The 57,671-nt window shown below is 44.3% G+C and carries 51 protein-coding genes, 1 pseudogene, 1 riboswitch and 1 other annotated feature (1 of these 54 running past the window's edge); of the genes and pseudogenes, 43 read left to right on the top strand and 9 right to left on the bottom strand.

The genetic code is table 11. The features are described from left to right. Window positions 1-78 precede the first annotated feature (78 nt). The 10 genes from GON05_RS18675 to GON05_RS18630 all read left to right on the top strand — a co-directional run bounded on the left by GON05_RS18675 (window position 79) and on the right by GON05_RS18630 (window position 10,848). Window positions 79-564: a CBO0543 family protein gene (locus GON05_RS18675; RefSeq protein WP_221435249.1), complete on the top strand. Its 486-nt coding sequence runs from the start codon at window positions 79-81 to the stop codon at window positions 562-564. 72 nt (window positions 565-636) lie between these two features. Beyond that, window positions 637-716: riboswitch (ZMP/ZTP riboswitch) on the top strand. A gap of 49 nt (window positions 717-765) precedes the next feature. Next, window positions 766-1,842 carry a GNAT family N-acetyltransferase gene (locus tag GON05_RS18670; protein WP_181646140.1) on the top strand — a complete coding sequence of 359 codons (1,077 nt, stop codon included), beginning with the start codon at window positions 766-768 and terminating at the stop codon, window positions 1,840-1,842. A gap of 73 nt (window positions 1,843-1,915) precedes the next feature. Further along, window positions 1,916-3,013, top strand: a complete 1,098-nt coding sequence (locus GON05_RS18665) for a Gfo/Idh/MocA family protein (RefSeq protein WP_157320785.1) — start codon at window positions 1,916-1,918, stop codon at window positions 3,011-3,013. A 57-nt stretch (window positions 3,014-3,070) separates the two neighbouring features. Then, a complete protein-coding gene (locus GON05_RS18660; RefSeq protein ID WP_246239248.1) occupies window positions 3,071-3,931 on the top strand; it encodes a class I SAM-dependent methyltransferase in 861 nt (286 codons plus the stop codon). A gap of 231 nt (window positions 3,932-4,162) precedes the next feature. Further along, complete coding sequence (locus tag GON05_RS18655; RefSeq protein WP_397368974.1) at window positions 4,163-5,242, top strand: metallophosphoesterase family protein; 1,080 nt, start codon at window positions 4,163-4,165, stop codon at window positions 5,240-5,242. Between the two features lie 103 nt (window positions 5,243-5,345). Beyond that, the gene (locus tag GON05_RS18650; RefSeq protein WP_157320781.1) at window positions 5,346-6,368 is read left to right on the top strand and encodes an ROK family transcriptional regulator; all 1,023 of its coding nucleotides are present in this window, start codon (window positions 5,346-5,348) and stop codon (window positions 6,366-6,368) included. A gap of 123 nt (window positions 6,369-6,491) precedes the next feature. Then, the gene (locus tag GON05_RS18645; RefSeq protein ID WP_157320779.1) at window positions 6,492-7,889 is read left to right on the top strand and encodes a spore germination protein; all 1,398 of its coding nucleotides are present in this window, start codon (window positions 6,492-6,494) and stop codon (window positions 7,887-7,889) included. Next, window positions 7,886-9,046: a Ger(x)C family spore germination protein gene (locus tag GON05_RS18640; protein WP_185157228.1), complete on the top strand. Its 1,161-nt coding sequence runs from the start codon at window positions 7,886-7,888 to the stop codon at window positions 9,044-9,046. Before GON05_RS18645 ends, GON05_RS18640 begins: the two co-directional genes overlap by 4 nt. Then, window positions 9,043-10,134 (top strand): GerAB/ArcD/ProY family transporter, encoded by a 1,092-nt coding sequence (locus GON05_RS18635; protein ID WP_157320775.1) that lies wholly within the window; start codon window positions 9,043-9,045, stop codon window positions 10,132-10,134. The genes GON05_RS18640 and GON05_RS18635 overlap by 4 nt, the downstream gene beginning before the upstream one ends. Before the next feature lie 123 nt (window positions 10,135-10,257). Continuing rightward, window positions 10,258-10,848: a TetR/AcrR family transcriptional regulator gene (locus tag GON05_RS18630; RefSeq protein WP_157320773.1), complete on the top strand. Its 591-nt coding sequence runs from the start codon at window positions 10,258-10,260 to the stop codon at window positions 10,846-10,848. Window positions 10,849-10,919: 71 nt separating this feature from the next. On the opposite strand, the gene GON05_RS18625 is transcribed toward GON05_RS18630, so the two are convergent. Continuing rightward, window positions 10,920-11,351 carry a MarR family winged helix-turn-helix transcriptional regulator gene (locus tag GON05_RS18625; RefSeq protein WP_157320771.1) on the bottom strand — a complete coding sequence of 144 codons (432 nt, stop codon included), beginning with the start codon at window positions 11,349-11,351 and terminating at the stop codon, window positions 10,920-10,922. Window positions 11,352-11,517: 166 nt separating this feature from the next. On the opposite strand from GON05_RS18625, the gene GON05_RS18620 reads away from it, so the two are divergent. From GON05_RS18620 to GON05_RS18610, 3 genes are all read left to right on the top strand, one after another. Continuing rightward, a complete protein-coding gene (locus tag GON05_RS18620) occupies window positions 11,518-12,483 on the top strand; it encodes a quinone oxidoreductase family protein (RefSeq protein ID WP_157320769.1) in 966 nt (321 codons plus the stop codon). Window positions 12,484-12,704: 221 nt separating this feature from the next. Beyond that, a complete protein-coding gene (gene ppsA, locus GON05_RS18615; RefSeq protein ID WP_157320767.1) occupies window positions 12,705-15,308 on the top strand; it encodes a phosphoenolpyruvate synthase in 2,604 nt (867 codons plus the stop codon). A 731-nt stretch (window positions 15,309-16,039) separates the two neighbouring features. Then, entirely contained in the window at window positions 16,040-16,612 is a 573-nt protein-coding gene (locus GON05_RS18610; protein ID WP_157320765.1) for a DinB family protein, read from the top strand. 11 nt (window positions 16,613-16,623) lie between these two features. Here GON05_RS18610 and GON05_RS18605 read toward each other — a convergent pair whose 3' ends face one another. Both GON05_RS18605 and GON05_RS18600 read right to left on the bottom strand, forming a co-directional pair. Further along, window positions 16,624-16,929 carry a hypothetical protein gene (locus tag GON05_RS18605; RefSeq protein WP_157320763.1) on the bottom strand — a complete coding sequence of 102 codons (306 nt, stop codon included), beginning with the start codon at window positions 16,927-16,929 and terminating at the stop codon, window positions 16,624-16,626. Between the two features lie 18 nt (window positions 16,930-16,947). Beyond that, the gene (locus GON05_RS18600) at window positions 16,948-17,403 is read right to left on the bottom strand and encodes a hypothetical protein (RefSeq protein ID WP_157320761.1); all 456 of its coding nucleotides are present in this window, start codon (window positions 17,401-17,403) and stop codon (window positions 16,948-16,950) included. Window positions 17,404-17,598: 195 nt separating this feature from the next. On the opposite strand from GON05_RS18600, the gene GON05_RS18595 reads away from it, so the two are divergent. Further along, on the top strand, window positions 17,599-18,030 hold the full coding sequence (locus tag GON05_RS18595) for a phosphotransferase (protein ID WP_157320759.1): 432 nt from the start codon (window positions 17,599-17,601) through the stop codon (window positions 18,028-18,030). A gap of 53 nt (window positions 18,031-18,083) precedes the next feature. Here the strand turns inward: GON05_RS18595 and GON05_RS18590 are convergent, their stop codons facing one another. Next, window positions 18,084-18,992, bottom strand: coding sequence for a LysR family transcriptional regulator (locus GON05_RS18590; protein WP_157320757.1), 909 nt, complete (start codon window positions 18,990-18,992; stop codon window positions 18,084-18,086). Between the two features lie 151 nt (window positions 18,993-19,143). Between GON05_RS18590 and ilvB the strand changes: the two genes are divergently transcribed. From ilvB to GON05_RS18575, 3 genes and pseudogenes are all read left to right on the top strand, one after another. Continuing rightward, complete coding sequence (ilvB, locus tag GON05_RS18585; protein ID WP_157320755.1) at window positions 19,144-20,889, top strand: biosynthetic-type acetolactate synthase large subunit; 1,746 nt, start codon at window positions 19,144-19,146, stop codon at window positions 20,887-20,889. Beyond that, window positions 20,886-21,116, top strand: a pseudogene (gene ilvN, locus GON05_RS18580) (acetolactate synthase small subunit); the annotation flags it as partial. The gene ilvB and the pseudogene ilvN, both read left to right, overlap by 4 nt. Before the next feature lie 50 nt (window positions 21,117-21,166). Beyond that, window positions 21,167-21,367, top strand: a complete 201-nt coding sequence (locus GON05_RS18575; RefSeq protein WP_157320743.1) for a hypothetical protein — start codon at window positions 21,167-21,169, stop codon at window positions 21,365-21,367. Between the two features lie 54 nt (window positions 21,368-21,421). On the opposite strand, the gene GON05_RS18570 is transcribed toward GON05_RS18575, so the two are convergent. Continuing rightward, complete coding sequence (locus tag GON05_RS18570) at window positions 21,422-22,333, bottom strand: LysR family transcriptional regulator (RefSeq protein ID WP_157320741.1); 912 nt, start codon at window positions 22,331-22,333, stop codon at window positions 21,422-21,424. 279 nt (window positions 22,334-22,612) lie between these two features. On the opposite strand from GON05_RS18570, the gene GON05_RS18565 reads away from it, so the two are divergent. The 9 genes from GON05_RS18565 (at window position 22,613) to GON05_RS18525 (ending at window position 31,794) form a co-directional block, all read left to right on the top strand. After that, window positions 22,613-23,596: an SLAC1 anion channel family protein gene (locus tag GON05_RS18565; RefSeq protein WP_157320739.1), complete on the top strand. Its 984-nt coding sequence runs from the start codon at window positions 22,613-22,615 to the stop codon at window positions 23,594-23,596. A 47-nt stretch (window positions 23,597-23,643) separates the two neighbouring features. After that, window positions 23,644-24,552, top strand: coding sequence for a hypothetical protein (locus GON05_RS18560; protein WP_157320737.1), 909 nt, complete (start codon window positions 23,644-23,646; stop codon window positions 24,550-24,552). Between the two features lie 25 nt (window positions 24,553-24,577). Further along, window positions 24,578-24,910: an ArsR/SmtB family transcription factor gene (locus tag GON05_RS18555; RefSeq protein ID WP_157320735.1), complete on the top strand. Its 333-nt coding sequence runs from the start codon at window positions 24,578-24,580 to the stop codon at window positions 24,908-24,910. A 95-nt stretch (window positions 24,911-25,005) separates the two neighbouring features. Beyond that, window positions 25,006-25,259: a binding site (T-box leader), on the top strand. Window positions 25,260-25,329: 70 nt separating this feature from the next. Further along, window positions 25,330-27,015, top strand: coding sequence for a glutamine--tRNA ligase/YqeY domain fusion protein (locus GON05_RS18550; protein WP_157320733.1), 1,686 nt, complete (start codon window positions 25,330-25,332; stop codon window positions 27,013-27,015). A 51-nt stretch (window positions 27,016-27,066) separates the two neighbouring features. Then, a complete protein-coding gene (locus tag GON05_RS18545) occupies window positions 27,067-27,906 on the top strand; it encodes a helix-turn-helix transcriptional regulator (protein ID WP_157320731.1) in 840 nt (279 codons plus the stop codon). A 105-nt stretch (window positions 27,907-28,011) separates the two neighbouring features. Continuing rightward, window positions 28,012-29,007: a quinone oxidoreductase family protein gene (locus GON05_RS18540; protein WP_157320730.1), complete on the top strand. Its 996-nt coding sequence runs from the start codon at window positions 28,012-28,014 to the stop codon at window positions 29,005-29,007. Window positions 29,008-29,164: 157 nt separating this feature from the next. Further along, window positions 29,165-30,112: a methylenetetrahydrofolate reductase gene (locus GON05_RS18535; RefSeq protein WP_157320728.1), complete on the top strand. Its 948-nt coding sequence runs from the start codon at window positions 29,165-29,167 to the stop codon at window positions 30,110-30,112. Window positions 30,113-30,279: 167 nt separating this feature from the next. Beyond that, window positions 30,280-31,191, top strand: coding sequence for an SDR family NAD(P)-dependent oxidoreductase (locus GON05_RS18530; RefSeq protein ID WP_157320726.1), 912 nt, complete (start codon window positions 30,280-30,282; stop codon window positions 31,189-31,191). Between the two features lie 15 nt (window positions 31,192-31,206). Next, entirely contained in the window at window positions 31,207-31,794 is a 588-nt protein-coding gene (locus tag GON05_RS18525) for a TetR/AcrR family transcriptional regulator (protein ID WP_157320724.1), read from the top strand. 57 nt (window positions 31,795-31,851) lie between these two features. Here GON05_RS18525 and GON05_RS18520 read toward each other — a convergent pair whose 3' ends face one another. After that, window positions 31,852-32,463, bottom strand: a complete 612-nt coding sequence (locus tag GON05_RS18520; RefSeq protein ID WP_157322199.1) for a TetR/AcrR family transcriptional regulator — start codon at window positions 32,461-32,463, stop codon at window positions 31,852-31,854. 121 nt (window positions 32,464-32,584) lie between these two features. On the opposite strand from GON05_RS18520, the gene GON05_RS18515 reads away from it, so the two are divergent. From GON05_RS18515 to GON05_RS18490, 6 genes are all read left to right on the top strand, one after another. Further along, window positions 32,585-33,151, top strand: a complete 567-nt coding sequence (locus tag GON05_RS18515; RefSeq protein WP_157320722.1) for a cysteine hydrolase family protein — start codon at window positions 32,585-32,587, stop codon at window positions 33,149-33,151. Window positions 33,152-33,201: 50 nt separating this feature from the next. Then, a complete protein-coding gene (locus GON05_RS18510; protein WP_157320720.1) occupies window positions 33,202-34,413 on the top strand; it encodes a multidrug efflux MFS transporter in 1,212 nt (403 codons plus the stop codon). A 19-nt stretch (window positions 34,414-34,432) separates the two neighbouring features. After that, the gene (locus GON05_RS18505) at window positions 34,433-35,014 is read left to right on the top strand and encodes an MBL fold metallo-hydrolase (protein WP_220138826.1); all 582 of its coding nucleotides are present in this window, start codon (window positions 34,433-34,435) and stop codon (window positions 35,012-35,014) included. Between the two features lie 603 nt (window positions 35,015-35,617). Beyond that, complete coding sequence (locus GON05_RS18500; protein WP_157320717.1) at window positions 35,618-36,271, top strand: SurA N-terminal domain-containing protein; 654 nt, start codon at window positions 35,618-35,620, stop codon at window positions 36,269-36,271. 6 nt (window positions 36,272-36,277) lie between these two features. Then, window positions 36,278-40,252: a beta-L-arabinofuranosidase domain-containing protein gene (locus GON05_RS18495; RefSeq protein ID WP_157320715.1), complete on the top strand. Its 3,975-nt coding sequence runs from the start codon at window positions 36,278-36,280 to the stop codon at window positions 40,250-40,252. A 26-nt stretch (window positions 40,253-40,278) separates the two neighbouring features. Further along, on the top strand, window positions 40,279-41,781 hold the full coding sequence (locus GON05_RS18490; protein ID WP_181646137.1) for a cohesin domain-containing protein: 1,503 nt from the start codon (window positions 40,279-40,281) through the stop codon (window positions 41,779-41,781). Between the two features lie 50 nt (window positions 41,782-41,831). On the opposite strand, the gene GON05_RS18485 is transcribed toward GON05_RS18490, so the two are convergent. The 3 genes from GON05_RS18485 to GON05_RS18475 are packed head-to-tail and all read right to left on the bottom strand — an operon-like array spanning window position 41,832 to window position 46,247. Then, window positions 41,832-42,806: a sugar ABC transporter substrate-binding protein gene (locus GON05_RS18485; RefSeq protein WP_246239246.1), complete on the bottom strand. Its 975-nt coding sequence runs from the start codon at window positions 42,804-42,806 to the stop codon at window positions 41,832-41,834. Then, a complete protein-coding gene (locus GON05_RS18480; RefSeq protein WP_157320711.1) occupies window positions 42,790-44,439 on the bottom strand; it encodes a response regulator transcription factor in 1,650 nt (549 codons plus the stop codon). Before GON05_RS18480 ends, GON05_RS18485 begins: the two co-directional genes overlap by 17 nt. Then, window positions 44,436-46,247 carry a sensor histidine kinase gene (locus tag GON05_RS18475; protein WP_157320709.1) on the bottom strand — a complete coding sequence of 604 codons (1,812 nt, stop codon included), beginning with the start codon at window positions 46,245-46,247 and terminating at the stop codon, window positions 44,436-44,438. The genes GON05_RS18480 and GON05_RS18475 overlap by 4 nt, the downstream gene beginning before the upstream one ends. Window positions 46,248-46,511: 264 nt before the next feature. Here GON05_RS18475 and GON05_RS18470 point away from each other — a divergent pair, with 264 nt between their 5' ends. The 11 genes from GON05_RS18470 to paiA all read left to right on the top strand — a co-directional run. Next, complete coding sequence (locus GON05_RS18470; RefSeq protein WP_157320708.1) at window positions 46,512-47,546, top strand: ABC transporter substrate-binding protein; 1,035 nt, start codon at window positions 46,512-46,514, stop codon at window positions 47,544-47,546. 81 nt (window positions 47,547-47,627) lie between these two features. Further along, window positions 47,628-49,136, top strand: coding sequence for a sugar ABC transporter ATP-binding protein (locus GON05_RS18465; RefSeq protein ID WP_157320706.1), 1,509 nt, complete (start codon window positions 47,628-47,630; stop codon window positions 49,134-49,136). A 5-nt stretch (window positions 49,137-49,141) separates the two neighbouring features. Beyond that, window positions 49,142-50,173: an ABC transporter permease gene (locus tag GON05_RS18460; RefSeq protein WP_157320704.1), complete on the top strand. Its 1,032-nt coding sequence runs from the start codon at window positions 49,142-49,144 to the stop codon at window positions 50,171-50,173. Then, window positions 50,163-51,134, top strand: coding sequence for a galactofuranose ABC transporter, permease protein YjfF (gene yjfF, locus GON05_RS18455; protein WP_157320702.1), 972 nt, complete (start codon window positions 50,163-50,165; stop codon window positions 51,132-51,134). The genes GON05_RS18460 and yjfF overlap by 11 nt, the downstream gene beginning before the upstream one ends. A 168-nt stretch (window positions 51,135-51,302) precedes the next feature. Further along, a complete protein-coding gene (locus GON05_RS18450; RefSeq protein WP_157320700.1) occupies window positions 51,303-52,343 on the top strand; it encodes an ABC transporter substrate-binding protein in 1,041 nt (346 codons plus the stop codon). 117 nt (window positions 52,344-52,460) lie between these two features. Continuing rightward, window positions 52,461-53,912 (top strand): MDR family MFS transporter, encoded by a 1,452-nt coding sequence (locus GON05_RS18445; protein WP_181646135.1) that lies wholly within the window; start codon window positions 52,461-52,463, stop codon window positions 53,910-53,912. A gap of 229 nt (window positions 53,913-54,141) precedes the next feature. Further along, window positions 54,142-54,465, top strand: coding sequence for a zinc ribbon domain-containing protein (locus GON05_RS39375; protein WP_338114109.1), 324 nt, complete (start codon window positions 54,142-54,144; stop codon window positions 54,463-54,465). Between the two features lie 73 nt (window positions 54,466-54,538). Then, window positions 54,539-55,297, top strand: a complete 759-nt coding sequence (locus tag GON05_RS18435; protein WP_246239245.1) for an FHA domain-containing protein — start codon at window positions 54,539-54,541, stop codon at window positions 55,295-55,297. An 18-nt stretch (window positions 55,298-55,315) separates the two neighbouring features. After that, the gene (gene murA / locus GON05_RS18430; RefSeq protein WP_157320696.1) at window positions 55,316-56,608 is read left to right on the top strand and encodes a UDP-N-acetylglucosamine 1-carboxyvinyltransferase; all 1,293 of its coding nucleotides are present in this window, start codon (window positions 55,316-55,318) and stop codon (window positions 56,606-56,608) included. Window positions 56,609-56,763: 155 nt separating this feature from the next. Then, on the top strand, window positions 56,764-57,216 hold the full coding sequence (locus GON05_RS18425; RefSeq protein ID WP_157320694.1) for a MarR family winged helix-turn-helix transcriptional regulator: 453 nt from the start codon (window positions 56,764-56,766) through the stop codon (window positions 57,214-57,216). A 25-nt stretch (window positions 57,217-57,241) separates the two neighbouring features. Then, a protein-coding gene (gene paiA / locus GON05_RS18420) for a spermidine/spermine N(1)-acetyltransferase (RefSeq protein WP_157320692.1) crosses the window boundary here: on the top strand, window positions 57,242-57,671 show its 5' portion. 89 nt of this gene lie beyond the right edge of the window; 430 of the gene's 519 nt are visible here — the first part of the coding sequence; it begins with the start codon at window positions 57,242-57,244; its stop codon lies off the right edge, out of view.

The raw sequence follows: 57,671 nt of genomic DNA, 5'->3' as shown, positions 1-57,671 counted from the left end.
AATACCTATAAATGGATCAGGGGACTATAAAAGCTAAACGATGCAATGTTATGGGGTATTCGAATGATTTTCATTGCTATGGCTGTTATATCTGTCCTTTCGGCATGGCGTTGGGGAGACTGGAGAAATTGGCAAAAATATCATGCAACAATGTTATATTTCTTGCTTGGAGACGTATTTTATGTTCTGCTGACAAAAGATTACCCGCTATGGCAGCACCAACCCAAGCCGCCAATTGATAGTACCATAGGGACTGAAATATGTTGTTTGGTTGCATTTGCAGCTACAACGCTGATATTTCTTGGTTTATACCCCAAAGGAATTGCGAAGGCAGCATTATGGATAGGATTATGGGTCGTCATTTATTCCCTCATTGAGGTCATCTACATGTTTACAGGAGCGATCAAACATTTTCATGGCTGGACCATGCTGTATTCCGTCGTGTTCAATATCATCACGTTCCCAATGCTTCGTTTACATTTTAGTCGGCCAATACTTACGTATGCGATTTCCATACTATTCGCTATTGGATTATTAGTCATATTCAAAGTTCCAATTCAATGATTGGTTAGGCTGAAAATTATCTTCTTCATCATCTAGACGCCTTCATTTTTCCTTTGTATAATAAAGGGAAATTATGGTATGCGTAACTGGCGAAACGTAGAGGACTACGGGGGAGCGCATATGGCATATAGCCGATCGCCTGGGCAGAGCGTTTGATCCATTGGGTCAAGTGCTCTTTTTATTTCTGAGGAGATGATGTCGATGAAGAGGACAAGGCATGTCGGAGTTGTGCTGTACGATAAGGTGGATACGTTGGATTTTACTGGTCCACATGATGTATTTGGGGTGGCTGGGTACTTGGACAGCCATTTCCAGGTGTTTACAGTAGCCGAAAAGGAAACCCCGTTGACAACCGTTAGCGGCATCACGATCACGCCACAATTTAGTTTTGAAACTTGCCCTGCCATTGATATTCTCATCGTGCCTGGAGGGTGGGGAGCTCGCACAGAAATAAACAATGTACGAATGATCAATTGGTTGCGTGAGGCGGCGAACAACGCTGAAATTGTTCTTTCAATATGTACTGGAGCCTTGCTGCTGGCGAAAGCGGATTTATTGGAGGGGCTTCGCGTGACAACGAATCGGATGGCGTACGACCTTTTACAAGGCATGCTTTCTCCTGGTTCGACGGTTGTGAAGAATGTTCGCTATGTTGATAACGGAAGAATTGTCATGTCCGGCGGTGTAACAGCAGGATTTGATGCGGCGTTACATGTTGTAGCAAGGTTGTCCGGTGAAGCATTGGCGATGGAAACGGCAGCACGGTTGGAGTACCGCTGGCAGGGCAAGCTGGACATTCGCAGAGCAAAACTGGCAGATACAGAGTCGGTGCGAGAGCTTTTGGTACATGCCGCAAGGTGGATTGAGCGGACGCAGGGCTTTATACAGTGGCGCGAGGAGAGGTTTTCACAAGCGTATGTGTTCGATTTGATCCAGCAGGATGAGTTTTTTGTGGCGCACATGGATGGAGTGCCCGTCGGCTGCTTTTCCATTCAATGGAGGGACGAAGAGATCTGGGGAGAGCAGCATCATGAAAATGCTGGCTATGTACATCGATTGGCGGTCTCTCGGGACTATCCAGGCATGGGCATTGGTACGCGGCTGCTCAATTGGGCGGAAAGCTATATCAAAGAACAAGGGAAATCTTGGATACGCCTAGATTGTATGGCTGATAACGCAGCACTCAATAGGTATTATACCCGTGAAGGATTCGCGTTTTGTGGACGCTATAAGGCGCAAGGATGGGCCGCGCACTTGTATGAACGGCAAATCCTTTAGTAAAATAAATCTAGTAAAACATGTAACTTTCCTATTATCTTAGTGGCATTTAACGAAAGCGAGGAGAACGGTCATGTCTTTAATAGAATTCGGTATTGTCGGCAGAGGGTGGAGAGCCGATTTTTATTTGCGGATTGCCAAAGCGCTGCCCAAGCATTTCGCGGTCCGTGCAATGCTAGTCCGTGACGAGGAACGCGGGAAGGAGATTGAGAAGGAGTGGGGTGTGAAAACCTATCGGGATATGGAGTCTTTCGCTTCAAGCGGGTCACTTCAGTTCGCGGTCGTATGCGTTCCATGGGAGGCAGCGCCCGTCTGCACACTGGAACTGGCCGAGCGGGGAATTCCCGTATTGACAGAGACGCCTCCGGCTAAGGATATTCCGGCCATGATCGACTTGTACGAATCGCTGAAAAAGCTGAAAGGACGCGTACAAGTAGCTGAACAATACTTGTATCAGCCGATGCATGCTGCGCGTATTGCTTTTGTGAGATCCGGCAAACTTGGCGACATTTCTCAAGCGCAAGTCTCAGCTGCGCACGGTTATCATGGTATCAGTTTGATACGAAAGCTGCTTGGCATTGATTTCGAGAATGCCGTCATCCGGGGACAGAGATTTACGTCGAGTCTGGTGAAAGGCCCTGGGCGTAATGGACCTCCTGAAAGTGAAGTCATGGCTGATACTGTCCAGGATATCGTTACGCTTTCCTTCGGAAATAAGCTGGCACTGTTTGATTTTACAGGAGATCAGTATTTTTCTTGGGTTCGCAAAAATCGTATACTCGTTCGTGGAAACCGGGGAGAACTAACAGACGAAACGTTCCGGTATTTACAGGATTTCAAAACACCGATATACGGTGATCTTCGAAGAATGGATACTGGCCATAACGGGAACCTTGAAGGCTATTATCACCGAGGCATTATAGCTAATGATGAATGGGTATATGAAAATCCATTTGTTCCCAGTCGATTATCTGACGATGAGATTGCTATCGCTACGAGTTTAAGTAAGATGGCGGACTATCTACAAGGTGGGTCGGAGTGCTATGGGTTGGAAGAGGCCATGCAGGATCATTATTTGTCTATTATGATGCAGGCGGCCATCGAGTCGGGAGAAGAGTTAACGACAACAACTCAGCCTTGGGCGCAAGGCGCTGTAAATGTTTCCTCCTAAATGAACGGGTATTAGGAAGTAAGAACAGGCATATTTGAACGAGCTATCCGTATATCTTTGTTTTATACAAGTTGGCTGCTGCCAGCACAAGACAGGACGTCAGAGGAGCGAGACGCTATGACTGATTATACGGAACGGAACCGCGAACACTGGAATACCCGTACAGCTGTCAATGCCGCAAGATACGATATCGCCGGGTTTAAGGCAGGCAAGATTACCTTGACCCCAATCGAACGAGCGGAACTCGGCGATGTTTCCGGTAAGATGCTGCTACACCTTCAGTGTCACTTTGGTTTAGATACGCTCTCCTGGGCTCGTCTCGGAGCACAAGTTACTGGGGTAGATTTCTCCGAGGATGCGATTGCACTCGCCGAACGCTTGACCAAGGAAACTGGGTTAGATGCGCGTTTTCTCTGCTCGGACATTTACGAACTGCCTAAGGTGCTCGAGGATAAGTTCGATATCGTTTTTACATCGGGTGGTGTCTTGTTTTGGCTCTCAGATCTTGATCGGTGGGCGAAGATTATCGCGCATTTCCTCAAACCTGGCGGGATATTGTACTTACAGGAGGAGCATCCGTTTCTTAATGTCTTTGATGATGCTGCCGATGTGACCGAATTGCTCACACGCTATCCTTACTTTCACACGGAAGAGCCCCTTCGAATTGAGGGAATTGTTCCACATTCTGATCCAGCGGCCAATCAGCAGGGGGTTGAATATGTCTGGAGCTACAGTTTCAGCAATATAGTGAATGCCTTGATTGCTGCCGACCTGCGATTGGATTATCTCCATGAGTTTCCGTATGGGAACAACCAACGATTCCCTTTCATGGCACAAGGCGAGGACGGATGGTGGCGATGGAAAAACGCCGCTAACCATATTCCCCTCACATTCTCGCTGCAAGCCACGAAAGGATGAAGAATAACAACATCGGGAAAAAGCTTGAGAAATCAAGCTTTTTTTTGTTTTTATACAGAGCCTTGTTTCCCTGTAGCTCAGGTCGAATCATGTCGAGTTGTGTGAAAATGTTGTAAAGAGACCTCAGGTTGTTTATATAACCTTAAGGTGCACCAAATTCCCTGCTGACATTCCAACGTTATGGTAATTGATATCGGAATTCATCATGGAAGGAAATGGAGTGTGGTAGGCGTGAAAATAGGACTATTGAAAGTTGGGTTATCGCTTGCTTTATTCACTGTTCCCCTCAATGTCAAAGAAGAGGAGAAGCCTAGACTATCCTTCCCCGTTATTAGCGACATACACGTACAGTCATGGGATAAGCAGTCTCAAGATAAGTTTGCAGACGCACTGCAGGACTTAAACGATTTGAATCCGAGTTCCGATTTGCTTGTTATCAATGGAGATTTAACAAACGGAATGTCAGCTGACTATGAGGCATTAAATGAATTGGTGAAGTCAAATCCGCATCCGAAGAACATGGCGTGGACAATTGGGAATCATGAGTTCTATCAAGCATGGTTCGATCCAAACCGAGTATGGCGCGCAGATTTATTCCCAAACAAGGAGACGGAGCAGGCTTCCATATCCCGATTCTTACAGCTTACGGGTGAAAAGCAAGTCTACTATGACAGGTTCATTCAAGGGTATCATTTTATTTTTCTTGGATCCGAGCAATATCGGCAATCCAATGAGGCGAATCTGGAAGATGCTTATTTATCTCCAAAGCAATTGGATTGGTTGCGTACGAAGTTGAAGGACGATGTAGATGCCGATAAGCCGGTTTTCGTTTTTTTGCATCAACCTTTACCCAATAGTGTGGCGGGCACGCATTTCTGCTGTACGAATAACAGAGCGATCGTTCAACATGAGGAATTGAAAAAAATATTGTCAGGTTACCCGCAGGTGATCTTCTTCTCCGGGCACACGCATTGGGAATTGAAGTCCCCAGATACACTTGTAAAGGATGGATTCACCATGGTCAATTCATCGTCTGTGCGACAGACATGGACAAACAACGGCAACGGCGGTGAAGTGGCATTAGGCGCAGAAGAAAGCGAAGGCCTGTATGTTGAGGTGTACAAGGATAAAGTGGCAATTAAAGGACGTGATTTTTATCGTCATCGTTATATTCAAGAGGCACAATTCTTAGTCGTATTGGGGGGAAATGACAAAGAGCCAGAGGGCATTCACAAAATCGTGGAAGGATTGCCGCTAGCGGAGCTATTTCATTGGTTAAACATGCTTGGAAAAGACTGGTTTAGAGGTTAGGAGGCGTATTGCCCTTTGTTGCAACTTCTGATAAGATGAACCTAAACTTATTAAATACATTTAATAAGTGATATTGTTTTTAATAGGAAAGGTTCTGATCGATATGACAAATGTCTTCAAGACGCCGAAAGAGCTAAGCGAACCGTTAATCTACCGTATCCGCGCAGGACTCATCTTATTAGGAAGCGCAACAAAAGCGGAGCTCAGTCAGAGATTGGGGATCAGCTTTCCGACGATCAGCAAATTTATTGCTCAGATGGAGAAGGACGGAGAAATCCGTTATTCCGGCGATGATGATTCCAGCGGAGGCAGGAGGGCAAAGCGGTATACCTATGATCCTGAGTTCATGCTGGGACTAGCCATTTTTATCGAGAAAAATGAAACGAATTATTCGATATTCAACTGTCTTGGGGAGGTCAAAGAGCAGGGGACCAAACCAAGTGTCATACAACAAGATGCGCAATTGCTGGGAGATCTTATTGAAACGTTGATCGAGAAATATCCAAGGCTTCGTTCCATCGCAATTGGAGTGCCAGGCGCTGTCGACAATGGCAAAATCATTTTTATCCCCCCTTATCAGCAGTACTTTAACTATGATCTGAAGGGGGAATTCGAATCCAAATTTCAGATACCTGTTGTGGTTGAAAATGATATGAATGCATCGGTGCTTGGTTATGCGTCAAACTATGAGATAGAGAATGAATCGTTGATCTATCTGTATTTCGGCCAGAACGGACCAGGGTCCGGCATCATGATCAATGGCGACGTTGTGCGGGGCAGTACCTTCTTCTCAGGTGAAATATCGTTCGTACCCCAGTATGAGAATAAGACGTTCCTGCAAGCCTTGAAAAATGGAGGCAGCAACCATCGAATGTTATTAGCTGAAGAGGGGCAGATTGATGCGATCGCACGATTAATTGCCACATTCACTGCCATTATCAACCCTCGGACAGTCGTTTTCTGTGAGGATGAAGTAGACGAAGCGCTTTTGGATAAAATTGTAGCTAGAAGCTCGGTCTACATCCCGCAGGAACATTTGCCTCAACTCTTGAGGAGCAATTGGAGAGAGGACTACCTGGCCGGCTTGCAGAATTTAGCATTAAATTTGATGATTACGGATAGTTAAGAACGGAACGAAAGAAGCGCTGCTACAGTCATGCTGAGCAGGGCTTCTTTTCTATTTTATGGAATAAAACAGCATGAAATCACGCATGATATAAACCGAGACTTGAGGAAAGGGGGAAGTAGCATGGAGATGAGCATACCCGCGGATGTATACGAAAATGTACAGATGAATTATGATGCGCTGCAGCATATTTTTCATAATTGTTCCGATATCGTATTCAGACCGTTAAAACTGATGGATCATTCGAATATTCTACTCGTTTATATTGAAGAAATGACAGACTCGGATCGATTGGAGCAGATTATTTCGGCGTGTATGTTGAGTCGCGATTTTACAAGGCTGACACAGTATACACCCGTTTTTCAATTATCTAAAATTGTTGCAGAAGTTTTGAAGGGCTGTACGGCTATTTTTCTGGATGGCAAGCCTTTTGCTTACATAGCGGACCTGACGGATTTCAAACAACGTGCAATTAATGAACCTTCGAATGAAGCTTCGATTCGTGGACCACGTGAGGGATTTACCGAAGATCTGAGAACAAATTTAAGCATGATTCGAAGAAAAATAAGCCATCCCACCTTAAAGTTCGAAATGCATCAAGCAGGAGATTTGACCAATACCGATTTTGTCGTTGCCTATATCGAAGAACAAGTGAAACCGGAGTTGCTTCAGGAAGTCAGAAGAAGACTTCATTCTTTTCGAACGAATCAACTGCTTGATTCTGGCTATATCGAAGAATTTATCGAGGATAAGTCCTTATCTTTTTTTCCGCAAATCCAAAATACAGAGCGTCCAGACACCGTATCCGCAAGTCTGCTAGCAGGCAGAGTAGCCATAATCGTCGACGGTTCTCCGAACGCTTTATTGCTGCCCATGACTTTTTGGTCTGGCTTTCAAGCAGCAGAAGATCATTATGAACGTTTCTTATATGTTTCGGCAGTCAGAATTATACGTTTCTTGCTAACCCTCGTGTCTTGCTTACTTCCTTCCGTGTATGTTGCGCTTACGACGTTTCATCCGCAAATGATTCCACTAGCGTTAATGCTTAGTATATCGGTATCCAGAGAAGGCATACCGTTTCCAACCGTGATCGAAACACTATTGATGGAACTGATGTTCGAGGGATTGCGGGAGGCCGGTCTCCGGCTGCCGAAAGCCATAGGTTCCGCTGTGAGCATCGTAGGGGCGCTGGTTATAGGGGAAGCTGCCGTGCAAGCGGGGTTTATCTCAGCTCCGATTGTTATGATCGTTGCCGGTACAGGAATCGCATCGTTTGCTTTTCCGAGCTATAGCTTGGCACTGCCGTATCGAATACTAAGATTTCCACTTCTTATAATGGGCGGATTCTTAGGTTTGTATGGTGTTGCCATCGGGATCATGTTCGTCATGATTCATCTTGTGACACTGAAGTCATTCGGTGTTCCTTATTTAAGCCCGGTAACGCCATTTGGAAAAAAATTCTGGAAGGACACGCTTATACGAATGAATAGAAAATACGTATCAGCGTCGCGAAAACAATGAAGAAACTGTGTTTAATTTTGCCTTTGACAGTAACTCTATTCATTTCCGGTTGTTGGGATAGGAATGAAATTAATGATTACGCTTTCTGGATAGGGACGGCCCTAGATCTATCAGAAAACGGTAAACTTACCAAAAGCGCTCAGGTTGCAGTTCCTGCTGATTTCAAAAGCAGTAAAGGCGGAGGGGGATCTGAAAAAAGGGCTAACATTGTCCTTACTGCTTCCGGATCTACCATCGGAGATTTGACACAACAAATTCAAGACAAGCTTCCCAGGAAAGTTTTTCTTGGACACCGCAGGTCTATTTTTATTGGCGAAAAGCTAGCAAAAAGAGGTTTGGTTGAGATTATGGATCAATTTACACGAAATACCGATACACGAATGCGCACGGATATTTTCGTTGTAAATAATGGAGAAGGAAAAGACGTTTTGAAAATCAATAGTCCGTTTAGTCAGTTCTCAGCGATTGTGGCTGTTGATCAAGACCGGTTTTGCCGGTTAGGGGACACGGCATTGCGAGACGTCTTACTTGATATAGGGCGAGATGGCATCCGGCCATCCATGCCCATGGTTGAAATTTCGCCGAATAATGAACAAGAGAAAAATGAAATCATCGAAGTGAAATCCGTAGCCATTTTTAATAAAAACTTGGTTATGGTCGGAAAAGTGAGCGGAAGAGAGTCGCTGGAATTGTTCTGGGTGAAAGGCGTGTTAAAGGATCAATTTCTTACAGAAGAAACCGAGGAAGGCAGCATATCGTTATACGAATCCAACTTAAAAAAATCCATTCGAACGGAAGTAAACGGCAATACAATTAAAGCCTACGTCAAGTTAGAGGGAACAGGAAGAGTTCTTGAGAACAACACAGATATTGATATTTCAGTCTCGTCAGAACGTATCCCGCTGGAAAGCAAGCTTAATGATATGAAAGCTAAGAAAGTTGAAGCAACAATTAAGAAAATGCAACAACAGCATGGTCAAGATGTGTTTGGGATCGGTGAAGAAATTCATAGAGACCATCCTTACCAATGGAAGGAACTTCGGGATAAATGGGATCAACTATTCCCGACTGTTGAAGTATCCGTGTCGGTTAAGTTGAAAATTCAGAATACGGGGGATATTGGCAAGCGCATCCCGGGAATAGGAGATAGAACGTGAAAATTACGCGTTGGCAATTGTTTTGGATGTTCACAACATTAGAAATTTCAATGAGTATTTGGCTCACGGTATCTCCTACGATTGAGACGGCTAGACAGGATGCTTGGATATCACTGCTATTGGCAGGCGTAATTGGCATTGCTGTTACACTGATTTTAGTTCTCGTTAGCCAGCGGCACTCGGCTTACACATTGGTTGAGTTTGCACAGAAGCTGTGCGGAAAGTGGGTGGGAAAGTTAATCGCTGCGTTGTACATTATGGTATGGTTTTCTGTATCTGCAGATATTTTGCGAATATTCTCCTTATTTATTAAGCAATTTCTTTTTCACGATACACCGATTTGGGTCATCGCAATTCTGATGGTCTCCGCAATGGTCTACATCAATTACGCGGGAAACATCGAAGCGATTGCTCGCTTCAGTGAATTGGCCGGCCCCTTACTGCTAATCGGCATTCTCATTACTTTCGGATTAAATGTAACGAATCTGCATCCAGAACTAATTTTACCCGTATTTGCAGACTCAGGGGCTGTGCCAATTCTGAAGGGTTCATTCGTGAACGCATCATTTCTTGGAGAGTCTATGATGATCATGATGTTAACGCCTTTTATCGTGAACTCGCAAAAGATGCTGAAACCCGCACTGCTAGCAATTTGTGTTCCATCCTTGGTTGCTGTTCTTACGGCAATTTTTGTTGTTATGACATTTGGAACGAATATCGGATCAACCTTAATCTATCCGTATTTTAGTATGGTTCGATTTATTAATTATCTGGAGTTCATTCAAAATATGGATGTCTGGATCATGTTCATTTGGATTTTCAGCGTTTTCGTCAAGTTAGCCATATACTTGTTTATTAACAGTTATGGAACTGCGCAATTACTAGGCATCAAGAACTGGCGGATCCTCATCGGATTTGCTGCGGTTGTCATTTTTGCTATTTCCTTAACTCCTGCGAATATCATTGGTCTATTGGATTACGCGAAATTGGTATGGATCATTTACATTTTCCCAATTTTCATCGTGGGCTTGCCAATCCTTTTATTGTTCATTAGCTTCCTAAGAGGCCGCTCGCTCGCACATGAATAGCAAGAGATTGCTTAGAATTATTGATAGCTAACGGGGATAGCGGCTGAGTTGACTAATAGGAATATGAAGTGTATTTTAAAATAGATTGATCGTTCAATTCATGAATGGGAAAGGAGGAGCAGAATGTTTGGTGAATACAACAAGGTGCAGCAGGCCGTTTTGGAAACAACACTTCATATCATCATTCAAAAGGAACTACAAGCGACTTCCATGGCGTTAATTGCCAAAGAATCCGGGGTATCAACAGGGAACATTTATCATTACTTTAAAAGCAAGGAAGATATTGTCAACGAACTCTATAAAGCAATTGTCACTTTTAATGGACATTATGTACGCGAGGGTTTAAAACAGGGTACAACGATCCGTGAGAAGTTTGAGCTGGGCTGGAAAAGGGTCATTGATTTGGGCAAAAAATATCCGCAGGGGTTTCAATTTATCGAGCAGTATTCGTTCTCGCCCTACATCTATGATGAGGTGAAGCGGGAGGTTTACACAGGTGGTTGGTGTGATCCCATGAATCAATTATATGAAGAAGCCATTAAACAAAAGTTGTTTATGCCTATGGATGCGCAAATGATGGTTCAAATGCACTATGGATCGTTCGTCTATATGTTAAAAGGTCAATTATATGGGATATTTGAGTTAACAGATGAAAGTATCAACGATGCCATCTGTTCCTGCTGGAATGCCGTTTCTCCTAAGGATGATTTGTGAATATAAAGGGATTTCTCTTTAAAATAGAATGTCAAAAATAGCCGCGAATCGCGGCTATTTTTTATGACAAATTAATGATTTAGAATTTTGTTGGCAAGAGCGGTAAGCTGCGAACGTTCAGTTTGCGTTAAACTCGCGGTGATGGCATGGATTTGATTCTTAATCTCCTGACTCGCTACTTGAATAAGTTGCTTACCGGCAGGAGTCACACTCACATGAAATCCGCGTCGGTCGACCGGAGAAATTGTCCGTTGGACGAGACCTCGGCGTTCAGCACGATCGATTAGACCTGTAATGCTGGATTTATCAAGATTAAGGTACTGGGCTAGCTGCATCATGCTAGGTTCTCGATCCCGCAGAATGCCAAGCAAGCGAATTTGGATGATCGAAAGATCATGCTCTGCTCCGACTTGGCCAAGAATAGAGTGAATGGTGAAAGAGAGTTGTACCAGTCCATCAAGGAACGATGGATCAATCGTATGGGTTGTTGGGTCGTTTTTCATTATTATTTCACTCCAAAATTGTACAAGATTAAAAGGACTTTCAGCTGATGCGGCTGTGAATTCATCTTGTATTTTATCATAAAAGATATTGATTTTGCATGCCAGACGAGCTATATTAGTTTGTGTAACAAACTAAATTTGTGTGAACGTGAATGGAGGTTTTACTATGCATGCTGCTGTTGTGCGTTCGTTCGATACTGCTCCGAAATATGAAATTTTCGATACTCCCATACCTTCTGAAAAAAATGAGGTTCTTATAGATGTGATTGCTGCAGGTTTGCACCCCCGCGTGCGATCACAGGCCAATGGTTCCCATTATACAAGTTCCGATAAGCTGCCGGTAGTTCCTGGTATCGATGGCGTAGGACGTATGGCTAATGGTCAATCCATCTATTTTGTTGCACCTGACTCAGCCTTAGGGACGTTTGCAGAAAAGGCCGTTATTAACCCTCGTCGGAGTGTAGCCTTGCCGGAAGGTGTCGATCCTATACTGATTGCTGCAGCAATGAATCCTGCCATGTCATCATGGGTAGCTATGCGTCGTCGAATTGATTTTCAACAGGGACAAAAGGTTCTGGTTCTTGGTGCAACGGGGAATTCTGGACAGATGGCTGTGCAGATCGCTAAGCTTCTTGGCGCCAGCCAGGTGATCGGTGCTGGGCGAGATGAGAATCGCCTTAATGGTCTAAAGGATCTGGGAGCAGACGCGACAGTATCCCTTGTGGGCGATCCGGAGGAAGCTGCTGAGCGACTAGGGGAGATCGCCTCTGAAGTCGACGTCGTGATCGACTATTTGTGGGGAAAGCCGGCAGAGCTTGCGATGTACCCCTTGCTTAAAAATCGATCGGATCGAAGCCGGGCATTGTCATGGATTCAGATTGGTTCCATTGCAGGCCCTACCGCTGCTGTGCCTTCCGTCGCGCTGCGATCAGCCAACTTCTCTCTGTTGGGTAGTGGCCAAGGATCAGTCTCGACCTCTGGTTATGTGGCCGAGCTGCCAGCTTTAATCGACGTTATTGCGGCAGGCAAGCTTAAAGTGAACTCGGTATCAGTGCCGCTTTCCAAAGTTGAAGATGTATGGAACGATTCTGCTTATGCCGGGCAGCGGGTAGTATTTATACCTTCGAAGTAGGAGGAGGGCATTTAAGCCGCTAAGGAAGATCAAAAAAGAACCTGATAAAATATCAGGTTCTTTTGTATTGCATATAGGCGCTCACGATGTTATAATCGGAACACGAATGTTTTTTTTGCTTGATTTTAGGTCATAGATAATTCATCTTACACTCTAAGTGTACCATGGCGTCAATCCCTTGTCAAATATTTTCTCAATTTAATGGTTAGGAGAGATGTAGAATGAGTTCTTTCGTTCTCGGTTTTCAGGAAATGGAGAAAACACAGCTTAGGCTTGTTGGCGGAAAAGGTTTAAATTTAGGGGAACTATCCAAAATTCAAGGCATACAAGTACCAGAAGGATTTTGCGTGACAACTGTGGGATATCAACAAGCGATTGAGAAAAACGAGTCTTATCATGCTTTGGTTGAGCGCCTAGACACGCTGAAAGTTGGAGATCGAGATCAAATTAGTGAGATCAGCAGAAAGATCCGACAACTTATAATAGAAGTGGAGATATCAAGTGATGTAGAGAAAGAGGTTGCTAATTATCTTGCCAAGTTTGGCGAAGAGCATGCCTATGCGGTGCGTTCCAGTGCGACTGCTGAAGATTTACCACATGCCTCTTTTGCCGGTCAACAAGACACCTACTTAAATATTATCGGCAAGGAAGCCATCTTGCTGCATATCAGTAAGTGTTGGGCCTCTTTATTTACGGACCGCGCGGTCATCTACCGTATGCAAAATGGATTTGATCACAGCCAAGTTTATTTATCTGTTATCATTCAGCGGATGGTCTTTCCGCAGGCTTCGGGAATTTTATTTACGGCTGATCCAATGACTTCTAACCGAAAACGAGTGTCCATCGATGCCAGTTTCGGGTTAGGCGAAGCATTGGTCTCAGGCTTGGTATCTGCCGATTGTTATAAAGTACAAGATGACGAAATCGTCGATAAGCGGATCTCAACCAAAAAATTGGCTATCTATGGTCGAAAAGAAGGCGGAACAGAGACACAGGCACTCGATCCTGATCAGCAAAAGGCACAAACACTTACTGAATTACAAATTTTGCAATTGGCACGCACCGGAAGACAAATCGAAGACTATTTTGGTTCTCCACAAGATATCGAGTGGTGTTTGGCTGACGGTACATTTTATATTGTCCAGAGTCGGCCAATCACAACCTTATTCCCGATACCTGAAGCGGAAGATGAGGAAAATCATGTTTATCTATCTGTCGGGCATCAACAAATGATGACCGATCCCATTAAACCATTGGGATTGTCTTTTTACTTGCTAACGACGCCAGCACCCATGCGTAGAGCCGGTGGGAGATTGTTTGTTGATGTCACCAATCATCTGGCTTCACCTTCTCGAAGAGATCACTTGATTAATGTGCTCGGACCCTCGGATCCGCTCATTAAAGACGCGCTAACGACGATTATTAACCGTGATTTCATCAAATTGGCTCCTGAAGAAGAAAAAAATCAGACTCCTGCTAACAGCAACAAAGTTGTACCATCACCGCCTCAAATTGATTTCGAATCATCAATCGTTTCAGAATTGATTACAAAGAATCAAACGTCGATAAGCGCGTTAAAAGAAAACATCCAATCGAAATCAGGCGTGGCTTTACTTGATTTTATTCTGGAAGATTTTCAGGAATTAAAGAAGGTTTTATTTGACCCACAAAGTTCGGCTGTTTTTATGGCAGCTATGAATGCTTCATCAAGGATCAATGAAAAAATGAACGAGTGGTTGGGCGAAAAGAATGTTGCAGATACGCTTTCACAGTCTGTAGCAAACAATATTACTTCGGAAATGGGTTTGGCGCTCATGGATGTCGCGGATGTCATTCGTCCTTATCCGGAAGTCATTGACTATTTACAACGGGTAAAAGAGGATAACTTTTTGGATGAGCTTGTTACATTTAATGGTGGGCCGGAAGTCCGTGACGCCATCTCATCTTATCTTCATAAATACGGAATGCGATGCGCCGGAGAAATCGATGTGACGAGAACGCGTTGGAGTGAAAAGCCAAGTATGCTTGTCCCTTTGATTCTCGGGAATATCAAAAATTTTGAACCGAATGCTGCCTCACGTAAATTTGAGCAAGGGCGACAGGAGGCTTTGGAAAAAGAGAAAGAGCTAATAGATCGTCTGAAACAATTACCGGATGGGGAAGAAAAAGTCGAAGAGACCAAGCGAATGATCAGCCTAATCCGAAATTTCATCGGTTACCGTGAATACCCCAAATACGGGATGATTAGCCGCTACTTCGTATATAAGATGGCTTTACTGCGAGAGGCTGAACAGCTCGTGCAAGCTAATCTTATCCGAGAAATAGAAGACATCTATTATCTCACTTTTCAAGAACTTCATGAGGTCGTACGCACGAATAAATTGGATTATCAGATCATTAGCAAACGGAAGGACGATTACAAATTTTTTGAAAAACTCACTCCTCCGCGTGTCATGACGTCTGATGGTGAAATCATTGCAGGTGAGTATAAACGTGAAAATCTGCCAGCCAATGCGATTGTAGGTTTACCTGTTTCTTCCGGAGTTATCGAAGGCAGAGCGCGTGTCATTTTAAACATGGAAGAGGCTTATCTAGAAGAGGGGGATATTCTGGTCACTTCCTTTACTGATCCTGGCTGGACACCTTTGTTTGTATCTATAAAAGGACTAGTCACCGAAGTTGGGGGACTGATGACTCATGGCGCTGTTATCGCGCGGGAATATGGCTTGCCGGCCGTTGTCGGAGTAGAAGATGCGACCAAGTTGATCAAAGATGGGCAGCGCATCCGTGTGCATGGGACAGATGGGTATATTGAAATTTTGTAATAGCTGTAAGCGAATAGTCGGGGAGAGAAGGGCGGTCATTTCTGACCGCCTTTTTTTTGATTCTATGCCAATTTAGGGCTTGAGGGGAACTATGATCCCTTATTTGTGTGTAATAGTAGGTTTCATCTAAGTAGGGGAACTACAGTTCGCTATCTTGCCATTTTCGCTGGGGAATCGTGCCATGGAGGACAAATAAGTCCCTGTAGTTCCGCTCGTAAGGGGAAACAGCTCGTTTTATGTGAAATAGGGGACGCCAGTTCCTCTTTATTTAAAAATTGTGGTAGAAAAGGGAATGCATGTAATCTATATAGTTCCATTATGTGGTAACATGTTGAGTAATTAGCTCCTATTTTGTAAGGGAGGAGAAAAATGAAGTACGCGGCACATTTAGGCTTACTTTCGTCGTTAGGATCGATAGCGCTTTGGCTGACTTTTGTCTTTTATAACCCGTACAATTCTGAGCAAGTAAGTAATAACGTTTTACTGAGATCAGGTTTGTTTGTTTTAGCCCCTGCATGTTTAGCGTTGATAGGTTCAATAATTAAAAATCGAATCATAATGTTCATAGCATTCATCTGGTCACTTCCTATAAGCCTATATTTAGCTATGACACCAAGCATCTTTAAAATGTTCCTCGTTACTTCAATTTGCTACTTATTTAGCGCCATATGGATGAGAAATCGTCAGAAAAAACAGTTGTAAGACTAACGTAGTACTTTGGAGGGGAGACAATGACAGTAAAGAAAGCCATACATGACATCAATCTTGAACTTACAAGAACATTAAATGATTATTATTCTTGGTTTGATGTTCATTCAGATTTGCTTATGTTTAAACCTAAAGTTGGTTGGAGCATAGAGCAAATATTAGAGCATGTCACACTAACCAACTATTTCCTATTAATTTTGATCCGAAAAGGAAAGAAAAAAGCCATAGATCTTGCAATACCTATAAATCTAGAGCATGCAATTTCTAATTACGAATACAATTTAGGGGAACTTGACTTAATCGATAAACATAAATCATTTGTATGGATACGACCCGAACATATGGAACCCGTTGGCGATAAGTCAGTATCCGAAATAAAAAGAATTATGGAAGAGCAGATGAATGAGTGCAAAGAGATACTTAAAGAAATCCCAAATGGAGAAGGCATTTTATATAAAACTACAATGTCGGTAAACAATCTAGGAAAGATTGATGTTTACCAGTATATTTATTTCCTATGTCAGCACGCCAAACGTCATATTGCTCAAATGGAAAGTGTAAGAGATGAGTATAGTAGATTCAAGATAGCTGAATAGAACAGGATATCTCATTGAAGCAGCGTAAGCATCTGATAAACTTGACGTTGATCACCTTTCAACCGGACATAGCGGCACTGCATTTGAGAAGAGCCGTCACCATCCAAATAGATGCCGTCTACTAATCTTCGGTCGCTTAATTTTTCGAGAATGGCTGCCCGGAACTCTGCAATTGTACAATTGGTAGGGGTAACAATCATGTACATGTTTTCTTGGCTATCATAAACAATCGCCGAACGCATACGACTTTCGTCATAAGCTGGCATCTCCTCTAGAATCATATCGTTCTCCCAACCTAAAGGATCGTTAAGTCTCATACTGACGCCCCCTTGGGCCTAATAATGGCGCTTATCTGTGACGGACAACTCGCCGGCATGTGTGACTATTTGAATCGAGAAGTGTTTCGCGATGTCATCCCAAACGAGTGTTCCACGTTTTAAATTCGTGTCAACACCCGTGTTATACCAGCCAGAGCCGTAATCGCCAGGTAATCCTTTCAGAGGTTGATCGTTAATAACCGCAATGCTCAACAAAGCTCCTTCCCAGAAGAATCCCCCGTTGATGCCGTAGAACGGAGTTTTCGTTACATTCGTATCGATGGCTTGAAGTCGAATATTATCCGGAGTAGTTCGCATTGTATGTAAGACGACACCGTTAGAAGCTTTTTGCTTTTCATAATGGTAATGATGAGGTAGGTTGAAATCCTTTTGATAGTAACTAATGAATGAAACAAGCAAAATTGCAAAGGCCATAAGCAAAATGTGAAAACGATTGAATTTTGTTAATAACATTTGAGAGATTCTCGAAAGGTTCACTAGTTACTCCTTTTTGGATCAATCTATGGTTGTCCCAACAATATCATGAACTAGCAATAGATGTATATAAGGATGAGGGAGGTGCTTGATGTTGCTTGGTAAAAGGATCGGATTGGGTTCGAGTTGTGAAGTCTACGAATGGATGGACAGCAATAAAGTGGTCATCCTGCCGTGTTTACTGACGACGAATTATCTGCGATCCATACCTACATGGACCAGTTGCCTGTAAAACAGCAGTTCTGTCATGGCGATACGAACCCAGGGAATGTCATCATAAAAAACAATAAAATGTATATGGTCGACTGGATGCATGCTTCTATCGGCAATCCCGCCGCGGATGTTGCGGAAGTGTGTATAATGATTGAATTTGCCGTATTGCCACCAGAAACCCCAGCTGCTGTCAAAGACTTCTTTGAGACTTCACGACAAGTCGCTCTTAACATTTTTATAGATGAGTACTGTAAGTTATCGGGAGTATCCGAATATGAAGTACGAGCCTGGTACATACCGGCTGCAGCTCGTTCCATCGCATCGGGAGCATTGGCCGAAGTACAAGTTGCAAAGCTTGTATCTATGATACGAAATATTCTATATACCTCTTAAAGAAGGCTGTCGGCACAGGACCGGCAGCCTTTTCTTTACGCAGTCAAAGATGATCAAGCTTCAGAAATGATCTCATTAGAATAGCTGTCCAGTACGAATGTCTTGAACATTTGAGCTGGGAAATTTAATTCCCTATCTTTATTTACAATAATGCCATGGGTAGAAAAAATCCCGGTGGGCAAGGGCAACGATTGGAAGTCACCTTGCTCTAACTCTTTTTCGGCTGCTATTTTTGGAATCAGGGCAAAACCAATCCCACATTTCACAGCTTTTTTAATCATTTCGATACTAGGATATTGGATTGCCCCACTTGTCTCAACCCCAGTTTCCTCTAAGATCATGTTGGCATGCGTATGATACAAGCAACTGTTACCAAAGCTGATCACGGCTTCATGGTTTAGCACGTTTAAACCGTCAGTTTCCACTTTTTCCGTCAATTCATGAGAAGCAATAAAAATTAATTCTTCCTGCAGCATAGGATAAAAAATAACGTCATCCCGCCCAGGATCACGAGGTACAATCCCAAAATCAACAACATACTGAGAAACATCGTCAATCACATCTTGATGGTAGCCTGTTTCCAGCTTAAATTTAACCATTGGATAATCAAGGCGAAATTTCTCGATGAGCGAAGCCATTCTGGTCACAAAAAAAGATTCATGCATACTTAGGTGGATGGTTCCTTTGGGTTGATTCGATTCATTCATGGCTTCTTCCAAAGTCAGCCCTAAATGTACAAATTGATGAGCAAACTTAGCCAGCTTTAGGCCTGCTTCAGTTGGCTTTACTCCTCTGGATAACCGGTAAAAAAGTTTCTGGCCACATGCCCGCTCAAGTAATTGAATATGGTTGGTAACTGTAGATTGCACATATCCTAATTTCTCTGAGGCACGATTAAAGCTTTTTTCCTCCATCACAGCAATAAATGTCTTGAAAAATCTCCCCTCAAGCAAGTCAATCATAGGTGTACCTCTCCTTAGTTATCAGGTTTCGAAATAACAGATATTGAATCTTTCCATAACTGAAATAGATGAGCCTATGATAACATAACGTCTAAGCAACGCAAACGGATTACAAGTTTTATTATTGGAGGCAAAATGGGAGGGAGATAGGATGAAGACGATTGAGGGGCTGCATGCAGAGAAAGAAAGGTTTGCCAAGCTTTTGAAGAACGATAGGGTGACTGGTTCAGAGGCGATTGTCAGAAGTTTGCTGATTGAAGGTGTGGAGTGTGTCTTTGGGATTCCTGGAGGAAGCGTCCTGAACATTTACGATGCCTTTCACGATCTCCCGGAATTAAAACATATTTTAACCCGCCATGAGCAAGGGGCTATTCATGCGGCGGACGGTTATGCACGTGCGACAGGAAAAGTCGGGGTTTGTTTTGCAACATCCGGACCTGGGGCAACGAATTTGGTTACGGGAATCGCCACCGCGAATATGGATTCTGTTCCATTAGTTGTGATTACAGGTAATGTGTCTACAGCTTTACTTGGTACGGATGCATTTCAGGAAGCGGATATTACGGGAATCACCATGCCCATTTCAAAACATAACTTTTTAGTTCGTGACGTGAATGAGCTGCCGAAAATTATGCATGAAGCCTTTTATATTGCTTCTACTGGGAGAAAAGGTCCGGTCTTGATCGATATTCCGAAAGATGTAACGAGTCAACAAATGGAATTTCAATATTCATTAGACATACCTGAAATTCGCGGCTACCAGCCAGATGTTCAGCCAACTCTAACGCAAATCGAAAAGCTGCTCATGGCGATCGAAAAAGCGGAGCGTCCTGTTATTCTGGCCGGCGGAGGCGTTATCTATTCGGATGCTTCCAAGGAGCTGCTCGAATTTGTAGAGAAAACCCGAATCCCAGTTACAACAACGTTACTCGGACTGGGAGCCTTCCCAAGTGCACATGAATTATGGATGGGCATGCCGGGTATGCATGGAACATACACTGCGAATAAAGCCTTGCAAAATTGCGATCTGCTTATTGGCATTGGCGCACGTTTTGACGACAGGGTCACGATGAAAACCAGCGGATTTGCTCCAAAGGCGAAAGTAATCGCACATATCGATATCGATCCTGCAGAAATCGGGAAAATCATGCAAACGTCGATCCCTTGTATCGGTGATGTAAAATCAGTACTACAACAGGCAAACATTCAGGCGAAACCGGCCAAATCAGAGACTTGGTTGACTGAAATCCAGGAAAACAAAAGAGAGTTTCCGCTTCGCTACACGGATTCTGAAACAACTTTAAAACCACAATTCGTTATTGAAATGATCAGTGAAACCAGCGATGGTGAAGCAATTGTTACGACGGATGTCGGCCAGCATCAAATGTGGGCCGCTCAATTTTATAAATTTAAACACCCGCGTTCTCTGATTACCTCAGGTGGTTTAGGGACAATGGGGTTTGGCTTACCGTCCGCGATAGGGGCACAAGTAGGTAACCCGGAGAGGCTCGTGGTCTCCGTCAACGGTGACGGAGGGATTCAAATGTGTACACAAGAGCTCGCGATTTGTGCAACGCATAACATTCCTGTGAAGATCGTCATTCTGAATAATCAAGTTCTAGGCATGATCAGGCAATGGCAAGAAATCATTTACGATAATCGGTTTAGTCATATGGAGCTCTCTGGTAGTCCGGACTTCGTAAAATTAGCGGAAGCCTATGGTGTTACTGGACTCAGGGCAACCAATAAAGAAGAGGCTCGCGAAGTGTGGAAAAAAGCGATGGCTATTCAAGGCCCTGTACTCATTGATTTTGTGGTGAATCAAGAAGAGAATGTTTATCCGATGGTTGTCCCAGGCGGTACGATAGACGAAATGATCATGGGGGACGAAAAATGAAACGACACACGCTTTCAGTACTTGTAAACAATCATCCAGGCGTTCTACAGAGAGTTGCGGGATTATTCGGGCGTCGCGGCTATAACATTGAGAGTCTCGCTGTAGGTCAAACAGAAGATCCTGAATTGTCACGTATGATTATTGTGACGTCGGGGGATGATCACACGTTTGAGCAAATTCAAAAGCAGCTAACTAAACTTATCGACGTTATACAAATTATTGTATTACCTGATACAGGATCAGCTCGTTGATTAGAGATAATGGAGGTAGATCAGCCATGAAAACACTTCAACATGATACGGAGTTTGAGAATGCTAGGTTATTTTATCACTATGTCATGGTTATGAAGGAGGGGAAAATGATCGGAGGAGGCCTCATTGAAGCCTATAATGAATTTGCAATTCAAATCGGGAACAAATTATATGAACGTGAAAACGCGAGCTTTATTGAAGCGCCGGCTCCTCAAGCCTCCATTTAGTGAGTTACCTAAGAAAACGTGAAAAAGGAACCACTTTTGGCGGCCCCTTTTCGCTTAATGTGATACGATCATTTCTTCCGCGAGCTTTAATTCAATAATATGATTGGATAATAGGTCCTTGAATAACCGGGCAGCTTGACTTAGGTATTTATCCTTGTGGTGGATGATTGCAATTTCCCTGCTCAGCGTTGGATTTTCGATTTTTATGGCTTTTAACTGCGTGTCGTTATACAAATTCAAGTACGTTCTGGACAGGGCCGTGACTCCGGCATCAGCTTTGACAAGGCTTATAATGGTTTCAATGGCGGTCGTCTCGATGATGGGTTCAATATGAAAGCCAGAAGTGCTGCTGGTTAGATCAATAATTTGCCGGCATTTGTGCGTTTGAGGAAACATAATGAACGGATGCTTGCTGATTTCGTCAAAGTTAATGCTTTCTCGCTCAGCCAGAGCATGATCCTTAGAAACCGTCAAATAAATATCTTCCTTGTATAGAGGATGTTTGACGACCCGATCATCTTCGACAGGAAGAATGGTGATGGCCAGATCGATCTGATTTTGTATGACTCTTTCCACAACATCATCAAAATTAACGATTTTGATCTGTACTTCAGGATAGATCTTGTGAAAATCGATCAACAAAGATGAAACGAGCTGCGTGAGCTCTCCGGGAAGTGCACCTATGGATAAAGTTCCTCTTGTGACCTTTTGGAGCTCCATAATTTGCACTTTGACATTTTTCATGGATGAAAATATGACTTTGCATTCGTTTAAAAGAATGTGACCTGCTTCGGTTATGGCAATTTTTTTGCCGATCCGGTCAAATAAGGGGACTCCGAGCTCATCTTCCAGCATCTTAATTTGATGACTAAGGGTCGGCTGGCTCATACCCAGTTTGTCCGCAGCCCTTGTGAAATGCAATTCTTCACAAATGGCCGCGAAATACTCCAATTGTCGAAACTCCATCTAGGTTACCTCACTTTGATGTTCATTCGGACATTATTAGTATGTACGATGTGAAAATGATTCATTTAACGAATGATAATAATAGAAGATTGCATATTGATCCTTTTCATCAATTCATCAATAATGTTACTTAAGTTAGCGGAAGGAGCGATTTTATCATTTATACAACGGATATCCTTAAAATGCAAGATCAACGAAGTAGGCATCAAATTATCTACCTTTTAATAGGTAAAATCGAAGAAAACAAAATCAATTTTTAGAAAGTAGTGACTAATCTACATGCAAACCATAACTGCCGTACAAAAACAAAAAAGCATCGGTTCCGTTCAATTTTTACCCGTTAATCTATTTGCGTCGGTTATGGGAATATCAGGACTGGCATTGGCTTGGAGACAGGCAAGTAAGCTATTTGGAGCTTCACTTCTTATCGCTGATATGATTGGGATCATCGCAGTTCTAGCATTTATCGTATTAAGCATAGCTTATATTTCGAAATGGGTTCTATACCCGCACAAAGTCAAAGCCGAATTCACGCACCCCATTATGGGCAATTTTTTCGGTACGATCACAATTGCTATTCTATTATTATCTTCCGTAGTAGGTACTTACAGTCATATCGTAGGGCAAGTGGTTTGGGTAATCGGAACCGTAACGACATTAGTGCTTTGTTTTATCATTGTGACACGCTTGTTGAACGGGAATATTGAGCATGGTCACGCGGTGCCTGCTTGGTTGATTCCTGGGGTGGGGACCCTTGATATTGCCGTTGCCGGCGGGACAATGCCATTCCCATGGGCACATGAAGTTAATTTGATTTCGCTGGCGATAGGCGGAATTGTTGCGCTGATTTTTCTAACCATGATCTTATCCAGATTGATCCACCATGCTCCTATGCATACAGGTTTAACGCCCTCGATGCTTATCATGATTGCGCCGTTCGAGGTTGGTTTTCTCGGTTATGTGAATTTCGAGCAACGGATTGATCAGTTCGCGTCCATTTTATATTACTTTGGTTTGTTTTTGTTTATCGTTTTGTTCTTCAAAGTATTCAAAAAATCGATCCCGTTTGGAGCCTCTTGGTGGGGCGTAAGCTTTCCGCTTGCAGCACTCAGCAATGCCGCTTTGCAATATGCCATGTTTGTGAATTCCTGGCTGTTAATTGCCGTTTCCGCGGTGATTCTGGTCGTGCTAAATATCGTACTGCTCGTATTATTTATTCGCACACTGAAGGCTTTATTTAATGGGAATTTACTAAAAGGCTAATAATAAAAATGTCATTGATCGGATTTGTCGAAAGGAGAACGGTAGAAATGATCTGGAATACCCTACGATCAAAAGGATTTTTGTCAGCATACCTGTTAGTTATTCTTATGCTTGTTGCTGCCGTAGTGCTGAAGCAGAGAGATATACTGTTTCCGGAAATTGCCGGTATGGCGATGGGGGTTATGGTTTTTCCTGTCGCTCACTGGATTAAGAAGCCTGTTCATCTGTGGCTTGCTCCAACCATAGGAGCTTTCATTGGCACTGCATTGAACGGTTTGACGCTAAATACGCAGCCGAAAATATTGCTTGGTCTTGTGATTATTGTCATTTTAATGCACATATTTCGCGTCAATTTTGGACCGACGATTCCTGCAACACTGCTGCCGATTTTTTTAGGCTTGCATGACTATGTTTTTGCAACAACAACAGCTGTATTTACGTTTGTGATTATGTTAGCCGCTTTTAGAATGAGAAAATCACAAAAGCTACCTGATGGCCCACAGAAGTTTCGTAAAAAAACAGATACGGTCATTATCACCATTATTTTAGCGCTCTGGATTGGACTAGCTTTCGTAACGAATCTAGCAGTGATTGTGGTTCCACCGGTATTTGCGCTCATTTTTGAGGTGTTTCATACAGATGGTTTTCATTGGAAATTAATCCCACCTCGTTTAGCTGTATTGACGGCAACTGCGATTCTTTCCGTCGGAGTCTTACATTTATTAGCAGGCTCTATTATTTGGGTTGGTGTTATCAATGTTGTCATTACACTCATTCTCTGTAAATGGTTTAAAGCCCCTGTCCCAGTTGCTTTTGGTGTCTCACTGATGCCACTCATCTTCCCGGCATGGGGGACTTGGGGGTTTCCAGTAGGTGTTTTTGCCACAACAGGCGTGTTGATGTGTATTTCTGCGGCATACCGACAGTTGAGAAAGAGGCAGGCTGTACAAGAATAAACAAACCAGAAGAGAGTGTCGTGCCATGAAAAATGAAGATATGCTCGCTGTGCTCAAAGCTTTGTCGAATGAAACCCGGCTCAATATTCTCTGCTGGCTGAGTGAACCGGACAAACTGCACAAAGATTTACCCAGCGAGATTCAAGTTGAATTTCCTGGGGGAGTTTGTGTAGCGGACATTCAAGAAAAAGCCGGTCTTGCACAGTCCGTTATCTCCACCTACTTGTCCTCCATGCAGAAAATCGGATTGTTGGAATCGCGTCGTTATGGCCAATGGACCTATTATCGACGGAATGAGGGAGCTATCGATAACTTTTTGGAGGAATTTGCCGCGGGGATGCAAGCTAAGAAACTATAGGGTTCTATGGTGACAGAAATTGTATGCTTAGTGGATTTAACGAGTAGAAAGCCGGTTTACAAAAAAGGGAATCATTTGATATTATAAGTTCAATATTGAACGCGATGATTAGAAGAGTAATGGAAAATGATCTTGTACAGAGAGCTCCGGCAGCTGAGAAGGAGCAAAGAGCTTTTCCACGAAACAAGTCTATGAGCAGCATGTCGGAACCTGCAAGGGGGGTGGCATGACGGGAGCTCCCGTTATTGAGCTAGAGTATAAGCATTGCCTGCAATGCCGTACTTGAAGAGGTTAATATGGCGACATATTAATGAACCTGGGGTGGTACCACGAAAATTTCGTCCTCAAGACTGAAGGTCTTGGAGGTGAAGTTTTTTTTATTTTTAAACCACTTTTGCGTTGATTAGGAGGAGTCTGAAATGAACAATATGCAGGAGCATTTGACGGACAATTTTATCTTAAAGTTAATTCATGAAGAAATTGGTGAAAAAGCATTCGGTAGGGAGATGTGCACAAGATTTCCACCTGAGCCCAACGGCTATCTTCATATTGGAAGCGCCTATGCCATACACACGAATTATACAGTAGCCCGTAAGTTTAACGGGACATTTCATTTACGATTTGACGACACGAATCCTCTAAAGGAGGATATCAAGTATGTGAATGCAATTATAGAGGACATCAAGTGGCTTGGTTACGATCCGGAGGAACATATCTACTATGGTTCGGACTACTCGAACGAGATCTACAACGCCGCCATCACCTTGATCAAACGTGGGAAGGCCTATGTCTGTGATTTAACGCCAGAGGAAGTAACCGCGTATCGAGGCACATTGACGGAACCAGGCATAGATAGCCCTTACAGGAACCGGACCATAGAGGCAAATCTAGAGCTTTTTGTGAAAATGAAAAATGGGGAATTCCCGACTTCATCAAAAGTGCTTCGCGCCAAAATCGATATGCGTTCATCCAATTTGAATTTAAGGGATCCTGTCATTTATCGTATCATTCATGCGAAGCATTATAGAACGGGAGATGACTGGTGCATCTATCCGATGTACGATTTTGCTCATCCTATTCAAGATGCAATTGAAGGTATCACTTATTCTTTGTGTTCTATTGAATTCAAAGATCATAGGCCCTTATATGAGTGGGTCTTAAATGAGTTGGAGATCTCTGAGCCTCCGCGTCAAAGGGAGTTCGGTCGGTTGAATTTAACTGGTGTCGTGACGAGTAAACGGTTTTTGAGGCAGCTGGTAGAAGGGGGATATGTGGATGGTTGGGATGATCCCAGACTTCCCACCCTGCGAGGATTGCGCAGAAGAGGCTTTACTCCAGAAAGTATTCGCACCTTTATTGAGGAAATTGGCAGCATTCGAACTCAGAGCACGGTGGACATATCTCTAATGGATCATTGCCTGAGACAGGATTTAAAAGAAAAGACCGTCACGGTTATGGCTGTTCTGCAACCCCTGAAGGTGATCATTACCAACTATCCGGAAGATGTCGAAGAAATGTTGTTGATTGAAAACAACAGTGAAAACGAGGCGCTTGGAAAAAGAGAGGTTCCTTTCGGTAAAACCATTTATATCGAACGCGAAGATTTCATGGAAATACCCTCTAAGGGTTTTCACCGGCTTAGTCTTCATACTGAAGTAAGGTTGAAGGGAGCCTATTTCATACGCTGCGAAGAAGTTATAAGGGATCATGCTTCGGGAGAAATTACGGAACTTCGTTGTACCTATGATCCTGAGACCAAAAGCGGTACGGGGTTTACTGGGCGTAAGGTAAAAGGGACGATCCACTGGGTTTCAAGCGAGCACGCAGTTAAGGCTGATATCCATCTTTATGAGAAGCTGCTGCTTGATCAGGAAGTTCCGAAGGACAGCGAAGATTGGATGAAACTGATCAATCCTAACTCGATGGTTACTATTCAGGATGCATGGATAGAACCTTACATTGAGACAGCACGACCTGAACAAAAATTCCAGTTTCTACGGCATGGTTATTTTTCGCTGGATACCAAAAACCTCGGAACCAGTGATCGACTTGTCTTTAACCGTGTTGTACCATTAAAAGATGCTTGGAGCAAAAAGGAGAGATGAACAGCGAATGACATCCGATCCGAGTGCTTCTAAATATCGAGGAGGGATCGCATGGGTGCTGATCACAACAGGTTGAAGGTTTTGGGAGACTACCTGAAGTCAAGAAGGGAGCGATTGCATCCCGAGCAAGCAGGGATTCAGCATTCGTATGGACGAAGGAGAACACCAGGACTTCGGAGGGAAGAGGTCGCTATTCTGGCAGGAGTTAGCGTAACCTATTACACATGGCTGGAGCAAGGACGAGAGGTGACGGCTTCCAGGGAAGTTATTGAAAGTATTGGAAGAGCACTGCAATTGTCCTCGGATGAAAGGCTGCATTTGCTGCGTTTGTGGAGTCCAGAAAACACGGCTGTACCAGTGAGACAAGAACGTATAAAGCCTGAATGGCAAAGCATTATCGACCAAATGACTTTCCCCGCTTATATCGCGAATGACAGAACAGAAGTCATTGCCTGGAACCAAGCGGCATGCGAGATCATTACCGATTTTTCATCGATGTCCAATCCAGAGCGTGTCCTTATGAGGATTTTTTTCATGGACCCCTATTTTCGCAATCAGATGATGAATTGGGATGAATTTGCGCGATACTCCGTAGCGGTTTTTCGATCTTATTTTGAACGGAATGATGGTGATGATTGGTTTAAAGAAACGGCTGAACGCTTGGCAACTGAGAGTGCTGAGTTTGACTCGCTTTGGCGAATGCATGATATCCAGTTGAAAAAGACGTGCCAATTCTTTCTAAACCACCCTGGAGCGGGCGAGCTGGCCTTCGAAATCAATTCCTTCGTCAGCATGAATGCCGACTCAGATCTTCATTTCTGCATTTTTACACCGATAACGGGTACGCCAACAGAGAAGAGATTAAAGGATTTTCTTGATAAGGTTTTATAATATCAACGTAGCCTAGTAATCTGGTTACCCGTATAAACATACTGTGGCTACCTCCTTTTGCGTTGACTATACTGAGTTCATAGTCAACCGAAGGAGGTTTTTTATATGAAAGCAATTGTGATCGATCGACCATGTGAGGCTGCAGACCTCGTCGTGAGGGAGCTCCCGGAATTCCAACCAGCACCAGGCATGCTCACCATAGATGTTGCCTATGTAGGAGTTGGATATGTGGATGTACTGCTGCGCCGAGGGGAATTTGGGTCTTTAATCCCAATGCCGGTTGTACCGGGACTCGAGGTATCAGGGTATGTGAAAGCAATAGGAGATGGCGTGAAAGGCTTCTACATCGGACAGCCGGTAGCGGCGATGACACTAATGGAAATGGGTGGATATGCATCAGTAGCCCAGGTAAGGCCGGAGTTGACCGTCCCTTTGGATCAATTGGGAGGGGAGCTTGATCTGGCATCGGCGGCCGCAGCTATCGTCAACCTGACGACGGCTTATATGACAATCAAGAACGTAGCCAGGATGCGAGCAGGAGAAAACGTGTTAGTTCACGCGGCAGCAGGGGGCCTGGGCAGCTTTTTGGGACAAATGGCCAAAGTTTTCGGAGCAGGCAAGGTCATCGGCACAGTCGGGAGTATGGAAAAGACAAAGCTAGCCGCATCTTTATGTTACGATGAGCTGTTGCTTCGATCTGATTTCATTGAGCCAATCAATCAGTTGCTAGGTCCACGCAAAGTCGATATCGTTCTGGACCCGGTAGGCGGCGATATGCGTATTCTTAGCCAAGAGCTGCTGCGTCCAATGGGACAAATCATCATGCTGGGAAATGCTAGCGGCACAGACGATGTCCCGCAATCTTCCAACGATATTTGGTTATCGAACAAATCCATAAAAGGGTTTAATATCGGAGCATATAGCCAATCTGCTCCTGCTGAAGTTGGTAAATCGGCGAAAGAGGTGCTAACTCTGTTGGCAAAAGGCCAGATCAGGGCGGAAATATTCGGTGTCTTCCCTTTGGAGAAAGCTTCCGAAGCTCATGAGCTTTTAGAGGAGAAGAACACGGTGGGTAAACTTTTGCTGAAAGTCGGAGGATAAAAGGTCGGTAGGGCTTGGCGTGCATCTTGTTATAGCTTAAAGCTATAACAGGATATAGGAATAAAAAGTTACCTTTTCGTGGATAGTCAATGCTATTATTACAGTTATAATGAAAATGAGGCATGGGGTATCATAGTTCTGGAGGGTAATGTTGAATATGCTAAAAGAGAAAATAGAAAGTAAAGAGGCGGGCATTTTGACCTATGGCATGACGCCTCCGAAGATAACGAATACCTCAGATAAGGTAGCTGAGATTGCAAGGAAACAAGTTGAAAGAATAAATGACCTCGATATAGATGCATTAATCTTGTATGATGTTCAGGAAGAAACGGATCGAGTTGAACAAGAAAGACCATTCCCGTATTTGCCAACGATGGATCCTGCAACCTATAGTGATGAGTATTTAAATCAATTGCGAGTTCCCAAAATCATTTATCGTTGTGTTGGAAGGTATAGCGAAGAGCAATTCGTAAATTGGGTAAAAACCGATATGGAACAGGATCGGTATTCCGTTTATGTAGGTGCTTCTTCCAGTAAACAAGAGATTAATTTAGAACTATCTGATGCTTATGATTTAAGCAAGAGATTAAATAACAATTTAACTTTTGGGGGAGTTGTAATCCCTGAAAGGCACATGAAAAAGAATGATGAGCACTTACGAGTGAATCATAAGACGCAAAATGGCTGTTCCTTTTTCGTATCGCAAGCCACTTATAATGTTGAGGCCTCGAAAAATTTCTTATCCGATTACTACTATTACTATACAAATAATGGATTAGAAATGGTGCCCATTTTGTTCAATCTCGCGCCGTGCGGTTCGGAAAAAACGTTAGAATTCATGAAATGGTTAGGTATCAGTATTCCGACTTGGCTAGAGAATGACTTAAAATATTCGCAAGATGTGCTCGATAAATCATTAAAATTATCTCTGGGCATTTTTGAAGAGATTTTGGATTTTGCACTGGAAAAAGGGATTCCGATTGGATGTAGTGTGGAAAGTGTCTCCACAAGGAAAGTTGAAATAGAGGCTTCTGTTCAACTCGTTAGAGACATTAGAGCTATGTTGGATAAAAAATTGAATAGAAACGTGCTAACTTCAATCTAGTAAGTAATGTGAGAGTAGCATAATAGGGAGCAGTTCTGCCGCGGCAGGAGTGCTCTTTTTATTTTTTCAAGAATCATACTAGTCGCCGATTGACATTTCCTGATTATGGGAATATGATAATTAAAAATGAATGAACCATTCATTCATCAAAAAGGAGTCAGATCGTGATGGAGCAAATGAAAACTAAGCCATGGAGTGTGTCGGGGAAATATGTGCTTATTACAGGAGCAACTAGCGGTATCGGTCTTGCGGCAGCCAAGGAACTGGCGGTTCGAGGAGCAGACTTGGGGATCGTGGCGCGGAGCCAGGTTAAGGCGAATGAGACTGTCGAACAGATCCGGATGTTGACTGGAGGCAAAACGAAAGTAGACGTCTTTCTGGCAGACCTGACGGATCAGCAGTCGATTCGCAGCGTTGCGTCGGAAATTTTGACGCAGTGTCCCCGCATTGACGTGCTGATTAACAACGCAGGTGCGATGTTCGTGAAGCGGATCCTTACTCGAGACGGTATGGAGAAAACTTGGGCGATCAATCATCTCGCACCTTTCCTGCTAACGACGCTACTCCTTGATCGGCTGAAGATGAGCGGCCAAGCGCGGATCATTACCACGTCTTCCCATGGGCACAAGATGGCGAAAACAGGCATTGTTTTTGATGATATAACCGCTGAGAAACGCTATAGTTTCCCACAGCTCCTAATGGGAGGTGCTAATTTTCGGTACGGAGAGACGAAGTTAGCGAATATTTTGTTCACCACAGAGTTGGCCCGTCTCCTTGGTGGAACCGGAGTTGTCGCGAACTGCTTTGATCCGGGGCTTGTCGCTACCAATTTCAATCAGGATAACGGCTTGCTGGCCCGGATGACGATGGCGGTCATGAAACGATTCTCTCGACCAGTGGAAAAAGGAGCAGAGACGCTCGTCTGGCTTGCGGATTCGAATGAAATTAGTAGAGAGAGCGGAAAGTACTATGTCGATATGAAGGAAGCGACTCCTACGGTTGCTGCCCAAAGTGAGGAAATTGCGCGGAAACTATGGGAAGTCAGCGAGCGTCAAACTCAGCAATTGAAATTAGGATAAAGGAGAGTCACTAGGATGTCGGAAACGAATCAAACAACGGATCGCAAGAACGATGAAAGAAGAGAGCAAATTAAAAAGGCTGCGCTCAAAGTGTTCGCAAGCAGAGGAATTGCTGGCACGAAGATCAGCATGATTGCTGAGGAAGCCCGAATTAGCCAAGGTCTTACTTACCGTTATTTTCAGTCGAAAGAAGAACTATTCACACTCCTCGTTCAGGAAGCTGTAGAAGAGGCGCAAACATCAATACGTAATGTCCCATTGCTTCCCGGAACTCCACTAGAACAGTTCAAAGCGCTGACATGGAACATGCTAGACGACACCAACAAGCACTACTTCTTACTTATTCAGCAAGCTCAAACTGCCGAAGGCGTGCCGGAGCAAGCAAAGTTAGCAATCTCGCGGTATCATCCACAGGATACGATGGATTTGTTAGTTCCTATTTTTGAAAAAGGGCAGGAACTCGGTGAATTCGGAGAAGGAGATCCACGACAAATGCTCTTCCTTTATTTTTCCGTTGTCACAGGTTTAATGATCCAAGATACTCACGGCAGTATGGGGTCTTGGCAGCGGGAAGTGGATCGGTTGATCAAGCTCCTGACCTGATTGTAAGAAAAACCCTTACCAAATACTGGTGAGGGTTTTTCGTTTGCTTGGTCCAACTCATGGAAGCAAATGGAACGTTAATCGGATTTGTTCCAAGAACGACTCCGATGAATAGCCGCGCTCTTCTTTTTGAAACGAGTAAGAATCACTGCTTAAGGCCATGAGAAGCATATCCGCCTTGAAAATATGGTTAGGCTGGGGCTGCTCCCCGCTGGATAATGCAATTTCGTCGAAAAGCTCGACCAATAATTGCTGCAACTCGAGATACAGAGGACTCTGCGTTCGAGCTCGAGTTCGATTCGTTGAAGCGGAGTCCTCAACACCTTTAAGTAATTGCGATTTTTTCTCCCTGAAAGCCATAAACAACTCGAGAAGACCATTTAGTCTTTGGCTTGGCGGAGCGGAGCGGTTTTCCTGCATGTACGCTTCAATATTTTCGAAGAGGAGAACGATGTTCTCTTTCATTAAATCCAGACACAGCTCACCCTTGTTGCGATAGCGGCGATAAAGCGTACCTGGACCGATCTGTGCTTCTGCGGCAATTTGGTTCATACTAACTTGTTCAACGCCATTCTGATCAAATAAGCGATAAGCCGCATCCAAGATGCGCTGGCGATTCTCCGCAGCGTCGCGGCGTTCCGTACGAGGGGGTGTCTCTGAATCAAACATGATCATCATCACTTCCTATTGTGATTGTATTCGTCATATTGACAAGTGGAGAGGTCTCCGTTTATCATAAATGGAGAGGTCTCCGCTTAATAGTATCATAAGGAATAGGAGTGTTCAATACATGCCGAATAACGACAAAAGCTCTTTGTTGATCATGGATTTACAGAATGGTATCGCCTCTCGTTTCGCAGAAGAGGATCTGATCCCGTTTCAAAAAGCGATCGAAGCTGCACGCAAAAACGACATCCCGGTTATCTATGTGCGAATTGCATTTCGCGAAGGTTACCCGGAGCTTAACCCGCGCAACAATATGGCAGCTAGAATTGCGCAATATGGCGGCATGTCGACCACGGATGAGGCGACGCAAATTCATGAATCTGTGAAGCCTGAGCCTGGGGAGCCTATCGTTACGAAGCTGCGCGTCAGTGCATTCTCCGGCAGCGATTTGGAGATCATCCTTCGATCCCTTCAAATTGACACCTTGATTCTTACTGGAATTGCAACCAGTGGTGTCGTTCTGTCGACATTGCGGGAAGCGGCGGATCGAGATTATAAGCTGAAGGTTCTTGCAGATGCTTGCCTGGATGGAGATCCCGAGGTTCATCGGGTTCTCATGGAGAAGGTCTTCCCTCGTCAAGCAGAGGTTCTGACAACAGAGGCTTGGATCCATTCTTTAGTAGCACACTAACACAAAGGAACAAACACTGCAGCAAGAAGATGGAAAGAAGGCTTGTTACGATGCCAATTTGGAAAAGAAATTTAATCGTTTGCTGGTTTGGCATGTTTGTAACCGGTGTGGGAATGAGTCAGATCGCGCCAGTTTTGCCGCTTTTTATCCAACATCTAGGTGTAAGTCAATCGAGTTTAATTGCCCAATATTCAGGCATAGCCTTTGGGATTACCTTTATTGTATCTGCTATTTTCTCTCCTATTTGGGGGGCAGCGGCGGACAGATTTGGTCGGAAACCCATGTTATTGCGGGCAAGTCTAGGGATGGCTCTCGTGATTGGCAGTATGGGTTTTGCCCCCAATGTGTATGTGTTGATCGGGCTGCGATTATTGCAGGGCATAATTACAGGGTATGGGACAGCCTGCACCACGTTAATTGCTACGCAAACAGAGAAGGACCATGCAGGTTACGCATTAGCTACCTTGTCAACGGCAAGCATTGCAGGCTCATTGCTAGGACCACTCATTGGCGGATTTCTGGTAGAAAATTTCGGCATGCAAAATGTCTTTTTTATCACAGGCGGGTTGATGCTGCTGGCTTTCATTACGACGGCCATGTTCGTGAAGGAAACATTCACGCGCGAAGACCGACATGTGCAAAGCGCCAAGGAAATTTGGACGCTTATTCCTGAGAAGAGCCTGACGATCACGATGTTCGTCACCTTTTTTATTTTAACCGTGGCGCTTTATTCCGTTGAACCGATTCTCACCGTCTATATTACCCAACTGACCGATCATCTTAACCATGTTGCTTTGATTGCAGGGCTTACCTTTTCAGCATCGGGTTTGGCTAATATCTTTGCGGCACCAAGGCTAGGAAAGCTGTCCGATCGCATAGGTGCGCACAAAGTGATGTTGATCTCGCTTCTTGCGGCTGGTATCATTTTCATTCCTCAAGCTTTCGTAAGCAATCCTTGGGAGCTGATGATTCTTCGCTTTTTATTAGGGCTCACGGCGGCAGGTTTGACCCCTACGGTCAATATATTGATCAAGAAAATCACACCGTCAGCGATAACCGGAAGAGTTTTCGGTTTTACGATGTCGGCCGGTTATTTAGGCGTTTTTGCAGGTGCTATTTTAGGCGGACAGGTAGCGGCTTGGTTCGGCAGCAGATATGTATTTCTCGTCACAGGTGCGCTGCTGCTGGTCAATGCGGGTTGGGTCTATTTTAACGTATATAAAAAGATCCAGGCCAAAAGGACGCTGACTACCATTCAGTAAACAAAAGAGGGGCGTGCTTATGAAACTAAAATGGTATGGTCATTCTTCATTCTTACTAACGTCGGAAGCGGGAACGAGAATTCTCATCGATCCGTACTATAAATTTCTTGGCTATCGCATGCCGGTTCCGATTGAATCCAATATCGTCGTCGTTACGCACAATCATGCTGATCACAATAAGGTGCAAGCCGCATCTGGCGATTATTTGCTCGTGAATGAGCCGAAATCATATGAGCGTGGCGATGTAAGTATCGACGGGTTCAAGACTTTCCACGACAAAGTGAATGGTAAGAAACGCGGGCCAAATATTATTTTTCGATTCAAAATAGATGGGCTAACGGTCTGTCATTGCGGTGATCTGGGACATCTACTTACCGAGGAGCAGGTGCGGGAAATCGGCAAAGTGGACATTCTCATCGTTCCAGTAGGAGGAAAAATGACGCTTGATGGTGCGGAGGCTGTTCACGTGATGCGCCAACTGCAGGCGACTGTTGCAATTCCGATGCATTATCGGACAAAGGCATTAGGCATTCTCGGAAGATTTGTTTTGCAAAGGTGGAAAATTTCATTGAGGCTGCGGGAACACGCAGGACAGAAGTGAAGAAATTGCAGGTGTCAAAGGAAAACCTCGCTCAATTCGCTGGCATCGTAACGATGCAGTATGAAGAGTAGCCACATAAAAACAAACTGAAAAAGTAAAAGTTTATAATTACCAGGAACGAATGGTTTTCTCTATAGCGTACGAACTTAAAAGTCGCACTGTTGCGGCTTTTTTTGTTCTAAAAAAAATCAATTTTCGAAATAAAATATTCCATTGAGTTTTAAACTCATTTTTCCTAGAATTGGTTAAAACAGACGCCATACGTTGCGAAAAAGCAGAAGGGAGCGTGGTTATTCCAATGCTTGCACGATTGCTTGTAGACGATTAACGGGGACAAGTAAGGTGGACATTTTTTAGTTGAGTGGACTATTTAAAGGTAAGACAAGAAAAGTCCACAAAACCAAAAACTTTTGAATGTTTTAATGTAAGCGCATTCTATATACTACGGGTAGTAAGAGATGGGAGGTTTGCTATGTAAAAATTCAGCTTGCCCAAATCTTATCGATCACATTAATAAAGGTAATTTTTAAGATATTTCCTAAAATAAGGTTAAATGATTACTACAGGAGAGGAGGTTCTGCTCTCGAGAAGGGGGAAATTACTTTGGCTGCGACCAGGAAAGAAAATCAGCATGTGGCTCTGTGGAAAGGTTTATCGATCGTATCGTTTGTTCTGTTTATTACGACGTTATTGATTGTCTTTCTCTATAAAGGGCGCGACATACCTGTTGCCACTGTAGATGGTGTAAAAATTAGCCAGGACCAGCTATATAAAGCGCTTGTCGATTACGAAGGTCCGAAAATACTGGAGAAACTCATTCTAGAGGATTTAATCATGAAGGAGTCCAAAGCGGCGGGGGTGGTTGTGACCGAAAGTGAATTTCAAGCCTCCTTCGATAAAGTCAGAACTTCTTATGCTACACAAGAAGAATTTCTGGAAAATCTGAAGAAGGACGGTTATACGGAGCAATCGCTGCGTACGGAGCTCAGAACTCAGTTGTACATTCGTAAGATTCTTGAGCCTCGCGTAACGGTCGATGACAATGAAGTAAAAGCGCATTATGCAGAGCACATGTCGCATGATCCGGCGTCCAATACCAAAAGTGAGGCGCAAGTTATTGCTGAAATTCGAGATGAATTGGTGAATAAAGAAATTCTTGATCTCATGGAGCCCTGGTTTGAAGAACTCCGGTCCAAAGCAAATATTGCAATTTCGTTACCGGGGATCCAAATGATTTCCCCAAAAGGAGGAAGCTAAACAACAATGATAACCTACTCATTGAAGCGAACGGTTTCTATTGTTAATATTCTTGTTATTTTTGCTGTGAATTTGCTGCTGGGTTTTACGGATATTACGCCTACTGCCCATGCTGCTGGAACTACGGATGGATTAATTGCGTGGTATAAGTTTGATGATGTGAGCGGAAATGTGATTAAAGATGCTTCAGGTAAAGGCAACAATGCAACAGCAGCAGGAGAAACGTACAGCTTTACGGATTGGGATCAGGGGAAAGCGATTAGCTTGAGCGGTGGAACGAGTGCTGCCGGTGCTAATGTCAAGCTGCCAAACGGGATATTAAATGGCGTTACCAATTTTACAATATCGACTTGGGTGAATATGCGTGCGACAACGAGTTACATGCGTATTTTCGATTTCGGTTCCGGCAACACGACCAGCTACATGTATTTGACGCCTACCGGGAATAATGACGGAGCCAAAGGCCTTGCTTTCGGTATTACGACGAGCGGCTGGTCCAATGAAGAGAAGGCGCAAAAAGGCACAGCGTTAACGACAAATGTTTGGAAGCATGTGACAGTTGTTTTAAATGGGCATACGGTTACTCTTTATGAAAATGGGCTGAAAGTCGGGGAAAACACCTCCTTGACTTTGAATCCTTCAAGTCTGGGCGCAACGACGGCGAACTATATCGGGAAAGGTCAGTTTGCTGATCCTACAATCAATGCTTTATTCTCCGATTTTCGTATTTATAATAGAGCGCTGGATGCTTCCGAGGTTGCCGGGTTAATCAATAAGCCGGATAGCGAATTAGTGGCAGCTGATATGGCCGCACTACTTGCAGGTGTGAATCTTAGAACAGTAGACACAGACCTTTCATTAATAACCAAGGGGCCATACGGTTCCGATATTACATGGCAATCCAGCAATACGAATGTGATTGCGACAGATGGCAAAGTCACTCGTCCTGCTCCAGGCCAGTCTGACGCAGCCGTTACGTTAACGGCGACCGTGACAAAAGGAGCAGCGCATGATTCTAAAGTTTTCGAAGCTGTTGTTCTCGCGCAATTATCGGATCAACAGAAACTGCAACTAGATAAGGATGCTATTAGTCTGGGGAGTATTAGCGCAGTGACCAAGAATTTGGATTTGCCTACGGAAGGACGCAACGGTTCCGTGATCACTTGGCAATCCAGCAATACCAGCGTGATCGGTCATGATGGAACGGTCACTCGACCGGCGGCTCGGTCTGGCAATGCTGTCGTGAATTTGACAGCCACGATCAAAAACGGAAACGCGAGTGATACGAAAACCTTCGCAGTGACGGTGTTGGAAGAGCCCTTCGTATTGACATTAAGCAGCATTGAAGACGTAAATGTTGATACGGTAATTGGAACGGCGCCGGTCCTGCCGAGTAGTGTCATTGCGGTCTATAATGACGAAGAAACGTCCAGGCAGCTCAGCGTAAAATGGGATGATGTGAACCCGTCGAATTATGCGGCTGAAGGTTCTTTCACTGTGCAAGGAACGGTTGAAGGAACGAGCATCAAAGCTGCTGCCCACATTAAAGTGAGAACACTGAGCTTTCATTCAGAATTTAATATGAGCAGCTTGCAGGGCAATCAAACGCTTACGGCGACTGTAACCGGGACGAATAAGGGCAGTGCAGCTGTTTCTTCTTTGGTAACACTAGCGCTTTATGACGCTGCCGGTAAAATGGTGGACAAATCACAATTGAGCAAAAGTGTGACGCAAGGAGCTCCTGTCACAATATCAGCAAACCTTACTTTACCTGCTGATGTAACAGGTTATACAGCCAAAGTACTTGTCTGGGAAGGCACGGATTTGCAGACTTCGCATTTGCAGCCCCTGAGCGGCGTAGCGGAATTGACAAGCGCACCTGGAATTCCTGGTGGCATTACCGCCACACCGTCGACGAGCATTCCTCAAATTGAGATTGCTTGGCAGCCTTCAGCCGAGGCAGCAAGCTATGATCTGGAAGTGGACGGCACAACCATTCGTAATATCACAAGTCCATTTATCCATCAGGGATTGTTGTATGGCTCCAAGCATACCTATGCGGTGCGAGCTAAGAACACGTCAGGCGTCAGTGCTTGGAGTAAATCCATCAGCGCAGACGTGACGTCAACGCCAGGCGAGGCCAACCTTGTCGTACAGCCGTTTGGCTTAAGTGATGTGACTTTGCAAGACAGTATCTTTACAAAACTAAGAGACAGTGAATATTTGTATTTGGATGGATACAATTTGGATAAATTGCTGTTTGCCTTCCGGGCAGCTGCGGGGCTTGATACCAAAGGAGCCACAGCGATGGGCGGCTGGGATTCGGCAGCGGGCAAATTAAGAGGCCATTCGACGGGGCATTTCTTGTCGGCTTTTGCTCAAGCTTATGCCAGCAGTGGCGAGGCGAAATGGAAAACGAAGATTGACTACATGATCGACGAATTAGCGAAAGTTCAGGATGCATTGGCAACTCAACCTAATGGCATGGAGAAATCGAATCTCGGGAAAAATAATCCTGCGCTCGTGGGGAATAACTCTCCAGGTTTCCTTAGTGCCTATGGGGAATGGCAATTCATTTTATTAGAGAATGGTGCTGTGTACAACGGTACCGAAACTGATTTTAATACCATCTGGGCTCCTTACTATACACTGCACAAAATCATGGCGGGCTTACTGGACAGCTACAAAGCGACTGGAAATGCAAAAGCTTTGAGCATTCTTGTGAAAATGTCGGATTGGGTGGATGGCCGTTTGAGCAAATTGCCGCAATCCACATTAAACAGTATGTGGGGCAGATACATTGCCGGCGAGTTTGGTGGTATGAACGAAACTTTAGCAGAGATTAGTGCAATTACAGGTAACAGCAAATATTTAGCAACAGCCAAACTGTTTGATAATTCGAAGTTATTTACGCCAACAGCGAATAATCAAGACACATTAAACGGCATTCACGCCAACCAGCATATTCCACAAATTATTGGAGCTTTGAAAGTATATGATCAAACGAATGACGCTTCCTATTATAAAGTAGCTCAAAATTTCTGGGGCATGGTGACGAATCATCGCCAATTCAGTAACGGCGGCAGTGGTGTAGGCGAGTTGTTCAAGGAATCGGATAAAATTGCCTCCTATATTCTGGAGGGTGGAACCAGCAAAAACAGTCAAGCCGAGGATTGCGCAACGTATAACATGCTGAAACTAACCAGAGAGTTATTCTTCCACAATCCGGATGCCAAATATATGGACTATTATGAGAGAGGTCTGTATAACGGTATACTTGCTTCCAAAGATCAAAGCGCTTCCAACAGTGGTGTTGTTTACTTCATGCCATTAGGTCCTGGCAGCACGAAGGGATACGGCCGTACCAGCTTTACCTGCTGTGCAGGAACGGGTCTGGAAAGCCAAACAAAATACCAAGACTCCATTTATTTCCGCTCCAGCGATAAGAAATCTTTATACGTCAACTTGTATATGCCTTCCACTTTGAATTGGGCTGAAAAAGGAATATCCGTTGTGCAAACAACGAACTTCCCGAGTGAAGAAGGCAGCACACTTACCGTAAAAGGCAGCGGTCAGCTTGATATTAAGCTTCGCGTACCTTACTGGGCTGTTAAGGGCTTTACAGTCAAGGTAAATGGAGTTGAGCAAAATGTGACGGCAACACCAAGCACGTATGTCACGCTAAGCAAAGTATGGGCAAACAACGATAAAATTGAGATTTCCATGCCGTATAGCTTACGTGTGGAAAAAACGCCGGACGATCCTGCGATGGGCAGCATATTCTATGGTCCGCTTCTCATGGTTGGCAAAAGCAGCAGCACGAAATTTATCAACTTGAGTTTGAACGAATCCGATCTTTCCCAATCTATAACGCCAGTCGCAGGCACACCACTGAATTTTACAACGAACGGAGTTACGTTAGTGCCAATGTACACCGCTTATAATTTTGCCTATCATGCTTATTTCAAACTTAATCAGTAATGAGTTATCGAGAAGGAGGGGAACGTGTGTCTAAAAGAATCATTTCTGTTGTCGCAACTTTGGCTATGCTCATCTGTATGCTGGCAATTGTTCCTGCGCCCAAAGCAGCAGCAGCTGGAACAACAGCTGAGATCAATCACGTAGAAACTGCGATAGATCAAACAACACAAAAGGTCACTTTTCATGGAGAAATCAGTCTTGGCATGGGCAAGGATGTCACGATGATGGTCAACAATCCTCAGGGACAACTCGAGTATTTGAACCAAACCAGCAGTGGAGAGGGTGGACATTTCTCTTTTACGTACTCGCCTAACGGTTGGTTAGGGGGAACGTATACGTTCAAAATCGGCGGTGAAGGCGTAGCGATTCCCTATGCCGGAAGCTTCCAACTTGCAAGTACGGGATCACCGTCGGCAACATTGACAGGACCTTCTTCTGTCCTAGGCGGTCAGCCTGTCGACTTGAAGCTGGGAGTAAGCAATCAATCCTCTACGTTCTCTATTTTGAATGTCGTATTGAATTATGATCCCAATCTATTGCATTTTGATACGGTGACGCATAATGGGCTTGTCTCCTTGGCGGAGGCGTCAATCGGCTCGTTGAAAGAAAACTTCAAGGTGCTAGTCACTGGAGTTAAGCCGGAAAAAGGTCAAGTTTTAATCCTGATGTCCAGTATTGGTTCAGGGAACGAGGTAGCTGGCGGTGATTTGCTTAGCTTGCATGCGAAGGCTAATCAAGTAACGACTTCCGTCACTACAAATGTTTATGTGTCTGATGCCGCCGTTTCTTCAAACGGAGCAAAGGTAGAACTGGATGGAGCTTCCTTGTCGCTTCAAATCCATACTTTGGATAAAGAAGCGTTGAGCACCCTGATTGCATCGGCTCAAAGCCAGCATGATGCGGCTGTTGAGGGTACTCACATCGGTCAATATCCAAGCGGTTCCAAACAAACGTTGCAGCTTGCTATCAACGATGCGAAAGTTGTTCGTGACAATGCAGCAGCAACAGAAGCGGAAGTGCAATCAGCTCTTAGCAGCTTAGACGCTGCATTAAGAACATTCATTAATTCGGTAATCACTACAACCGATCCTGAACCAGGTCAAGCAGACAAAGAAGCCCTTGGCGCATTGCTGGTCAGCGCTCAGAGCAAGCTGGATGCTGTGGTCGTTGGTACGAAGGTCGGCCAATATGCAAGCGAATCCAAAGCCACGTTACAGGCAGCGGTTACACGTGCAAAAGCTGTATTCGATAACGCTTCCGCAACACAAGCGCAAGTGGATGCTGCGAAAGATGAATTGGCTTCAGCGCTGCAGGTGTTCTCGAACAGCATCATTACGTTGGTGCCTGGCGCAACGAAAATTACGATTAATGACTTGTCTCTGATTGCTAAGTACTACGGAACTACTTCTAATGACGCGAACTGGAGTCTAATTGAAAAAGCAGATATCAACAATTCCAATTCGATTGACATTCAAGATCTGGCAGCTGTTGCTAGAATGATTATCGATGAGTGGCTTACGGAAGAATAAGCAATAATAAGAGACTGCCCCAGCGGTAATGTAGGCTGGGGCAGTTCTTTTTATTTCAATGCAAGAGAGTCTTTCGTCATTTCTTTATTGCCGGTATCCATATAGACAGGAATCGTTTCACCACGTGCTGCGCGCAGTAATTGTCCGATGATATAATCGCCCCATACTTGTTCATTCTGGGAGATAACGGAGGTAATTTGACCGTTGATAAGGGCTTCTTTCACATTAGGCATCATCCCAAAAGACAGCGCATTCCGCTTCAAACCTTTGGCCTTCCATAACAGGATCGAAGCTGAGCTGGATAAAATATCAAGCGTGATGAGCGTGTCAAAATGTGGGTGGTCATCGATCATACGCTCCATGTCAGACAGTGCCTTATCGGAGGAGCCCTCATTATATCCGACTTCAAGCACTTGAATAGCCGTATTGCGAGACAAGTAGTCGAGCATGCCGGAAAGCCGTTTTTTTTGAATAGGTGTATTAGACATACCTGATTCAACAAGCACCATGCCTTTGCCTTTCATGAGCTTGCTGACAACTTCCCCCATTAAAGCACCGCCTTTGTAATGATCTGGACCGATGTAGGAGAGCCGGCGGCTTAAGGGTGCGTCGGTTTCGAAGCAAACAACCGGTATACCGGCTTCCACAGCTTTGTTGATAGCAGGGACAAGTGCATCTGGATCGATAGGAGCAATTGCAATGCCGTCTACCTTTTGTTTAATCATGGTTTCCATCATACGTATCTGCTGTTCTAAACTAACCTCTTCCGGCGCCTTGACAATTAACTGAACGGAATTGGAGGCAGCCGTCTTCTCGGCAAGTTGCGTTATGACTTCATAAAAAGAATGCGCCATTGGATAAATAATCCCGAATGTATAAGCGGGAGGACGTTCGCTTTTTTGTGGAGAAGGGGTTACGGTAGCGAATAAGGAACCCGGTGAAGAATTAGCATCCGAACAGCCCACAGTTGTAAATAGTGAGAAAAACACGAACAAGAGTAGCGATTTCCTAAGAGTAACTGACAAAGCCCTTATGCTCCTCTCTCTCAGATGTAAGCAGGTCTTTGTTCAACTGGCCGCTTTTGCGAAATTCTCTTGTTGTCATACCCGTTACTCGCTTAAAAAGGTTTGAAAAGTAATGAGCATCGTTATAGCCAACAAGGAAGGCAATCTCATAGGATTTGGCCTGCGTCGTCTGAAGCAGTTCCATCGCTTTGCGAATTCTGGTTTGCGTTAAGTATTCGATGAAGGTTTGGCCATTTTCTTGGCTGAACACTTTACTTAAATGACCTGAGCTTAAATTAACATGGTCAGCAGCGTCTTGAAGAGAAAAGTAATCTTTATCATAATGCTCATGAATGTATTTTTTTAGTTTAATCAACATATCCCCATGCTTATCGGAAGCTTCGGAACGCCACTGCCAGTATTGTTCAGCCAGTCTAATCAAATAGGCACGCGACTCATCCAAAGTTCTTATTAATTCTATAGCTTTCTGCAGCTCTTGCAGGGTCATGTCGAAGTTAGCTATGTTGGGGTAAGAATCCCTCGCTGATCGAAATACTTCCAACGTCAAATCGTTTAGAATATAGTACCCAATAAACGAAGATTGCCAATCCGTATGCTGAAGAATGGAAGCGAAAGAATGGATAAAGGTTTCTGCGTGGGCAGGTGAGCCGATCTTCAGAAACTCCACAAACTTTGCTCGGTCTAAGAAGACAGACTGTTCGAAAGAACCGTTTCTTGACTCTAGCATCGCATGGCGATTCTGACGCGATAAACGGCGCCAGTGCATATCTTCCATCGCTTCCAGGAAAGAAACATGAATGCCCTGCATCCGATCTTGAACACTTCCGATACCAACGGAAATCGAGTAGGAGAGATGCTCCATGGACTGATTTTGTACCTGTTGAACCTTTTCTAGTGCTTGTTTGATTTGTTCTTGCGTTTCATACTTCAGTATCCATACGCATTCCGTCTTACTACGCTTGAACACTAAGTGGTTGTTCCCATCAAGCTTAAGATTCAGTAAGTGTTCGGCATGATTCATATCCTCTGAGGAGTCATCCGGAACAGAATCGGAAGAAGCTAATTTGCGGAAGTCGGCGGTTACAACAACATAGTAACGAGATAGAAGGTTTAAGTTCAGTTTAGAACTCAAATGAACGGCTTCCGACGTTGTTATAAATCCACTGCATAAATCATTGAGCAGCTTACTTTGCGTGAAACCGGCTTGCCTTTTTTCTTCCTGTTTTAATTGCTCGATCTCCAATTTCTCCAGACGCGCTGCATCGATCTTGTCGCTAACTTGACGTAGGGTTTGGAGCAAATCCGCTGAGCTGATCGGCTTCGTGCAATATTCCTCTACACCCAGCCGCAGGGCTGTTCGCGCATATTCGAAATCACCATGCCCGCTCAAGATGACAATCTTGATATCCGGTGAATTTTTCCTAACAAAGGAACTGAGCTCCAAGCCATCCATGAAGGGCATCTTAATGTCGGTAATGAGAATATCAGGCTGATACTGTTCGATCATCGGCAGCGCAACTTCACCATCGGAAGCATCTCCACAATAAATAAATCCTTCTTTTTCCCATTGGATCGTATCACGAATCGTTTCGCGAATTAAAATTTCATCGTCAACTAGCAGCACTTTTTTCATGGCATGTTGCCTCCAGACATAGGGATTCGAATGGAAACTTTCGTTCCCTCGTTTTGAATGCTGTCGATGCTTACACCGTATTTGTCTCCGTAATAAAGTTTTATTCTTTGTTGTACATTATGCAGGCCGAACCCTCCGGATACTTCATTGCCGGTTTGCTCAGGAAGTTGATCGTTCGTTAAATACTCACGCATCTGCTCAAGCTTCTCTGGCGACATTCCGATCCCGTCATCTTCCACCGTCAGTACAATGTCTTCTTCGTTCTCGATCAGGCCAGTGATTCGAATCATGCCTTTTCTTCGCTTGTTTTTTAATCCGTGATATAAAGCGTTTTCTACGATGGGCTGCAGAATCATTTTCAAGATCGGATACGGGTTTAAACGAGAGTCAATCTGAATCTCATAATCCAAAATATCGCGGTAGCGCATTTGTTGAATGACTAAATAACTATGCACATGCTCGACTTCTTTCGTAATGATAATCCAGTCACGGCCTTTGCTTAAAGAGATTCGGAACAGCTTGGATAGCGATTGAACCAACTGAATGACTTGATTATTTTTGCCCGCTTCTGCCATCCAAACGATGGAATCCAGTGTGTTGTACAAGAAGTGGGGATTAATTTGCGCTTGCAAAGCTCGCAATTCCGCCTTTTTAATTTCCTCTTGCTCCTTAATGCTTTGTTCGAGCAGTTTGCGGATTTTACTAAGCATGATGTTAAAACTTTTGCCCAATAAGGCAACCTCATCATTGCCTTTGGGAACGACTTTGGCTTCCAGGTATCCGGAAGCGGCAAGCTGCATTTTACTTTTTAAAAGGTGAAGAGGGTGTATCAAGCGGTTTGAAATGAAAAAATGAAGAGATACGGCAAAGATAAAACTTAACACAACTGTAATAATGATGAGCTGTCGAATGGAATTGGCTTCTTCAACAATCTCTTGAAGCGGCACATAGCCAACAATACTCCAGCCTGTCATCAACGAAGGAGCTACGTAGACAAATTTTGGCTTGCCTTCGGTTGAGTCGATATAATTCGTGTCAGTTCCGTTTAGAATGTGTGTTAAATCTGAGGGGAGCGGGAGTTTGACAGTAGTTTTTAACGTTGACGGCTTAAAGATAGGGGTGCCGGATGAATCGACAACAAAGTAGAACCCTGTCTGGCCAATCTTAACGTTATCGCAAAATTGAGTGACCACTTGATCATCGACGTCGATGACGATAAATCCAATGACTTCATGTGTAATTTGTTGTTTCACGGCGGCCATAATGGAAATGACATTCGTGTTGTTATACTGAAAACCGTCGATTCTGTCCAGCGTTGAGGCCTCGGAAGGAGGGACAATGAAGACCTCATCCGGATTTTTGGTCAAATGAGTCAAATGAGGGTTGCGAAGTGGATTTTTCTCAAGCTGAAATAACCCCTTTCTCTCACTAATGCCTCGGCCATACAAGTTAACCATAGTGATATTGAGAACGCTATCATATTGATACGTTTGCCTGTAGGAATCCATGGTTCTTAGGATTTGTTTGGTATCCTCATAAGTATCTTCTTGGGAGAATAAGAATCGAAGCACTTGTGTGTTTTTGCTAATTTCAAGCAGCTTTCTCGTATCAATAAATTGTGTATCCAGATCACGGGCAAGCTGATCTGCGGAAAGCATGGCGGCTGCTTTACTGTTATTGAAAACCGTTTTAAATGATTTCTGGTAGGAGATAAGTCCAACCGCTATCAGAGGAATGCATGTCAGAATGATAAACATGGTGAGCAATTTGGTTTGCAAGCTCGAGGAAATCCATTGGATTAATCTCATAAATGGTTAAGTAACCTTTCGAATGCGGAGATAGTTGCCTCCATCTTACTATAACAAATTGTGCTGCATGCGGAAATGGTAACGTATACATACAACCACAAAAAACAATTTACTCTCATAAAAACAAACTTTTCTCGAAAAAGTCAGGGGGAATCACTAAAAAATTTACAAGAAATGAGCGTGAAACTCCGTATAAAAGGCATGTGAAAGCGTTTTATAATGAGGTCACACCGAACAAGAGGTGAACGATGGGGAGGAAAAAACATGATTATTACGAAAAAAATGGGGGTTCTCGTTGTGGCTTCCTGTCTGATGCTGCTCTCAGCAGCTTGCGGGAACAGCGCTACCACAGGATCAAGCACAACGGCTCCAGCAGCAAACGCAGGAGCTACGGCAGCTCCAGCAGCACCGGCAGCAGGGAAGAAAATCTCGCTTGGTTTTGCTCAAGTTGGAGCGGAAAGCGGATGGCGAACAGCGAATACGAAGTCGATTCAGGATTCGGCCAAAGACGCCGGTTTTGATTTGAAATTCTCTGATGCCCAGCAAAAGCAAGAGAATCAAATCAAAGCAATTCGTACTTACATTCAACAAAAAGTGGACGTTATTGCTTTCTCGCCAGTTGTTGAATCCGGTTGGGATACGGTTCTGAAAGAAGCGAAAGATGCGAAAATCCCGGTCATTCTGACAGACCGTGCGGTTGATTCCAAGGATACCTCTTTGTATGTGACGTTCATTGGCTCTGATTTCGTAGAAGAAGGCAAGAAAGCAGGCAAATGGGTTGCCGATAAGTACAAGGATGCGAAGGAAGATGTGAACATTGTTGAGCTTCAAGGAACAACAGGTTCTGCTCCGGCTAACGATCGCAAAGCCGGTTTTGCTGAAGAGATCAAAGGAAACACTCATTTGAAAGTCATTGCCTCTCAAACAGGTGATTTCACTCGGGCAAAAGGGAAAGAAGTGATGCAGGCGTTCCTGAAAGCTCATAAAGATATTGATGTGCTATATGCCCATAATGACGATATGGCGCTTGGCGCCATTCAAGCGATTGAAGCAGCTGGCCTCAAACCAGGCCAAGACATTACCATTATTTCCGTTGATGCGGTCAAAGACGGTATGACAGCTGCAAGCGAAGGTAAAATCAACTTTATCGTTGAATGTAACCCATTGCTTGGACCTCAATTGATGCAGGCTGTCAATGATGTGATTGCCGGCAAGCAACTTGAGAAACGTATTGTAACGAAAGAAGGCGTGTTTACTTCGGAAGACGCGAAGAAGGTTCTGGCAGACCGCCAGTATTAATAACTAAAGAGAAAAGAAGAAAGCCACTCCATACAAGTAGCAGGTGGAGTGGCTTTTCTCTATATGGAGAGGAGTCATTCGATGAGTGAACATCAGCCGATCTTGCAAATGAAAAATATTCACAAACAATTTCCAGGTGTCAAAGCGCTGTCAGGTGTCAACTTCCAGCTGTTCCCCGGTGAAGTTCACGCTCTGATGGGGGAGAACGGGGCTGGAAAATCAACCTTGATTAAGGTTCTCACGGGTGTATATGCCATTGACCAAGGTTACGTAGAAATGGATCAGAATCCAATCAAGATCAATAGTCCTTTGGATGCACAGCAAGCGGGAATCAGCACGGTGTACCAGGAAGTCAACTTGTGTCCGAATCTCTCTGTAGCGGAGAATATGTTTATTGGCCGCGAGCCACGTCGCTTCGGTCGTATTTTATGGAAAAAAATGAATCTGGAAGCTGCGGAGCTGTTGAAGAAAAGAATGAATTTGGAAATTGATGTGACACTGCCTTTGCATCATTATTCGGTTGCTGTACAGCAATTAATTGCGATTGCGAGAGCTGTCAGTATTTCCGCTAAAGTGCTTATCTTGGATGAACCTACGTCCAGTCTGGACCGAGGAGAAGTCATGCAGCTGTTTACCGTCATGACGAGACTGAAGAAGGAAGGCTTAGCGATTCTATTTGTGACACATTTTATTGATCAAGTGTACGAAATCTCAGATCGAATAACCATTCTTCGTAATGGAGAATTTGTTGGAGAGTATATGGCTGAGAAGCTCTCTCGCATAGATTTGGTTTCCAAGATGATTGGCAAAGACCTGCATCTGCTGGAGGAACTTCCGAAGAGCGCGAACGTTCAAAGAATGAAAGCGGAAGCCTTACTAGAAGCCTATTCACTGGGGAAAAAGGGTTCCATTGAAGCCACGGATTTGACCATTCATAAGGGGGAAATTATTGGTTTGGCAGGGCTTCTGGGTTCCGGAAGAACCGAGTTTGCGAGGTTGCTCTTTGCAGCGGATCGAGCAGATTCCGGTAAGCTGAAGTTCACGGATTCGGATGAGCCAATCCACTCACCGAGACAAGCGATTGACCAGGGCATCGCCTTCTGCTCCGAGAACCGCAAAGCAGAAGGCATCATTGATGATCTGACCATTCGGGAGAATATCATCCTCGCTCTGCAGGCAACACGTGGCTGGTTTAATGCGATTCACCGCAAACGGCAGAATGAAATTGCGGATGAATATATCCGCGCCTTGAATATTAACCCGCCGAATCCGGAGCATCTTATCAAAAATTTAAGCGGAGGCAATCAGCAGAAAGTGCTCCTGGCGAGATGGCTGCTCATGGATCCTAAGCTGCTAATCTTAGATGAGCCAACTCGGGGGATCGATATCGGGGCCAAGGCGGAAATTCAAAAACTTGTCCTCTCGCTGTCTCAAAAGGGCATGTCGGTGCTCTTCATTTCGTCCGAGCTTGAAGAAGTACTTCGGGTTAGTGAGCGCATTGCCGTACTGCGGGACCGCAAGAAAGTGATGGAGATGTCCGGCGAAGAAATAAGTCAGCGTAATGTTATGAAAGCGATAGCGGGGGGATGAGGAACATGGTTAAGCATCATTTGTTTTGGCCGGTAAGCATGTTAGCTGTGCTGCTGGTGTTCAATTTCATTTATTCGCCCAGTTTCTTCTCCATTCAAATGAAGGATGGGCACTTATATGGCAGTTTGATTGATATTTTGAATTTCGGATCTCCGCTGATTCTCGTGGCGATTGGAATGACCTTGGTCATTGCGACGAAAGGTATTGATCTTTCCGTTGGCTCGGTGGTGGCCATTTCCGGCGCGCTATCTTGTCTAACGATTAGCAAAAGCAGTGATCAGAACGCCGTGGGCGTACTTCTGCTATCGATTGCGATTTCACTCGTGTTGTCGCTGCTGCTCGGTTTGTGGAATGGCTTCTTGGTTGCCAATGCCGGCATTCAACCAATCATTGCGACGTTGATTCTGATGGTCGCCGGACGAGGGATTGCCCAGCTGATCACTGGAGGGCAAATCATCACGATCACGAGCTCTACGTACAAATATATTGGTGCAGGTTCGCTAGCCACTTTGCCATTCTCCATCTTTCTGGTCGCAATCGTGTTTGCTGCAGCAGCTTTACTGACGCGTAAAACAGCGCTTGGCCTGTTTATTGAATCAGTCGGCTGCAAACCGACAGCGAGCCGTTTAGCGGGCATTCGCTCTCGTACAGTTATGCTCGCTGTCTATATGTTCTGCGGTGTATGTGCAGGAATAGCCGGTTTGATCTTGAGTTCGAACGTATCGAGCGCTGACGGCAACAACGCCGGTTTGTGGTACGAGCTGGACGCGATTCTTGCCGTTGTCATCGGTGGCACCTCGCTCAACGGGGGAAGATTTTACTTAACCGGCACGCTGATCGGCGCACTCATTATTCAAACACTGACTACTACGATATACATGATCGGAGTTCCGCCTGAAATTACGCTGGTCGTAAAAGCTTTTGTCGTGCTGGCGGTCTGCTTGATTCAATCCGAGGCTTTCCGCCAATCCATCGTTACCCGCTGGAAGAGCCGCCATTATCCGGCCGAACGGGAGGTCAAACACCATGTTGCTTAATCGTAAATATATTCCGATCTATGTGACGATCTGTTTATTCGCCTTAATGTTTATCGCAGGTTCTTTCCGTTACGCAGGCTTTTTTTCCATGCAGGTTCTGCTGAATCTGCTCATCGACAACGCCTTTTTATTAATAACGGCTGTGGGGATGACCTTCGTCATTGTCTCCGGCGGGATCGATCTCTCGGTCGGTTCCGTGATCGCCTTAACGACTATGATCTCGGCTTCGCTGGTGCAGGCAGGCTGGTCGCCCTTCCTTGTTATTCCGCTCGTACTTATCTTAGGTGCGTTATTCGGATGGGGAATGGGAGCTATCATCTACTATTTCAAAATTCAGCCCTTCATCGTTACGTTGGCCGGCATGTTCCTAGCGCGAGGGTTATGTTATGTGATCAGCATTAATACGATTACCATCGATAATCCAATATACACGAGCATAGCTCAGACCAAAATTCCGCTGCCTGGCGGCAACTTCATTTCGATTAGCGTCATCATTGCTTTGGTTGTTGTTGCAGTAGGCATGTATATGGCCCATTACACGCGCTTCGGACGCAATGCGTATGCCATTGGAGGGAGTGAGCAGTCGACGATCCTGATGGGATTGCCTGTTGCTCGAACGAAAATGGGCGTGTATGCATTCAGTGGTTTCTGTTCAGCGCTAGCGGGTGTTGTATTCACGTTCTACATGCTTTCTGGTTATGGCTTGCACGCCTTGGGGATGGAGCTGGATACCATCGCCGCTGTTGTGATCGGCGGTACACTTCTGACGGGCGGAGTTGGTTATATGGCTGGCACCTTCTTTGGGGTTCTGATCCAAGGAGTGATTCAGACCATCGTAAGTTTCGAGGGAACACTTAGTTCGTGGTGGACGAAAATTGCGATCGGCATGCTCCTTTGTTTATTCATTTTACTTCAGAAGGCATTAAGTGAACGGAATTGGTTTACCAGAAAAAGCATGTAATCGGTTTTACCCGAAGGCTTTGAAGGGCAATGAACAATTGTCTAGCAAAGTCTTTTTGTCTGCATATTGTACCTTAATTGAAAGCGTTTTATAATACAAGCTAAGGAATTGGAAGGAAATTTTTGTTAAAAGGGGACGCCGATGCTGGGAAGATCATTCCGCTCATTAATGAAAAGTAAATTGTTGATTATCCTGTTTTTGGGCATGATTTCAATTCTATATATGTTTGATTCTGTGCATAATTCCTCCACTGGATTACCATCTAGCGAGGAGAAATCCGCCGCTAAAAACGTAGTAAATCACAATGACCAAGATCAAGGTCTCGTTCGTCCGATCGTATTGGGATTTTCGCAGTTGGGGTCGGAAAGTGCATGGCGGAATGCGAACACGATATCCATTCGAGAGGCAGCGGAGGAAGCAGGCATCGAGCTGCATTTTGAGGATGCGGATCAATCACAATCCAAGCAATTTGAAGCGATTCGGACTTTTATCAAACAAAAAGTAGATGTGATCGCGATCGCACCGGTGATCGAGTCAGGCTGGGAACCGATCTTGAAAGAGATCAAACAAGCTGGCATCCCGCTGATTATTCTGGACCGATTAGTGAATGTCAGTGATCCATCCTTATATGTGACATATATCGGCTCGGATTTTTACGAAGAGGGCCGCAAAGCCGGGAAATACGTAATTGATAAAATGAACAGCCGAAAAGATACCGTCGGCATCGTTGAGCTCGTGGGAACGGAAGGGTCGACCCCCTCAATTGCCAGAGGGAAAGGATTTCGAGATGTCATCAAGGAACATGCGAATCTTAAGATTTTAAAAAGTGAATCGGCCGATTTTACGTTTGCGCAGGGTAAGCAAGTCATGAAGTCTATACTTACTAACATGAGTAACGAAATTAATGTTTTGTATTCACATAATGACGATATGGCGTTAGGTGCCATCGAGGCGATCGAGGAGTTTGGACTTCGTCCCGGAAAGGATATTATCATTATTTCTGTAGACGGCACGAACAAAGCATTTGAGAAAATGGCTGAGGGCAAAATTAACAGTGTCGTGGAATGCAACCCTTTGCTAGGTCCTAACTTGATGCAAGCTGTCAATGAACTTATGCAAGGACGGAGCTTGCCGAAAAGAATTGTAACCCCTGAGAGCGTGTTTACGGAGACGATGGCTTTGGAAGAGGTTGGAAAAAGGAAGTACTGACCTCATACATATATTGACTAATGGGTATGTAGTTGTATAATACATATATTAACAATGATTGCATGATACAATCATATCCAAAATAACCATTCGTAAACAGTGAAAAGGGGAGACGAAGTGACGAGCAGCTCATCCGGCAAATCGGCGTTCTGGTTCATTATTTTAGCTATCTTTTTCGGGAACTTTATGTCTATTCTCAGCTCGACCACAATAAACGTGGCATTCCCGATATTTATGAAAGACTTTGGCGCTGAGCTGGGCAAGGTTCAGTGGATGATTACCGGTTTTTTGCTCGCTACGGGGGTTGTCGCTCCGATTGTGGGGTATTTCGGTGACCGATTCAGCTATAAACGGTTGTATATTTTCGCCTTGTCGGGGTTTACGCTGTTTTCCGCGCTTTGCACGGTAGCCTGGAGCATTGATACACTCATCCTTTTTCGAATCCTGCAAGGTGTATTCAGCGGTTTAATTATTCCAACGACGCTAACGATGATTTATCAATTTATCGAAAAAGACAGACAACCGTTCGCGATGAGCTTATGGAGCTTGTCCTCCATGCTGGCGCCGGCATTTGGACCGACCTTGGGAGGCTTGCTAACGGAATATTTCGGCTGGCAGTCGTTATTTCTGCTTAATTTGCCTCTTGGGATTGCAGCTGTCACCGTGGCGATCAAATGTCTGCCTTATCAGAGTATCAACACGTCGAAGACGTTTGACTTTCCTGGATTTATTACCGTTCTGCTCAGCAGCTCCTTTATTATTCTTTCGTTTACCGAAGGGAACGGCTGGGGATGGACCAATTGGAAAACGCTCATCTGTTTGCTTCTTGGGATAGTAACGCTAATTTATTTTATCCGCAGGGAGCTGGGGCTGGCTAATCCGCTGCTTAATCTTAGCGTGTTTCGAACGAGCCGTTTTACATACAGTTTAATCATTAACTGTATTATTACGGCTTCGCTGTACTCGGGTACTCTATTGATTCCCGTATTTGTGCAGGACGTACAGCATTCGACCCCGCTGGTTACAGCGCTCGTACTGCTGCCCGGTTCGCTCGTCATGGCGCTTTGTTCCCCTGTTGTCGGCAAGCTCTACAGTCGAACAGGGCCTTTTCCACTCATCTTGGGCGGTGTATTGCTGCTAATCGCGTCCAATTGGGAGTTAAGCCATATTAGTTTGCAAGCTTCCCACGTGTATGTCGCGGGCTGGATGACCCTTCGTTATGTCGGGATTTCGCTGGCCTTCATGCCGGTTATGAATGCGGGGATGTCGTCCATTTCAAAAGAGAGGTCGGGGCATGCCTCGTCTGTGACGAACTGGGTCAGGCAAGCAACAGGGGCGCTTTCAATTGGCGTGTTCAGCTCCTTGCTTGCTGCGCGGTCGCTCGTTCACCAGAAAGAGCTGAGTGGAGCTTCGTCGGTAAGCACCTCGTTCATCCGTGATCAGAGCATGACGCTGGCGGTTCAGGATGTGTTCCTGATTGCCGTATTTATTTGTATCGTAGCAATTCCGCTTACTTTCGTTCTGAAAGAGAAGAGGAACAAGCCGCAGCAGGCGGTTCTTCAGAAGTAATCGGTTGTACCTTGGTAATGATACATAAATAAAAAGGACGCATGGGAAACCATTGCGTTCTTTTTATATTTGGAAATCAAAGATAAAAGTAAGTTATTTCCAATATGTGTTAAAATAATGTAGTATGTAAAGTTGCAAGTGAAACCTTTGAAAGGGATGGGGAGTTATGATTGAATGCCCTTGGTGTAATCAACCGGTTCATTTGAGAGATAATGTTTGTCCGAATTGTATGCAAGAAGTTCTTCTTGAGCATTTAGAAGATGAACAGCGTTCTATAGAAGAGAATAAGAGCTTTGATTTTGAAGAGCTTAGTGTTGAGGATGCAATTGCGAATAAATATAAATGTGTGAAGTGTGGAACGCAGGAATGTTCTGTCAAAGAAGTTGCGATGAACGGCACGGGTCTTAGCAAGATTTTGGATATCGAATATAACCACTATTTATTTGTTTCTTGCTTGAATTGCGGCTTTGTAGAAGTTTATAATCCTGATGTATTAAAAGGACATAAGTCAGGTAAGTTAGGAACCATTATGGATATTTTATTCGGAGACTAGTTGATGTTACTGAAATGTGAGCGAGGCGTCAGTGTCAAGAGGTTTTAATCCGTCTCATTTTGAGTTACGATAATTGTTGGGTTATTTTTCACTAGAAGAAGTAAAGCTGCATCAGCAAATGGAGGGAAGCACACTGGAAAACTTTGCATGCTTATACATCGTACGCGGCGAACCTTATCGACCGGGCACCTGCGTGAATCTAAGTGAGGACGAAACACTGGTCGGCCGGGTATCCAATCAGTTAACTCCAGATTTAGCTTTTACGAATGCTTTTATTTCCCGTGAGCATTTTGTCATCCGTAAGGAGCAAGACAAGGCTGTGCTATATGATTTAGGGAGTCGCCACGGAACGGAAATCAACGGCGTACTGCTAACGCCGCATACGCCATACACGCTGAAAAATTTCGATATCATTAAGCTGTCTAAGGGGATGACCGTCATCCACTTTTCTTATATGTTTGCCGATCAAACCTTAGAATTCGAACCGCTCAGCATCACCAGTCATCTGGAAGTTCCTGAACTGCCACTTACGATTCATTGGGAAAGAAGAGAATGTGTCGTGGAGGGCAAGCGAATCCTCATGTCCGAGAAAGAATATTTACTGATTCGCGTACTGCATGATCATGCCAACCGGCTCGTTCCGCTCGAGGAAATTAAATCCAAGGTATGGCCGGAAAGATCAACGGGTACAGAAGGCTTCTCTGATGTGACACTGGACGAACTGAATGCCCTGATCTATCGGGTGCGAAAAAAATACGGGAAAGCTACCTTCTTGATAAGCGCAGTACGCGGTAGCGGCTACATGCTCGAAACGGAACTGAAATCGTCATAAGGAAAGAAGGGACACTTCTTGAAATATATACAGGCTGAGTATTCTGGCCCACTTAACGGAACCGTACATATCCCAGGAGCGAAGAACAGCTCCCTTGCTTTACTTGCTGCTGCTTGTCTGGCAGACAATATCGTCACATTAGAGGGCATTCCATTAATCGATGATGTCCGAATCATTGCGGAAATTGGCCGTGATATCGGATTGAAGCTGCAGCAGGATGGCGGACAAGTTATTATTGACCCGCGTTGGATTCACAGTTCTGTGATTGATCCAGGCAAAGCTTCGAGCTATCGGGCGTCTTATTATTTTGCAGGATCTCTATTATCCAAATTCGGCAAAGTCACGATCGGGTTGCCTGGTGGAGATGACTTCGTTTCACGGCCCATTGACCAGCACATTAAGGTCTTTAAAGCGCTTGGGGCGCAAGTCCATCTTTTCAAAGATTATTACGTCGTCGAAGCTGCCGAACTGAAGGGGGCCGACATTTTTTTCGATACCATTACTTCGGGTGCTACGATTAATGCCATGTTAGCCGCTGTACGGGCCAAGGGACGGACAAATTTGCATAACGCGGCTATGGATCCTGAAGTTTGCGATACGGCAAATTTCCTGAATCGATTAGGCGCACGCATCTATGGTGCGGGAACGGAACATATCCGAATTGAGGGTGTCTCCTATTTGGACGGGGGAACGCACACGGTTATTCCAGACAGGCTGATTGCCGGGGCTTTTCTGATGGCAGCCGGACTCCATGGGGGACAGGTTACGGTCATGGACGTCATTCCGGAGCATCTGGGTTCGTGTTTAGCCAAGTTACAGGAAATAGGGATGTACGTGGAATGCGGCGATAATCATATTACGGCATATGGAACGAATTCGCTGAAAGCGACACGTATTCGCACGGGGATGTATCCGAGTTTCGCTACGGATTTACAGCAACCTATGACCGCGCTTCTACTGCAAGCCAAGGGGAAGAGCATAGTGACAGACCGTATCTATCCTAAGCGGTTAGCTCATGTTGCGCAGCTACGACGGCTCGGCGCCGAGATCGAGTTGCGGCAGGAAAGTGCCTTTATTACAGGTGGACGCCCTCTGCAAGGCGGATGGGTGCATGCCTCCGATGTGCGTGCAGGCACTTGTTTGCTGATGGCGGGTCTAGCGGCAGAGGGTTATACGTATATAACCGGCGTTGAGCATATCGAGCGCGGCTATGAAGACGTTATTGGCAGCTTCAGATCCATAGGGGCCAAACTTTCGATGCACGAGCTGAGCGCGCAAGAGCACCTTGATCAGATTCGTGAATCTCAATGAAATAGATACAAACAACATCTCACAAACATCGCCATCGAAACTGGCGGTGTTTTTTTATTTGAATAAACGGTTTGCGTTATGTTGCAAATACAACAAAATTGATGTACTATTTTTACACCGCCTGTGAAAAATACATGATTAGTGGAGTTGTGAATATGAAAGAAATTTTACGTGAAGTTGGAATGATTGCTCGGGCGTTAGATTCTATCAGTAATATTGAGTTTAAAAAATATGATCTTACAAAAGGCCAATATTTGTATCTTGTTCGTATCTGTGAAAATCCGGGAATTATTCAAGAGAAGTTAGCTGAGATGATAAAAGTAGACCGGACAACAGCTGCTCGGGCGATTCAAAAGCTAGAGTTAAACGGATTTATTGAAAAGACGGATGATCAAAATAACCAAAAAATCAAAAAGCTTTTTCCTACAGAGAAAGGGAAAACGGTTTATCCGTATATAAAAAGCGAGAACGATTATTCCAATAATGTCGCACTTGCCGGATTTTCCGATGGTGAAATAGAAACGATTTTTAACCTGCTGCAAAGAGTCAGAAAAAATGTTGAAAAAGACTGGGAGTTTGTAAAAAAAGGAAATAAGCGAAAGTATTGAATTGGTAAATTGGAGGATTACTATCATGACTATACATATAAAGCAGTGTACTCTCGAGGAACTAGGATTGTTGCAAGAGATTAGCATTGAAACATTTACTGAGACTTTCAAGCATCAGAATTCACCTGAAAATATGAGAGCATACCTCGAAAAAGCATTTCATCCGAAGCAATTAGAAAAAGAATTGTCAAATATCTCTTCGGAGTTTTATTTTATTTATTCCAACGAGGAATTGGCAGGGTATTTAAAGGTAAACATCCATGATGCACAGACCGAATCAATGGGAAATGATGCTCTGGAAGTGGAGCGGATTTATATACGAAAAAATTTTCACAAACAAGGGCTTGGTAAATATTTATTAAAAAAAGCGATTGAAATTGCGATGCAACGGGATAAAAAGAAGATTTGGCTAGGCGTCTGGGAGCAAAATGAGAATGCAATAACCTTTTATCAAA

Origin of the sequence: Paenibacillus anseongensis, from assembly GCF_009757995.1 — a bacterium.
In the GTDB taxonomy this organism is placed as follows: domain Bacteria; phylum Bacillota; class Bacilli; order Paenibacillales; family NBRC-103111; genus Paenibacillus_E; species Paenibacillus_E chondroitinus.
This window is presented reverse-complemented; position numbering and strand designations above follow the sequence as displayed.

What these genes read in the sequence shown, in the direction of transcription:
- GON05_RS18675 (WP_221435249.1), top strand. Translation starts at nt 79, where the DNA reads ATGGCTGTTATATCTGTCCTTTCGGCATGGCGTTGGGGAGACTGGAGA.
- GON05_RS18670 (WP_181646140.1), top strand. Translation starts at nt 766, where the DNA reads ATGAAGAGGACAAGGCATGTCGGAGTTGTGCTGTACGATAAGGTGGAT.
- GON05_RS18665 (WP_157320785.1), top strand. Translation starts at nt 1,916, where the DNA reads ATGTCTTTAATAGAATTCGGTATTGTCGGCAGAGGGTGGAGAGCCGAT.
- GON05_RS18650 (WP_157320781.1), top strand. Translation starts at nt 5,346, where the DNA reads ATGACAAATGTCTTCAAGACGCCGAAAGAGCTAAGCGAACCGTTAATC.
- GON05_RS18645 (WP_157320779.1), top strand. Translation starts at nt 6,492, where the DNA reads ATGGAGATGAGCATACCCGCGGATGTATACGAAAATGTACAGATGAAT.
- GON05_RS18640 (WP_185157228.1), top strand. Translation starts at nt 7,886, where the DNA reads ATGAAGAAACTGTGTTTAATTTTGCCTTTGACAGTAACTCTATTCATT.
- GON05_RS18630 (WP_157320773.1), top strand. Translation starts at nt 10,258, where the DNA reads ATGTTTGGTGAATACAACAAGGTGCAGCAGGCCGTTTTGGAAACAACA.
- GON05_RS18625 (WP_157320771.1), bottom strand. Translation starts at nt 11,351, where the DNA reads ATGAAAAACGACCCAACAACCCATACGATTGATCCATCGTTCCTTGAT.
- GON05_RS18620 (WP_157320769.1), top strand. Translation starts at nt 11,518, where the DNA reads ATGCATGCTGCTGTTGTGCGTTCGTTCGATACTGCTCCGAAATATGAA.
- ppsA (WP_157320767.1), top strand. Translation starts at nt 12,705, where the DNA reads ATGAGTTCTTTCGTTCTCGGTTTTCAGGAAATGGAGAAAACACAGCTT.
- GON05_RS18610 (WP_157320765.1), top strand. Translation starts at nt 16,040, where the DNA reads ATGACAGTAAAGAAAGCCATACATGACATCAATCTTGAACTTACAAGA.
- GON05_RS18605 (WP_157320763.1), bottom strand. Translation starts at nt 16,929, where the DNA reads ATGAGACTTAACGATCCTTTAGGTTGGGAGAACGATATGATTCTAGAG.
- GON05_RS18600 (WP_157320761.1), bottom strand. Translation starts at nt 17,403, where the DNA reads ATGTTATTAACAAAATTCAATCGTTTTCACATTTTGCTTATGGCCTTT.
- GON05_RS18590 (WP_157320757.1), bottom strand. Translation starts at nt 18,992, where the DNA reads ATGATTGACTTGCTTGAGGGGAGATTTTTCAAGACATTTATTGCTGTG.
- ilvB (WP_157320755.1), top strand. Translation starts at nt 19,144, where the DNA reads ATGAAGACGATTGAGGGGCTGCATGCAGAGAAAGAAAGGTTTGCCAAG.
- GON05_RS18575 (WP_157320743.1), top strand. Translation starts at nt 21,167, where the DNA reads ATGAAAACACTTCAACATGATACGGAGTTTGAGAATGCTAGGTTATTT.
- GON05_RS18570 (WP_157320741.1), bottom strand. Translation starts at nt 22,333, where the DNA reads ATGGAGTTTCGACAATTGGAGTATTTCGCGGCCATTTGTGAAGAATTG.
- GON05_RS18565 (WP_157320739.1), top strand. Translation starts at nt 22,613, where the DNA reads ATGCAAACCATAACTGCCGTACAAAAACAAAAAAGCATCGGTTCCGTT.
- GON05_RS18560 (WP_157320737.1), top strand. Translation starts at nt 23,644, where the DNA reads ATGATCTGGAATACCCTACGATCAAAAGGATTTTTGTCAGCATACCTG.
- GON05_RS18555 (WP_157320735.1), top strand. Translation starts at nt 24,578, where the DNA reads ATGAAAAATGAAGATATGCTCGCTGTGCTCAAAGCTTTGTCGAATGAA.
- GON05_RS18550 (WP_157320733.1), top strand. Translation starts at nt 25,330, where the DNA reads ATGAACAATATGCAGGAGCATTTGACGGACAATTTTATCTTAAAGTTA.
- GON05_RS18545 (WP_157320731.1), top strand. Translation starts at nt 27,067, where the DNA reads ATGGGTGCTGATCACAACAGGTTGAAGGTTTTGGGAGACTACCTGAAG.
- GON05_RS18540 (WP_157320730.1), top strand. Translation starts at nt 28,012, where the DNA reads ATGAAAGCAATTGTGATCGATCGACCATGTGAGGCTGCAGACCTCGTC.
- GON05_RS18535 (WP_157320728.1), top strand. Translation starts at nt 29,165, where the DNA reads ATGCTAAAAGAGAAAATAGAAAGTAAAGAGGCGGGCATTTTGACCTAT.
- GON05_RS18530 (WP_157320726.1), top strand. Translation starts at nt 30,280, where the DNA reads ATGGAGCAAATGAAAACTAAGCCATGGAGTGTGTCGGGGAAATATGTG.
- GON05_RS18525 (WP_157320724.1), top strand. Translation starts at nt 31,207, where the DNA reads ATGTCGGAAACGAATCAAACAACGGATCGCAAGAACGATGAAAGAAGA.
- GON05_RS18520 (WP_157322199.1), bottom strand. Translation starts at nt 32,463, where the DNA reads ATGTTTGATTCAGAGACACCCCCTCGTACGGAACGCCGCGACGCTGCG.
- GON05_RS18515 (WP_157320722.1), top strand. Translation starts at nt 32,585, where the DNA reads ATGCCGAATAACGACAAAAGCTCTTTGTTGATCATGGATTTACAGAAT.
- GON05_RS18510 (WP_157320720.1), top strand. Translation starts at nt 33,202, where the DNA reads ATGCCAATTTGGAAAAGAAATTTAATCGTTTGCTGGTTTGGCATGTTT.
- GON05_RS18505 (WP_220138826.1), top strand. Translation starts at nt 34,433, where the DNA reads ATGAAACTAAAATGGTATGGTCATTCTTCATTCTTACTAACGTCGGAA.
- GON05_RS18495 (WP_157320715.1), top strand. Translation starts at nt 36,278, where the DNA reads ATGATAACCTACTCATTGAAGCGAACGGTTTCTATTGTTAATATTCTT.
- GON05_RS18480 (WP_157320711.1), bottom strand. Translation starts at nt 44,439, where the DNA reads ATGAAAAAAGTGCTGCTAGTTGACGATGAAATTTTAATTCGCGAAACG.
- GON05_RS18475 (WP_157320709.1), bottom strand. Translation starts at nt 46,247, where the DNA reads ATGAGATTAATCCAATGGATTTCCTCGAGCTTGCAAACCAAATTGCTC.
- GON05_RS18470 (WP_157320708.1), top strand. Translation starts at nt 46,512, where the DNA reads ATGATTATTACGAAAAAAATGGGGGTTCTCGTTGTGGCTTCCTGTCTG.
- GON05_RS18465 (WP_157320706.1), top strand. Translation starts at nt 47,628, where the DNA reads ATGAGTGAACATCAGCCGATCTTGCAAATGAAAAATATTCACAAACAA.
- GON05_RS18460 (WP_157320704.1), top strand. Translation starts at nt 49,142, where the DNA reads ATGGTTAAGCATCATTTGTTTTGGCCGGTAAGCATGTTAGCTGTGCTG.
- yjfF (WP_157320702.1), top strand. Translation starts at nt 50,163, where the DNA reads ATGTTGCTTAATCGTAAATATATTCCGATCTATGTGACGATCTGTTTA.
- GON05_RS18450 (WP_157320700.1), top strand. Translation starts at nt 51,303, where the DNA reads ATGAAAAGTAAATTGTTGATTATCCTGTTTTTGGGCATGATTTCAATT.
- GON05_RS39375 (WP_338114109.1), top strand. Translation starts at nt 54,142, where the DNA reads ATGCAAGAAGTTCTTCTTGAGCATTTAGAAGATGAACAGCGTTCTATA.
- GON05_RS18425 (WP_157320694.1), top strand. Translation starts at nt 56,764, where the DNA reads ATGAAAGAAATTTTACGTGAAGTTGGAATGATTGCTCGGGCGTTAGAT.